Origin of the sequence: Streptomyces fradiae (assembly GCF_041270065.1) — a bacterium.
In the GTDB taxonomy this organism is placed as follows: domain Bacteria; phylum Actinomycetota; class Actinomycetes; order Streptomycetales; family Streptomycetaceae; genus Streptomyces.
This window is the reverse complement of the sequence record NZ_CP065958.1, coordinates 1600791-1657655: the sequence shown is the minus strand read 5'-3', so window position 1 is coordinate 1657655 and position 56865 is coordinate 1600791. Positions and strand designations below refer to the sequence as shown.

At 73.1% G+C, this 56865-nt stretch carries 53 protein-coding genes and 2 rRNA genes (2 of these 55 running past the window's edge); 40 read left to right on the top strand and 15 right to left on the bottom strand.

What is annotated here, in order from left to right:
• From JAO84_RS07405 to JAO84_RS07390, 4 genes are all read left to right on the top strand, one after another.
• Window positions 1-619: ribosomal RNA gene (locus JAO84_RS07405) — 23S ribosomal RNA — on the top strand; it begins 2502 nt to the left of the window's first position.
• A gap of 106 nt (window positions 620-725) precedes the next feature.
• Window positions 726-842 (top strand): 5S ribosomal RNA (gene rrf, locus JAO84_RS07400).
• A 225-nt stretch (window positions 843-1067) separates the two neighbouring features.
• Window positions 1068-2042: a hypothetical protein gene (locus JAO84_RS07395; protein ID WP_370416959.1), complete on the top strand. Its 975-nt coding sequence runs from the start codon at window positions 1068-1070 to the stop codon at window positions 2040-2042.
• A 5-nt stretch (window positions 2043-2047) separates the two neighbouring features.
• A complete protein-coding gene (locus tag JAO84_RS07390) occupies window positions 2048-2836 on the top strand; it encodes a hypothetical protein (RefSeq protein ID WP_370416681.1) in 789 nt (262 codons plus the stop codon).
• 66 nt (window positions 2837-2902) lie between these two features.
• Here JAO84_RS07390 and JAO84_RS07385 read toward each other — a convergent pair whose 3' ends face one another.
• Complete coding sequence (locus tag JAO84_RS07385) at window positions 2903-4189, bottom strand: DUF1015 domain-containing protein (RefSeq protein ID WP_370411493.1); 1287 nt, start codon at window positions 4187-4189, stop codon at window positions 2903-2905.
• Window positions 4190-4270: 81 nt separating this feature from the next.
• Between JAO84_RS07385 and JAO84_RS07380 the strand changes: the two genes are divergently transcribed.
• The 4 genes from JAO84_RS07380 to JAO84_RS07365 all read left to right on the top strand — a co-directional run bounded on the left by JAO84_RS07380 (window position 4271) and on the right by JAO84_RS07365 (window position 8552).
• On the top strand, window positions 4271-5350 hold the full coding sequence (locus tag JAO84_RS07380; RefSeq protein WP_370411491.1) for an HAD hydrolase-like protein: 1080 nt from the start codon (window positions 4271-4273) through the stop codon (window positions 5348-5350).
• A gap of 153 nt (window positions 5351-5503) precedes the next feature.
• The gene (locus JAO84_RS07375) at window positions 5504-6559 is read left to right on the top strand and encodes an iron chelate uptake ABC transporter family permease subunit (RefSeq protein ID WP_370411489.1); all 1056 of its coding nucleotides are present in this window, start codon (window positions 5504-5506) and stop codon (window positions 6557-6559) included.
• Complete coding sequence (locus tag JAO84_RS07370) at window positions 6556-7623, top strand: iron chelate uptake ABC transporter family permease subunit (protein WP_265865674.1); 1068 nt, start codon at window positions 6556-6558, stop codon at window positions 7621-7623. Before JAO84_RS07375 ends, JAO84_RS07370 begins: the two co-directional genes overlap by 4 nt.
• A 56-nt stretch (window positions 7624-7679) precedes the next feature.
• Window positions 7680-8552, top strand: coding sequence for an ABC transporter ATP-binding protein (locus tag JAO84_RS07365; RefSeq protein ID WP_370411487.1), 873 nt, complete (start codon window positions 7680-7682; stop codon window positions 8550-8552).
• Between the two features lie 41 nt (window positions 8553-8593).
• Here the strand turns inward: JAO84_RS07365 and JAO84_RS07360 are convergent, their stop codons facing one another.
• Window positions 8594-8941, bottom strand: a complete 348-nt coding sequence (locus JAO84_RS07360; RefSeq protein ID WP_265865672.1) for an SCP2 sterol-binding domain-containing protein — start codon at window positions 8939-8941, stop codon at window positions 8594-8596.
• Window positions 8942-8982: 41 nt separating this feature from the next.
• Between JAO84_RS07360 and JAO84_RS07355 the strand changes: the two genes are divergently transcribed.
• The 6 genes from JAO84_RS07355 (at window position 8983) to JAO84_RS07330 (ending at window position 15011) form a co-directional block, all read left to right on the top strand.
• The gene (locus JAO84_RS07355; RefSeq protein ID WP_370411484.1) at window positions 8983-9387 is read left to right on the top strand and encodes a hypothetical protein; all 405 of its coding nucleotides are present in this window, start codon (window positions 8983-8985) and stop codon (window positions 9385-9387) included.
• Window positions 9388-9394: 7 nt separating this feature from the next.
• Complete coding sequence (locus tag JAO84_RS07350; protein WP_265865670.1) at window positions 9395-10210, top strand: TlyA family RNA methyltransferase; 816 nt, start codon at window positions 9395-9397, stop codon at window positions 10208-10210.
• Window positions 10207-11139 carry an NAD kinase gene (locus JAO84_RS07345; protein ID WP_370411482.1) on the top strand — a complete coding sequence of 311 codons (933 nt, stop codon included), beginning with the start codon at window positions 10207-10209 and terminating at the stop codon, window positions 11137-11139. Before JAO84_RS07350 ends, JAO84_RS07345 begins: the two co-directional genes overlap by 4 nt.
• Before the next feature lie 167 nt (window positions 11140-11306).
• Window positions 11307-13049: a DNA repair protein RecN gene (gene recN / locus JAO84_RS07340; RefSeq protein ID WP_370411480.1), complete on the top strand. Its 1743-nt coding sequence runs from the start codon at window positions 11307-11309 to the stop codon at window positions 13047-13049.
• Entirely contained in the window at window positions 13049-13837 is a 789-nt protein-coding gene (locus tag JAO84_RS07335) for a hypothetical protein (protein ID WP_370411478.1), read from the top strand. Before recN ends, JAO84_RS07335 begins: the two co-directional genes overlap by 1 nt.
• An 85-nt stretch (window positions 13838-13922) precedes the next feature.
• Window positions 13923-15011 carry a glycosyltransferase family 4 protein gene (locus JAO84_RS07330; RefSeq protein ID WP_370411476.1) on the top strand — a complete coding sequence of 363 codons (1089 nt, stop codon included), beginning with the start codon at window positions 13923-13925 and terminating at the stop codon, window positions 15009-15011.
• A gap of 43 nt (window positions 15012-15054) precedes the next feature.
• Here JAO84_RS07330 and JAO84_RS07325 read toward each other — a convergent pair whose 3' ends face one another.
• The gene (locus JAO84_RS07325) at window positions 15055-16677 is read right to left on the bottom strand and encodes a PucR family transcriptional regulator (RefSeq protein ID WP_265865664.1); all 1623 of its coding nucleotides are present in this window, start codon (window positions 16675-16677) and stop codon (window positions 15055-15057) included.
• A 160-nt stretch (window positions 16678-16837) separates the two neighbouring features.
• Here JAO84_RS07325 and JAO84_RS07320 point away from each other — a divergent pair, with 160 nt between their 5' ends.
• Both JAO84_RS07320 and JAO84_RS07315 read left to right on the top strand, forming a co-directional pair.
• The gene (locus JAO84_RS07320) at window positions 16838-18430 is read left to right on the top strand and encodes an APC family permease (protein ID WP_370411474.1); all 1593 of its coding nucleotides are present in this window, start codon (window positions 16838-16840) and stop codon (window positions 18428-18430) included.
• 28 nt (window positions 18431-18458) lie between these two features.
• On the top strand, window positions 18459-20093 hold the full coding sequence (locus JAO84_RS07315) for a flavin monoamine oxidase family protein (RefSeq protein WP_370411472.1): 1635 nt from the start codon (window positions 18459-18461) through the stop codon (window positions 20091-20093).
• A gap of 14 nt (window positions 20094-20107) precedes the next feature.
• On the opposite strand, the gene JAO84_RS07310 is transcribed toward JAO84_RS07315, so the two are convergent.
• Window positions 20108-21499 carry an FAD-binding protein gene (locus tag JAO84_RS07310; protein ID WP_370411470.1) on the bottom strand — a complete coding sequence of 464 codons (1392 nt, stop codon included), beginning with the start codon at window positions 21497-21499 and terminating at the stop codon, window positions 20108-20110.
• Between the two features lie 94 nt (window positions 21500-21593).
• On the bottom strand, window positions 21594-23396 hold the full coding sequence (locus JAO84_RS07305) for a glycoside hydrolase family 15 protein (RefSeq protein WP_265865661.1): 1803 nt from the start codon (window positions 23394-23396) through the stop codon (window positions 21594-21596).
• 477 nt (window positions 23397-23873) lie between these two features.
• Here JAO84_RS07305 and JAO84_RS07300 point away from each other — a divergent pair, with 477 nt between their 5' ends.
• The 13 genes from JAO84_RS07300 to JAO84_RS07240 all read left to right on the top strand — a co-directional run bounded on the left by JAO84_RS07300 (window position 23874) and on the right by JAO84_RS07240 (window position 38153).
• Window positions 23874-25532, top strand: a complete 1659-nt coding sequence (locus JAO84_RS07300; protein WP_265865698.1) for a CTP synthase — start codon at window positions 23874-23876, stop codon at window positions 25530-25532.
• Window positions 25533-25630: 98 nt separating this feature from the next.
• Complete coding sequence (locus JAO84_RS07295) at window positions 25631-26257, top strand: NUDIX hydrolase (protein WP_265865660.1); 627 nt, start codon at window positions 25631-25633, stop codon at window positions 26255-26257.
• Window positions 26258-26464: 207 nt separating this feature from the next.
• Window positions 26465-28480: a tetratricopeptide repeat protein gene (locus JAO84_RS07290; RefSeq protein WP_370411467.1), complete on the top strand. Its 2016-nt coding sequence runs from the start codon at window positions 26465-26467 to the stop codon at window positions 28478-28480.
• A gap of 146 nt (window positions 28481-28626) precedes the next feature.
• Entirely contained in the window at window positions 28627-29742 is a 1116-nt protein-coding gene (ald, locus tag JAO84_RS07285) for an alanine dehydrogenase (RefSeq protein WP_370411465.1), read from the top strand.
• 446 nt (window positions 29743-30188) lie between these two features.
• On the top strand, window positions 30189-31214 hold the full coding sequence (locus JAO84_RS07280) for a ParA family protein (protein ID WP_265865697.1): 1026 nt from the start codon (window positions 30189-30191) through the stop codon (window positions 31212-31214).
• Complete coding sequence (locus JAO84_RS07275; RefSeq protein ID WP_370416680.1) at window positions 31211-31705, top strand: hypothetical protein; 495 nt, start codon at window positions 31211-31213, stop codon at window positions 31703-31705. Before JAO84_RS07280 ends, JAO84_RS07275 begins: the two co-directional genes overlap by 4 nt.
• A 45-nt stretch (window positions 31706-31750) precedes the next feature.
• A complete protein-coding gene (locus JAO84_RS07270; RefSeq protein WP_370411463.1) occupies window positions 31751-32761 on the top strand; it encodes a ScpA family protein in 1011 nt (336 codons plus the stop codon).
• Between the two features lie 32 nt (window positions 32762-32793).
• Complete coding sequence (gene scpB, locus JAO84_RS07265; protein ID WP_265865694.1) at window positions 32794-33366, top strand: SMC-Scp complex subunit ScpB; 573 nt, start codon at window positions 32794-32796, stop codon at window positions 33364-33366.
• The gene (locus JAO84_RS07260) at window positions 33366-34538 is read left to right on the top strand and encodes a pseudouridine synthase (RefSeq protein ID WP_370411461.1); all 1173 of its coding nucleotides are present in this window, start codon (window positions 33366-33368) and stop codon (window positions 34536-34538) included. Before scpB ends, JAO84_RS07260 begins: the two co-directional genes overlap by 1 nt.
• Before the next feature lie 126 nt (window positions 34539-34664).
• Window positions 34665-35327: a nicotinamide riboside transporter PnuC gene (gene pnuC / locus JAO84_RS07255; protein ID WP_265865655.1), complete on the top strand. Its 663-nt coding sequence runs from the start codon at window positions 34665-34667 to the stop codon at window positions 35325-35327.
• Window positions 35324-36403 (top strand): AAA family ATPase, encoded by a 1080-nt coding sequence (locus JAO84_RS07250; protein WP_370411459.1) that lies wholly within the window; start codon window positions 35324-35326, stop codon window positions 36401-36403. Before pnuC ends, JAO84_RS07250 begins: the two co-directional genes overlap by 4 nt.
• A complete protein-coding gene (locus JAO84_RS07245; RefSeq protein WP_370411457.1) occupies window positions 36400-37143 on the top strand; it encodes an NUDIX domain-containing protein in 744 nt (247 codons plus the stop codon). Before JAO84_RS07250 ends, JAO84_RS07245 begins: the two co-directional genes overlap by 4 nt.
• Window positions 37140-38153 (top strand): ADP-ribosylglycohydrolase family protein, encoded by a 1014-nt coding sequence (locus JAO84_RS07240; RefSeq protein WP_370411455.1) that lies wholly within the window; start codon window positions 37140-37142, stop codon window positions 38151-38153. The genes JAO84_RS07245 and JAO84_RS07240 overlap by 4 nt, the downstream gene beginning before the upstream one ends.
• 11 nt (window positions 38154-38164) lie before the next feature.
• Here JAO84_RS07240 and JAO84_RS07235 read toward each other — a convergent pair whose 3' ends face one another.
• The 3 genes from JAO84_RS07235 to JAO84_RS07225 are packed head-to-tail and all read right to left on the bottom strand — an operon-like array spanning window position 38165 to window position 39729.
• Window positions 38165-38878 carry a DNA polymerase beta superfamily protein gene (locus tag JAO84_RS07235; RefSeq protein WP_370411453.1) on the bottom strand — a complete coding sequence of 238 codons (714 nt, stop codon included), beginning with the start codon at window positions 38876-38878 and terminating at the stop codon, window positions 38165-38167.
• A 10-nt stretch (window positions 38879-38888) separates the two neighbouring features.
• The gene (locus JAO84_RS07230) at window positions 38889-39347 is read right to left on the bottom strand and encodes a Rieske (2Fe-2S) protein (RefSeq protein WP_370411451.1); all 459 of its coding nucleotides are present in this window, start codon (window positions 39345-39347) and stop codon (window positions 38889-38891) included.
• 46 nt (window positions 39348-39393) lie between these two features.
• Window positions 39394-39729, bottom strand: coding sequence for a DUF952 domain-containing protein (locus JAO84_RS07225; RefSeq protein WP_370411449.1), 336 nt, complete (start codon window positions 39727-39729; stop codon window positions 39394-39396).
• Between the two features lie 103 nt (window positions 39730-39832).
• Between JAO84_RS07225 and JAO84_RS07220 the strand changes: the two genes are divergently transcribed.
• The 6 genes from JAO84_RS07220 (at window position 39833) to der (ending at window position 44795) form a co-directional block, all read left to right on the top strand.
• On the top strand, window positions 39833-40255 hold the full coding sequence (locus JAO84_RS07220; RefSeq protein ID WP_370411447.1) for a YidB family protein: 423 nt from the start codon (window positions 39833-39835) through the stop codon (window positions 40253-40255).
• Window positions 40256-40356: 101 nt separating this feature from the next.
• Entirely contained in the window at window positions 40357-40719 is a 363-nt protein-coding gene (gene aroH / locus JAO84_RS07215) for a chorismate mutase (protein WP_265865646.1), read from the top strand.
• Window positions 40716-41804 carry a prephenate dehydrogenase gene (locus JAO84_RS07210; protein WP_370411445.1) on the top strand — a complete coding sequence of 363 codons (1089 nt, stop codon included), beginning with the start codon at window positions 40716-40718 and terminating at the stop codon, window positions 41802-41804. Before aroH ends, JAO84_RS07210 begins: the two co-directional genes overlap by 4 nt.
• Window positions 41805-41948: 144 nt before the next feature.
• A complete protein-coding gene (cmk, locus tag JAO84_RS07205) occupies window positions 41949-42614 on the top strand; it encodes a (d)CMP kinase (protein ID WP_265865644.1) in 666 nt (221 codons plus the stop codon).
• 65 nt (window positions 42615-42679) lie between these two features.
• Entirely contained in the window at window positions 42680-43267 is a 588-nt protein-coding gene (locus JAO84_RS07200) for a lysophospholipid acyltransferase family protein (protein ID WP_370416679.1), read from the top strand.
• Window positions 43268-43346: 79 nt separating this feature from the next.
• On the top strand, window positions 43347-44795 hold the full coding sequence (der, locus tag JAO84_RS07195; RefSeq protein ID WP_370411443.1) for a ribosome biogenesis GTPase Der: 1449 nt from the start codon (window positions 43347-43349) through the stop codon (window positions 44793-44795).
• An 81-nt stretch (window positions 44796-44876) separates the two neighbouring features.
• Here der and JAO84_RS07190 read toward each other — a convergent pair whose 3' ends face one another.
• Window positions 44877-45173, bottom strand: coding sequence for a hypothetical protein (locus tag JAO84_RS07190; RefSeq protein WP_370411441.1), 297 nt, complete (start codon window positions 45171-45173; stop codon window positions 44877-44879).
• Between the two features lie 293 nt (window positions 45174-45466).
• The gene (locus JAO84_RS07185; protein WP_370411439.1) at window positions 45467-46249 is read right to left on the bottom strand and encodes a hypothetical protein; all 783 of its coding nucleotides are present in this window, start codon (window positions 46247-46249) and stop codon (window positions 45467-45469) included.
• Window positions 46250-46465: 216 nt separating this feature from the next.
• Between JAO84_RS07185 and JAO84_RS07180 the strand changes: the two genes are divergently transcribed.
• A complete protein-coding gene (locus tag JAO84_RS07180; protein ID WP_370411437.1) occupies window positions 46466-47002 on the top strand; it encodes a transglycosylase family protein in 537 nt (178 codons plus the stop codon).
• A gap of 6 nt (window positions 47003-47008) precedes the next feature.
• Here the strand turns inward: JAO84_RS07180 and JAO84_RS07175 are convergent, their stop codons facing one another.
• Genes JAO84_RS07175 through JAO84_RS07165 form a run of 3 tightly spaced genes read right to left on the bottom strand, consistent with a single transcriptional unit; the run spans window position 47009 to window position 50867 of the window.
• A complete protein-coding gene (locus JAO84_RS07175; RefSeq protein WP_370411435.1) occupies window positions 47009-47656 on the bottom strand; it encodes an ATP-binding cassette domain-containing protein in 648 nt (215 codons plus the stop codon).
• A complete protein-coding gene (locus tag JAO84_RS07170) occupies window positions 47653-50418 on the bottom strand; it encodes an ATP-binding cassette domain-containing protein (RefSeq protein WP_370411433.1) in 2766 nt (921 codons plus the stop codon). Before JAO84_RS07170 ends, JAO84_RS07175 begins: the two co-directional genes overlap by 4 nt.
• The gene (locus JAO84_RS07165) at window positions 50406-50867 is read right to left on the bottom strand and encodes a hypothetical protein (RefSeq protein ID WP_370416678.1); all 462 of its coding nucleotides are present in this window, start codon (window positions 50865-50867) and stop codon (window positions 50406-50408) included. The genes JAO84_RS07170 and JAO84_RS07165 overlap by 13 nt, the downstream gene beginning before the upstream one ends.
• Before the next feature lie 130 nt (window positions 50868-50997).
• Here JAO84_RS07165 and JAO84_RS07160 point away from each other — a divergent pair, with 130 nt between their 5' ends.
• From JAO84_RS07160 to JAO84_RS07150, 3 genes are all read left to right on the top strand, one after another.
• Window positions 50998-51492, top strand: coding sequence for a hypothetical protein (locus JAO84_RS07160; RefSeq protein ID WP_370411431.1), 495 nt, complete (start codon window positions 50998-51000; stop codon window positions 51490-51492).
• Window positions 51470-52798 (top strand): ABC transporter substrate-binding protein, encoded by a 1329-nt coding sequence (locus JAO84_RS07155; RefSeq protein ID WP_370416677.1) that lies wholly within the window; start codon window positions 51470-51472, stop codon window positions 52796-52798. The genes JAO84_RS07160 and JAO84_RS07155 overlap by 23 nt, the downstream gene beginning before the upstream one ends.
• A 97-nt stretch (window positions 52799-52895) precedes the next feature.
• Complete coding sequence (locus JAO84_RS07150; protein WP_370411429.1) at window positions 52896-54176, top strand: glycosyltransferase; 1281 nt, start codon at window positions 52896-52898, stop codon at window positions 54174-54176.
• Window positions 54177-54211: 35 nt separating this feature from the next.
• Here JAO84_RS07150 and ctaD read toward each other — a convergent pair whose 3' ends face one another.
• Window positions 54212-55930, bottom strand: coding sequence for a cytochrome c oxidase subunit I (gene ctaD, locus JAO84_RS07145; protein WP_370411427.1), 1719 nt, complete (start codon window positions 55928-55930; stop codon window positions 54212-54214).
• A gap of 353 nt (window positions 55931-56283) precedes the next feature.
• Here ctaD and JAO84_RS07140 point away from each other — a divergent pair, with 353 nt between their 5' ends.
• Window positions 56284-56487 carry an I78 family peptidase inhibitor gene (locus tag JAO84_RS07140; protein WP_265865631.1) on the top strand — a complete coding sequence of 68 codons (204 nt, stop codon included), beginning with the start codon at window positions 56284-56286 and terminating at the stop codon, window positions 56485-56487.
• Window positions 56488-56602: 115 nt separating this feature from the next.
• Here the strand turns inward: JAO84_RS07140 and JAO84_RS07135 are convergent, their stop codons facing one another.
• On the bottom strand, window positions 56603-56865 hold the 3' end of the coding sequence (locus tag JAO84_RS07135) for a phosphatase PAP2 family protein (RefSeq protein WP_370411425.1). Its footprint extends 766 nt past the window's final position; only the last 263 of its 1029 coding nucleotides appear in the window; the start codon falls outside the window, past its right edge; the stop codon is at window positions 56603-56605.

Sequence of the window (56865 nt, the reverse complement as noted above, 5' to 3'; positions counted from 1 at the left end):
GCCCAAAGGTTCCCTCAGCCTGGTTGGCAATCAGGTGTTGAGTGTAAGTGCACAAGGGAGCTTGACTGTGAGACCGACGGGTCGAGCAGGGACGAAAGTCGGGACTAGTGATCCGGCGGTGGCTTGTGGAAGCGCCGTCGCTCAACGGATAAAAGGTACCCCGGGGATAACAGGCTGATCTTCCCCAAGAGTCCATATCGACGGGATGGTTTGGCACCTCGATGTCGGCTCGTCGCATCCTGGGGCTGGAGTCGGTCCCAAGGGTTGGGCTGTTCGCCCATTAAAGCGGTACGCGAGCTGGGTTTAGAACGTCGTGAGACAGTTCGGTCCCTATCCTCTGTGCGCGCAGGAATATTGAGAAGGGCTGTCCCTAGTACGAGAGGACCGGGACGGACGAACCTCTGGTGTGCCAGTTGTTCTGCCAAGGGCATGGCTGGTTGGCTACGTTCGGGAGGGATAACCGCTGAAAGCATCTAAGCGGGAAGCCTGCTTCGAGATGAGTATTCCCACCTCCTTGAGAGGGTAAGGCTCCCAGTAGACGACTGGGTTGATAGGCCGGATGTGGAAGCCCAGTAATGGGTGGAGCTGACCGGTACTAATAGGCCGAGGGCTTGTCCTCAGTTGCTCGCGTCCACTGTGTTAGTTCTGAAGCAACGAACGGTTGCTGGTTTCTAGAGCTAGAACACAACTACAGAGTGTGCTTGTTCGCTCGAAACCGATAGGGTTTCGGTGGTCATAGCGTTAGGGAAACGCCCGGTTACATTCCGAACCCGGAAGCTAAGCCTTTCAGCGCCGATGGTACTGCAGGGGGGACCCTGTGGGAGAGTAGGACGCCGCCGAACAATCTTTCAGGACCCCTGGTCCCAGCGTTCACGCTGGGACCAGGGGTCCTTTTGTTTTTCCTTGTATTTGTTGAAAGCGCGGTGCGGTGCCGGCTGCGCGAGAATGACTGCAGTACCCGAAGACAGGAGTCACGTCGATGTCCACCAACTCTCCCGACGATCGTCCGGAGCGCGAGCCGCGTCGCCGGGACGGTGGCGAGCGGGGCGGCTTCCGTGGGCCGCGCCGTGACGACAACCGTGGCGGTGGCGGCGGCGGTTACCGCGGCCGCGACGACCGTCCCTCGTACCGTCGCGACGACCGGCGGGATGACCGCCGTGACGACCGCCGCGACGACAACCGTGGTGGCGGCTTCCGCCGCGACGACCGGCGTGACGACCGCCGGGACGACCGTCCGTCGTACCGCCGCGACGACCGCCCCTCGTACGGCCGTGACGACCGGCGCGATGACAACCGTGGCGGTGGCGGCGGCGGTTACCGCGGCCGCGACGACCGTCCCCCGTTCCGTCGCGACGACCGTCGTGATGACAACCGTGGCGGTGGGTTCCGTCGCGATCAGCGTCGTGACGAGCGTCCGTCCTCGTTCCGTCGGGATGACCGGCGTGATGACCGTCGGGATGACAACCGCGGTGGTGGGTTCCGTCGGGACGACCGTCGTGACGAGCGTCCGTCCTCGTTCCGTCGTGACGACCGTCGGGACGATCGTCGTGATGACAACCGTGGTGGCGGCTTCCGCCGTGACGACAACCGCAGCGGTGGCTTCCGTCGCGATGAGCGTCGCGACGAGCGTCCGTCCTCGTTCCGTCGTGACGACCGTCGTGATGACCGTCGTGATGACAACCGCGGTGGCGGTTTCCGCCGCGACGACCGCCGTGACGAGCGTCCGTCCTCGTTCCGTCGTGACGACCGTCGGGACGACAACCGCGGTGGCGGCTTCCGCCGCGACGACAACCGCGGTGGTGGGTTCCGTCGGGATGAGCGTCGCGACGACCGGCCTTCGTACGACCGTCGGGACGACCGGCGCGACGAGCGGCCCCGTGGGCCGCGGCGTGAGGACGACCGGCGTGGGGGCGGTGGGTTCCGTGGGCGGGACGACCGTCGGGACGACCGTGGGCGTGGGCCGCGTCGGGACGACCGGGGTGGCTACGGGCGCCGTGACGACCGGGGCGACCGCGGTGACCGTGGGGACCGCGCGCCGCTGAAGCGGCTGCCGATCCCGCCGGAGGTCACCGGTGAGGAGATCGACCCGGACGTGCGGCAGGAGCTCATGAGCCTGCCCAAGGGGCTGGCCGACGACGTCGCCCGTAACCTCGTCATGGTCGCCCAGCTGATCGACGAGGACCCGGAGAAGGCCTACGGCTACTCCCGGGTCGCACTGCGGCTCGCCTCCCGCGTCGCCGCCGTCCGCGAGGCGGCCGGCTTCGCCGCGTACGCCACGCAGAAGTACGCCGAGGCGCTGGCCGAGTTCCGTGCCGCGCGGCGGATGACCGGCAGTGTCGAGCTGTGGCCCGTCATGGCGGACTGCGAGCGCGGCCTCGGCCGTCCGGAGCGGGCGCTCGCCATGGCCGGCGAGCCCGAGGTGCAGAAGCTGGACCGGGCCGGGCAGGTCGAGATGCGGCTCGTGGCCGCCGGCGCCCGCCGGGACATGGGGCAGCTGGACGCCGCCATCGTGACCCTGCAGAGCCCCGAGCTGGCGTCGAACGCCAACCACCCGTGGACCGCCCGCCTGCGCTATGCGTACGCGGACGCCCTGCTGGCCGCCGGCCGGGAGAACGAGGCGCGCGAGTGGTTCGCGAAGGCGCTTGAGGCCGACAAGGACGGTTCCACCGACGCCTCCGACCGGCTCGCCGAGCTGGACGGGGTCGAGTTCGTCGACGCCTTCGACGACGAGGACGAGGACAACAGCGAGGAGAGCGGCGCGTCCGCGGACCTCGACGACTCCGCCGACGAGGGCACGGACGAGGACGAGGACGACGAGGACGTCGACAAGGACTGACGTCCTGCCCACCGATGTATGAAGGGCGGCACCCCAGCGGGGGTGCCGCCCTTCTGCGTTCGTGTGTCAGTCGAGGGCCAGGCTGCGCAGTACCAGGCCGGTGGCCGGCTTCGGGCCGAACGAGGTCGACTTGCGGGGCATGGTGACGCCCTGGCGGGCCAGGTCCCGGACGACCTCCTCCTTCACCGGGTGCATGAGGACCGCCGTACCGCCGCGGCGTTCGGCCTGGTCTACGGCGGCCTCGGTGTCATGGATGTAGGCGATGTCCTCGGGGGCGTCCGGGATGCGCCAGACGTGGTCGAGGAGCGTCGAGTGCAGCACGGTCGCGTCCAGCGTGCGCCAGGCCTCGGGGCGGTCGGCGCGGACCGTGCGGGCAAGGAGCTCCGGGTCCGGGCGGTCGAGGAGGTGGAAGGCGCCGTCGCCGGCGAGGACGAAGGCGTTGCCCTCGGCGGTCGCCGCGGCCAGGGCCTCCAGGGCGGCGGACAGCGGGCCGTCCAGGCGCGTCACGCGGAAGGCGTCGCCGACGGCGGCGAGCGCGTCGGCGACCGGGAGGCGGTTGAGGAGCCGGTGGATGGCGCGGACCCGGAGCGGGTAGCGGGCGGTGTCGACGAGCAGGACCAGGCCGTGGTTCCACGGACCGGGCACGGTGTGCTCCTCGCGCAGCCGCAGATACGTCGCCCAGCGGTGGTGCCCGTCGGCGATGAGGGCCTGGTGGCGGGCGAGTTCGGTGGCCACGGCGGTCAGGTCGGCCGGGTTGGTGACGGCCCACAGGCGGTGCTGGAAGCCGTCCTCGGTGGTGGTGGCGAGCAGCGGCTCGCGCTCGACGACCCGGTCGACGACTGCGCCCGCGCCGTCCCCGTCGCCGCGGTAGGTGAGGAGCAGCGGCTCCAGGTTGGCGCCCGTCGTGCGCATGAGGGCGGCGCGGTCCTCGACGACGTGCGGCATGACGTCCTCGTGCGGCAGCACGATGCCCTCGGTGGGGGTGGAGAGTTCGAGGGCACCGATGAGGCCGCGCTGCAGGATGCCGTCGCCGCGCTGCTCGTACACGTACAGCGCGGGGTCGGGGTCCGGGGCGAGGATGCCGTCGGCGAGCCAGCGGTCGAGGGTGACGGCGGCCTTGCGGTGACGGGTGCCGGCGGTGATGGCCTGCGGGAGGATCAGCCGGACGATGTTGTGGGGGTCGGCGGACTCGAGCTCGAGCAGTCCGTCGGGCCGTACGACGACGTCGTACGGCGGGGAGGTCACGGCGGCGAGGCTGCCGACCCGTTCGGGGACGTACCGGAGGCCCCGGAAGGGGCTCAGGCGGAGACCGGGGGCGCGGACGTCGTCGGCCGCGTGACCTGAGGTGTTCATCTCGTCATCGTAGGCGGTGGGGGGATGAGCGATGATCGGGGAGCGGGGATTTCCGCCCCGGCGGCGTGAGGAGTGCATGACATGACGGAATTCGGCCAGGGACGGCAGGGCAGGGTCCGGCCGGACGGCAGCGAGCGCCCGTTGAGCGAGGCGTACGACACGGCGCTGCTCGACCTGGACGGCGTCGTGTACTACGCGGGCGGCGGTGCGGTCCCGTACGCGGTGGAGGCGCTGGGGACGGCTCGGGCGGGCGGGATGCATCTGGCGTACGTCACCAACAACGCGCTGCGGCCGCCGGACGTCGTCGCCGCGCACCTGACCGAACTCGGGGTGCCGGCCGAGCCGGCGGACGTGATCACCTCGGCGCAGGCGGTGGCCCGGCTGGTCGCCGACGAGATGCCGCCCGGCGCGCGGATCCTGCTGATCGGTGGCGAGGGGCTGCGGGTGGCGCTGCGCGAGCGCGGCCTGGTGCCGGTGGAGTCGCTCGACGACGACCCGGTGGCGGTGGTGCAGGGGTACGGCGGTCCCGATCTGCCGTGGGGGCGGTTCGCGGAGGCGAGTTACGCGGTGGGGCGCGGGCTGCCCTGGTACGCGTCGAACACCGACCTGACGATCCCGAGCGCCCGGGGCATCGGGCCGGGCAACGGGGCCGCCGTGGAGGTCGTCCGGATCGCGACGGGCGCGGAGCCGAAGGTCGCGGGCAAGCCGTTGCCGCCGATGCACCGCGAGACGGTGCTGCGGACGGGCGCCGAGCGGCCGCTGGTGGTCGGTGACCGGCTGGACACGGACATCGAGGGCGCGTTCAACGGCGGGGTGGACTCGCTGCTCGTGCTGACCGGGGTCACGGACGTGGCCCGGCTGCTCGCGGCGGTGCCGGAGCACCGGCCGACCTATGTGGCGGCGGATCTGCGCGGGCTGCTCGTGCCGCAGCCGGAGGTGACCGGGGACGCGGACGGCGGCTTCCGGTGCGGGGGTTGGACGGCCTCGGTGAGCGGGGGCGCGCTGCTCCTGGAGGGGGAGGGCGGCGGACTCGATTCGCTGGACCGGCTGGATCCGCTGGACGGCGTACGGGCGTTGTGCGCGGCGGCGTGGACGGAGGCGGGTGCCGGGGCGTGCGGGCTCGACGCGGGGAAGGCGCTGGGGAGGTTGGGGCTGGCGTAGGGGGTGCCGGGTGGCGGGGGAGCCCGGCGCGTACCGCTGGGCCTCGGCCCCTTCCCGTACCGGACCCCGTTCCGTACAGGAACCCGTTCCGTACAGGAACCCGTCCCGACCAGGGGATCGATCACCCATGGCAGGGTAGGCTAACCTAACCTCGTGTTGGTCGAGAGTCCCTCCCGTGCGAGCGCGGAGCCGACCGGCCCTGCCCAGCCACCGGCGCGCCGCACCTCGCTGCGCGCCGTCGGACTGGTCGCGGCCGTCGGGGTCCTGCTGCTGATCTGCGTCCTGAGCATCATGATCGGTGCCAAGCCGGTGCCGCTCGGCGACGTGTGGCACGGCCTGTTCCACAACAGCGGCATCCGCAACGACGTCGTCATCCACGACGTGCGCGTCCCCCGCACCCTCCTCGGCCTCCTGGTCGGCCTGGCCCTCGGGCTCTCCGGCGCCGTCATGCAGGGACTCACCCGCAACCCGCTCGCCGAGCCGGGACTCCTCGGCGTCAACGCGGGCGCCGCCGCCGCGGTGGTGTCCGCGATCGCCTTCCTCGGCGTCACCGACCCCGCCTCGTACGTGTGGTTCGCCTTCGTCGGCGCGGCCGTCGTCTCCGTCGTCGTGTACGTGCTCGGCGGCAGCCGCGGCGCCACGCCCGTGCGGCTCGCGCTCGCCGGCACCGCGGCCACCGCCGCCCTGTACGGCTACGTCAACGCCGTACAGCTGCTCAACTCCGCCGCCCTGGACCGGCTGCGCTTCTGGACCGTCGGCTCGCTCGCCGACGCCAACATGGACACCGTCCGCCGGGTCGCGCCCTTCATCCTCGTCGGCACCGTCCTGGCGCTGCTCATCTCCCGGCCGCTCAACGCCATGGAGCTGGGCGACGACACCGCCAAGGCGCTCGGCGCGCACCTCAACCGGACCCGGATCACCGCCATGGTGGCCGTGACGCTGCTGTGCGGCGCCGCGACCGCCGCCTGCGGGCCGATCGTGTTCGTCGGCCTGATGGTCCCGTACATGGTGCGGTCGATCACCGGCCCGGACATGCGCTGGATCCTGCCGTACGCGGCGGTCCTCTCGCCCGTCCTGCTGCTCGGCTCCGACGTCATCGGCCGGGTCGTCGCCCGCCCCGCCGAACTGCAGGTCGGCATCGTCACCGCGATCATCGGCGGGCCCGTCTTCATCCGTCTCGTCCGCCGCAAGAGGATGGCCCAGCTGTGAGCAGCACCAAGACCCTGCGGCGCCCGACGACGCGGACCCGGACGCTGCGGACCGGCGGCGGGCTCTCCGTACGGTACGAGCCGCGCGCCCTGTTCTCCGTCCTCGGCCTGGTCGTGGTCGCGCTCGCCGCGGCCGTCGTCCTCATCGGCAGCGGCGACTTCCCCGTCGCGCCCGGCGACGTCGTCTCGACCCTGCTCGGCGGCGGCACCGAGGTGCAGCAGATCGCGGTCCTGGACCTGCGGCTGCCGCGGGTGCTCGTCGCCGTGTTCGTCGGCGCCGCGCTCGGCATCGGCGGCGCCGTCTTCCAGTCGATCTCCCGCAACCCGCTCGGCAGCCCCGACGTCATCGGCTTCGGCCAGGGCTCCACGGTCGGCGCGCTCGTCGTCATCGTCCTCTTCCAGGGCAGCGCGATGGCCGCGGCCGGCGGCGCGATCGTCGGCGGCCTCGTCACCGGCGCCGTGATCTACCTGCTCGCCTGGAAGCGCGGTGTGCACGGCTACCGGCTGGTGCTCGTCGGCATCGGCGCCGCCGCCATGCTCACCGCCGTCATCCACTACCTCATCACCAAGGCCCAGCTGGTCGACGCGACCCGCGCGGTGGTGTGGATGACGGGGTCCCTGGACGGCCGGGACATGGCGCAGTTCTGGCCGCTGTTCGGCGTCAGCTGCGTGCTGCTGCCGCTCGTCCTCGGGCACGGACGGGCGTTGCGGATGCTGGAGATGGGCGACGACGCCGCGTACGCGCTCGGCGTGAAGGTCGAGCGGACCCGCATCGTCCTCATGGGCTCGGCGGTGCTGCTCGTGGCCGTCGCCACCGCCGCCGCGGGCCCCATCGTCTTCGTCTCGCTGAGCGCGCCCCAGCTGGCCCGCCGGCTCACCCGCTCGCCCGGCCCGAACCTGGCCGCCTCCGCGCTCATGGGCACCGCCCTGCTGCTGGTGGCCGACTGGACCGCCACCAACGCCTTCGGCGAGCGGCAGCTGCCCGTCGGCGTCGTCACCGGCGTCCTCGGCGGCTGCTACCTGCTGTGGCTGCTCGTCAGCGAGCGGAAGGCGGGCCGGATATGAGCGGGCCGGACATGACCATCGAGAACACCCACGGGACGACGCACAGGAGTCAGGGAATGAACGGGCAGCAGCCGACCGAGCAGGCCGGACAGGCACAGCAGCGGCTCAGCGCCGAGTCGGTCACGCTCGCCTACGACCAGCGGGTCATCGCCCGCGACCTCAGCGTCGCGATCCCCGACAACTCCTTCACGGTCATCGTCGGCCCCAACGCCTGTGGCAAGTCCACGCTGCTGCGCGCGCTGTCCCGGATGCTCAAGCCCACCGAGGGCCGGGTGCTGCTCGACGGGCAGACGATCCACTCCATGCCCGCGAAGAAGGTGGCCCGGACCCTGGGGCTGCTCCCGCAGTCCTCCATCGCGCCGGACGGCATCACCGTCGCCGACCTCGTCGCCCGCGGCCGCTACCCGCACCAGGGCCTGCTGCGGCAGTGGTCGCCCGAGGACGAGCGGATCGTGCAGGAGTCGATGACGGCGACGGGCGTGGCCGAGCTGGCCGAGCGGTACGTCGACGAGCTGTCCGGCGGGCAGCGGCAGCGCGTCTGGATCGCGATGGCGCTCGCCCAGCAGACCCCGCTGCTGCTCCTCGACGAGCCGACCACCTTCCTCGACATCCAGCACCAGATCGACGTCCTCGACCTGTGCGCCGAACTGCACGAGACCCAGGGCCGTACGCTCGTCGCCGTCCTCCACGACCTCAACCACGCGGCCCGGTACGCGACCCACCTCATCGCCTGCCGCGGCGGCGAGGTCGTCGCGGAGGGCCCGCCGCACGAGGTCGTCACCGCGGAGCTCGTCGAGCGGGTCTTCGGCCTGCGCTGCCAGGTCATCGAGGACCCGGAGACCGGCACCCCGCTGGTGATCCCGGCGGGCCGCAAGGCCCGCGCGGGCGCGGCGGGGCGGCGGGCGGCGCCGGCGGGCGTGACGGGCTGACGGCGGGCGCCCTGACGGGGTGCGCCGGCCCCCGTCTCGCGCTACAGCAGCGTGCGCAGCTTCAGCAGATCGCGGAAGCCCGCCTCCAGACCGATCCGGCCGGAGGCCCAGGCCTTCGCGAAGTTCAGCTCGCCGTCGACCATCGCCACCAGGTCGTCGCCCGTCATCCGCAGCCGGATCTGCGCCTTCGCGGGCGGCGGGCCCGCGACAGTGTCCTCGACCTCGATCCGGCCGGCGGCCAGGCGGCCGGTGAAGGTCTGGTCCAGGTCCGTGAGGTGGCAGCTGAGCGTGCGGTCGAGCGCGGCCGCGCCGCGCACCTCGCCGTCCGCGCGGGCCAGATTGTCGGAGAGTCTGTCGAGTGCGGCACGGCACTCCGTGATCGTTGCCATCGCGTCGACCGTACCCCAGCGCTTCGCGGTAGCGTCGGGGCATGAGCGACGCGTACCCGAACGCCGCCGGCGCGGCTCCGGAGGCCCTTGAGCAGGGCTCGGGCCAGGGCCCGGACACGGCCCCGGAGCAGGAGCCGGACGCGACCGACCCGTACGAGGCCGGGCCGGCCGGCGCCGGTCCGCGCGACGCCGGTTCGGACGGCATCGAACCGTACGACTCCGATCCGTACGAGGCCGCCGGGCCCGCCCCCCTCGGCGTCGTCCGTACCCCCACCGGCCGGCCCGCCGTCGACGCGCTGCTCGACCGGCTCGGCGACGCCGACCACCTCACGGCGGACGGACACCTCGACGTGTACGAGGATGTACACCGTGGGCTGCGCGCCGAGCTGACCTCGCTCGACGCACCGCAGGGCCCCGCACCCCGTCCGTACGACAACAGGAGCTGAACCGAACGTGGCAGGACCGGCACGCCGCCGTCTGGACGCCGAGCTGGTACGGCGGAAGCTGGCGCGCTCGCGCGAGCACGCCAGCCAGCTGATCGCCGCGGGCCGGGTGACCGTCGGCAAGACCGTCGCGACCAAGCCCGCCACCCAGGTCGAGACCGCGGCGGCCATCGTCGTCGCCCAGGACGACAACGACCCCGACTACGTGTCGCGCGGCGGCCACAAGCTGGCCGGCGCCTTCGCGGCGTTCGTGCCGCGGGGCCTGGTCGTCGAGGGCCGGCGCGCGCTGGACGCGGGCGCGTCCACCGGCGGCTTCACCGATGTGCTGCTGCGCGCCGGCGCCGCGCATGTGGTGGCCGTCGACGTCGGGTACGGGCAGCTCGCCTGGTCGCTGCAGAGCGACGAGCGGGTCACCGTCAAGGACCGCACCAACGTGCGCGAGATGACCCTCGACTCCATCGACGGCATCCCCGTCGACCTGGTCGTCGGCGACCTCTCCTTCATCCCGCTCGGCCTGGTGCTGCCCGCCCTGGTCGCCTGCACCGCGCCCGACGCGGACCTGGTGCTCATGGTCAAGCCGCAGTTCGAGGTCGGCAAGGAGCGGCTGGGGACCGGCGGAGTGGTGCGCAGCACCGAACTGCGCGCCGACGCCGTGAAGAACGTGGCCCGGCGGGCCGGCGAGCTCGGGCTCGGTGTCCTCGGCGTCACCGCCAGCCCGCTGCCCGGCCCCTCCGGCAACGTCGAGTACTTTCTGTGGCTGCGGGCCGGGGCGCCCGCTCTTGATCCGGCGGAAGTCGACCGCGCCGTGGCGGAAGGACCTCGTTGAGCACTGGTTCGAGCACGTCTGAAAGCAGCGGCGGCGACCGCCGTACCGTTTTCCTGCTCGCGCACACCGGCCGGCCGGCCGCCGTGCGCAGCGCCGAACTCGTCGTCCTCGGGCTGCTGCGCAGCGGCATCGGGGTGCGCGTCCTGGAGGCGGAGGCGGCCGACCTGCCGCTGCCGGCCGCCGTCGAACGGGTCCCGGAGGGCTGCGCCGACGCGCTCGACGGCTGCGAGCTCCTCGTCGTCCTGGGCGGCGACGGCACGCTGCTGCGCGGCTCCGAGTTCTCCCGCGCCTCCGGCGTGCCGATGCTCGGCGTCAACCTCGGCCGGGTCGGCTTCCTCGCCGAGGCCGAGCGGGACGACCTCGACAAGGTCGTGGACCGGGTGGTGACGCGGGCGTACGAGGTCGAGGAGCGCATGACGCTGGACGTCACCGTGTACCAGAACGGCGACGTGCTGCACCGCGACTGGGCGCTCAACGAGGCGGCCGTGCAGAAGGTGTCCCCGGAGCGGATGCTGGAGGTCGTCATCGCCGTCAACGGGCGGCCGGTGACCGGCTTCGGCTGCGACGGGGTGATCTGCGCGACGCCGACCGGCTCCACCGCGTACGCCTTCTCCGCCGGCGGTCCGGTCGTCTGGCCCGAGGTGGAGGCGCTCCTGATGGTGCCGATCGGCGCGCACGCGCTGTTCGCCAAGCCGCTCGTCACCACCCCCGAGTCGGTGCTCGCGGTCGAGGTCGAGCCGCACACGCCCGACGGCGTGCTCTGGTGCGACGGCCGCCGCACGGTCTCCCTTCCGGCCGGCGCCCGCGTCGAGGTCCGCCGCGGCGCCGTCCCGGTCCGCCTCGCCCGCCTCCACCACGCCTCCTTCACCGACCGCCTGGTCGCCAAATTCGCCCTCCCGGTCTCGGGCTGGCGCGGCGCGCCGCACTAGCCGCAGCCGATACCGGTCGAAGACCGGGCCCGAGGCCCCGGCGGGGCCCCGCCAGGCCCCGCCTCCCCCCACTCCGCCGAGTGAACAGGGGTCCGACACGCCCCCTCCCACCTGCGGGTTCGTGTCCGGACGGCAGGGGCCGTCGCACAGGGGGGTGCGGACCTCGTATGGTCTTCTCCGTGTTGGAGGAGATGCGGATACGGTCGCTCGGGGTCATCGACGACGCGGTCGTCGAGCTGTCGCCCGGATTCACCGCGGTGACCGGTGAGACCGGTGCGGGCAAGACGATGGTCGTGACCAGCCTGGGGCTGTTGCTCGGCGGGCGCGCCGATCCGGCGTTGGTGCGGATCGGGGCGGGGTCGGCGGTCGTCGAGGGGCGGATCACGCTGCCGCCGGGCGCGCCGGTCGCCGCGCGGGCCGAGGAGGCGGGGGCGGAGCTCGACGAAGGGGCGCTGCTCGTCAGCCGTACCGTGTCGGCGGAGGGCCGGTCGCGGGCGCACCTGGGCGGGCGTTCGGTGCCGGTCGGGCTGCTGGCCGAGCTGGCCGACGAGCTGGTCGCCGTACACGGGCAGACCGATCAGCAGGGCCTGCTGAAGCCGGCCCGGCAGCGGGGCGCCCTCGACCGGTACGCGGGGGACGCGGTGGCCGTGCCGCTCGCCGCGTACGGCGAGGCGTACCGGCGGCTGCGGGCCGTCGCCGTCGAGCTGGAGGAGATCACCACCCGGGCCCGGGAGCGGGCCCAGGAGGCGGATCTGCTGCGCTTCGGGCTCGCCGAGATCGAGGCCGTGGAGCCGCGCGCGGGCGAGGACGCCGAGCTGGCCGCCGAGGCGGAGCGGCTCGGGCACGCCGAGTCCCTGGCCTCCGCCGCCGCGCTCGCGCACGCCGCGCTGGCGGGCCAGCCGGAGGACCCGGAGGCCGTGGACGCGACCACGCTGGTCGCGGGTGCGGGGCGGGCCCTGGAGGCCGTACGGGCGCACGATCCCGCGCTCGCCGCGCTTGCCGACCGGATGGGCGAGATCTCCATCCTGCTCTCGGACGTGGCCGGGGAACTCGCCGGGTACGCGGACAACCTGGACGCCGACCCGCTGCGGCTCGCCGCCGTGGAGGAGCGGCGCGCGGCGCTCACCCAGCTCACCCGGAAGTACGGCGAGGACGTGTCCGCCGTGCTCGCCTGGGCCGAGCAGAGCGCGACCCGGCTGACCGACCTTGACGGCGACGACGAGCGCGTGACCGAGCTGACCGCCGAGCGGGACCGGCTGCGCGACGAACTGTCGGCGCTCGCCCAGCGTCTGACGGACGCCCGGACGGAGGCGGCGGACCGGTTCGCCGGGGCCGTCACCGCCGAGCTGGCCTCGCTCGCCATGCCGCACGCGCGCGTGTCGTTCGCGATCCGGCAGACCGAGGACCCGGACGGCGTCGAGGTCGGCGGCCGGCGGGTCGCGTACACCCCGTCCGGCGCCGACGAGGTCGAGCTGCTGCTCGCCCCGCACCCGGGCGCGCCGCCGCGGCCGATCGCCAAGGGCGCGTCGGGTGGTGAGCTGTCCCGGGTGATGCTCGCCGTCGAGGTGGTCTTCGCGGGTACGGACCCGGTGCCGACGTATCTCTTCGACGAGGTCGACGCGGGCGTCGGCGGCAAGGCGGCGGTGGAGATCGGCCGCCGGCTCGCCAAGCTGGCGAAGACCGCGCAGGTCGTGGTGGTGACGCACCTTCCGCAGGTGGCGGCCTTCGCCGACCGGCAGCTGCTCGTGGAGAAGACCAACGACGGTTCCGTGACCCGCTCCGGCGTCACCGTCCTGGAGGGCGAGGACCGGGTGCGCGAGCTGTCCCGGATGCTGGCCGGCCAGGAGGACTCCGAGACGGCGCGGGCGCACGCCGAGGAACTGCTCGCGGCGGCGCGGGCGGACGCCTGATGTCGTTGTCGGGAGACGGAGACCGCCTGGCCGGTGTCGTCGAACGGGTCGTCCGCTTCGGCGTCGCGTTCGGCGCGACCCGGGCGGCGTACGGGCGGCTGCGGAGCCGGCCGCCCGGCAACCCGGCGAGCTGGGAGCGCACCAACCACGCCGGGCGGACCGTGCACACCCAGGCCGGGGCCGCGGCCGCCGGCGGGGCCGTGCTCGCCGCGCTCCCCTCGGTGCCGGCCGCGCTCGCGACCACGGCCGGGGCGGTCTGCGGGCGTCACGACGACCTGCGCGGCGACGAACGCCGGGGCTTCCGGGCACATCTGACGGCGCTGCGGGGCGGCGAGGTCACCAGCGGGGCCGTGAAGCTGTTCGGGATCGGCGCCGCCGGGCTCGCGGCCGGGGCGCTGCTCAAGGAACGGCCGCTTGACAAGGTCCTCGCCGGGGTGGTCGTGGCCGGGACGGCGCACCTCGTCAACCTGGTGGACGTACGGCCGGGGCGCGCCGCCCTGCTCGTGCTCGGGCTCGGCGCGCCGGGCCTGCTGCGCGGGTCGCTCGCCGCGGCGCCGATGGGGGCCGCGGCCGCCGTGCTCGGCGACGATCTGGCCGAGCGCACGATGCTGGGCGACATGGGCGCGCACGCGCTCGGGGCGTCGCTCGGTACCGCCGTCGCCGCCGCCAACGGGCGGTTCGGGCTCGCCGTGCACGCGGCCGGGCTGGTGGCCGCGGCGGCGTACGGGGAGCGCGTGAGCGAGTTCGCGCGCGAGGGCGCACGCCCCTGCGCTCACCCGTGTGAGTGATCCCGGTCGGTAAGTTGCTGCAGCCGACCCGGAACGCGGCGACTTCGGTGCCGGAACGTGCGTACGGACTGGCATCCTTGGGCGCGTGACACAGCTCCGTACGGTCCAAGTGCTGGGCGGCGGCAGCGCGGGCAGCAGCGCGCACGTCAGATCACTTGCCTCGGGGCTGGTGGCGAGGGGCGTGCGGGTGACCGTGTGCGCCCCGCCGGAACTCGACCACGCCTACGACTTCCAGGGCGCGGGTGCCCGTCTCGTGCCGGTCCCGCGGCAGGGCGGCCCCGCGGCCGTCGCCGCGCTGCGCAACGCCTTCATCGGCGCCGACATCGTGCACGCGCACGGCCTCGACGCCTCGGTGCGGGCCTCCCTCGCGCTGGCCGGGGCCGCCGCCGTGCCGCCCACGCCGCTGGTCACCACCTGGCACACCCGCAGCCGGGCCGCGGGGGCGCGCGCCCGGCTCGTACGCCTCCTTGAGCGGCGGACCGTGCGGGCGGCCGCCGTCGTCCTCGGCACCTCCTCCGAACTCGTCGACCGGGCCCGGCGGCGGGGCGCCCGCGACGCCCGGCTCGCGCCGGTCACCGTGCCGGCCTCGCGCGCCCCGGTCTGCCTCCACGACGGCAAGGCGCGGGCCGAACTCGGCGCAGTGGACCGCCCGTTGCTGATGGCGGTCGGTGCGCTGGAGCCGGGGCGGGGGTACGGGATGCTGCTCGACGCGGCCCGTACGTGGCGGGACCTGGACCCGCAGCCGCTGCTCGTCATCGCGGGCGAGGGGACCGAACGGGCGCCGCTGCAGCGGCGGATCGAGGACGAAGGGCTCGCCGTCCGGCTCATCGGGCGCCGCGACGACGTCGCCGAACTTCTCGCCGCCGCCGACGTCGCCGTCCTGCCCTCCCGCTGGGAGGCCCGCTCCCTGCTCGCCCAGGAGGCCCTCCGGCTCGGCGTGCCGCTGGTCGCCACGGCGGTCGGCGGCGTGCCCGAACTGGTCGGCGACGCGGCCGAACTGGTGCCGTACGGGGATGCGGAGGCGCTCGCGGGGGTCGTGCGCGGGCTGCTCGACGACGCGGACCGGAGGTCGGACCTGGCGGCGGCGGGGCGGGTGCAGGCGGGGACGTGGCCGACGGAGGACCAGACGATCGCGCACGTCCTGAGCGTGTACGACGAGCTGTCGGGCCGGTGACTCTTCCCCCACCCCGCCCCGCCGGGCCGGGGAGCGGGTCCGTTCAGCCCGTGTGACGCCGTGCCCTCAAGGCCAGGCTCAGGGCCAGGACCGTCTGGGGGTCGTCCAGGTCCGTGCCCAGGAGTTCGGAGATGCGGGCGAGGCGGTTGTAGAGGGTTTGGCGGTTGAGGTGGAGTTCGCGGGCGGTTTCCGCCTTGCGGCCCGCGTGGGCGAGGTAGGTCTCGAGGGTGGGGAGGAGTGGGGGGCGGGAGGTGCGGTCGTGGTCGCGGAGGGGGCCGATGGCGCGGTCGACGAAGGCGGCCAGGTCGGGGTGGTCGCGCAGGCGCCACAGCAGGAGGTCGGTGTCGAGGCGGCGGGCGTCGTACCAGGGGAGCTCCGAGAGGCCCTGGGCGGCGGTGGCCGTTTCCGCCGCGTGGCGCAGGCCCGCGGAGGCGGCGGCCCAGCCGCCGGCGACGCCGACCACGACGACCGGCGGGTGGGTGCCCGCCCGTTCCAGGCCGGCCCGTTCCACGCCGGCCCGGAGCGCGGCGGCGACCCGGTCGGCGACGGCGGTGCGCTCGGACTCGGAGCGCAGGCCGAGCAGGAGCGGCACCCGGCCCTCGACCGGGCGTACGCCGAGCAGGACGGGGACGCCGACCGAGGCCAGCTCCTCCAGGACGGCGCGGGCGAGCAGGGCCCAGTTGCCGGAGGGCGCCAGTTCGGAGGCGAGGCGCATCACCACCGGGAGCAGGGGGCCGTCGCCGGGTTTGAAGCCGAGTACGCGGGCCTGGGCCGGGGCGTCCTCGGCGGAGATCCGGCCCTCGGCGAGGTCGGTGAGGAAGTCGCCGCGGCCGCGCGCGGCCAGCTCCTCCTCCTGCCGGGCCTGCATGAGGACGACCGCGAGCAGCCCGGCGGCCCGCTCGGCGGCCATCCGGTGCACGGGGGAGAGCGGGGAGGAGACGGCGAGGAGCACCAGTCGGGCCCGGACCGACGCGCTGCCCGGGCCGCCGCCCGGTACGTCCACAAGCACCGCGCCCGTCGGCGGGCCGGACTCGCGCGCGGCGCGCTGCCCGCGCAGCCCGTCCCACACCTGGAGCGGGTCGGCGGGCTCGGAGTCGGTGCCCGCCGCGTAGAGCAGCTGTCCGTCGGGGGTCTCCAGGAAGACCGGGTTGAGCGCGAAGTCGGCGAGGATCCGCAGCACCTGCGGGACCCCGCCGCCGCCGAGGAGGGCGGCGGTGCACTGGTGGTGCACCTCCTCCGCCTGCCGGAGCAGCGCGTAGTGCCCGTTGACGATCTCGGTGTGGATCTCCTCCGTCACGGCGACGAAGGGGACCTCGCGGTGGAGCTGGACGAGGGGGAGCCCCGCCGAACGGGCGGTTTCGACGATGGTCGCCGGCAGGCGGGCGAACCGCGGGCCCAGCTCCACCACGAGGGCCGCGATGCCGCGCTCGGCGAGCCGGCGCACGAAGGCCCGCTGCTCGGCGGGCCGGGTGCCCAGGCCCAGACCGGTGGTGAGCAGCAGCTCGCCGCCCTTGAGCAGCGAGGCGATGTTCGGCACCTCGCCCGCGTGCACCCAGCGCACGGTGCGGTGCAGCCGGTCGGCGCCCGCGACGACCTCCGGGAGACCGCTGCGCAGACCCGGAAGCTCGAGTGCCCGCTGCACGGTGATCCCGCCCTGACGTTCCATGGTCCGGACGCTACCCGCGTCGGTGTTTCCGCGACATCACCCGGGCGTCACGGGGCCGGACAGTTCGTACAGGGGGGCGACAACTCGTCGCCCCGTGGCGGGAATTGTGCGACCGCCTGTCGCTTGTGGCCTACGTCACGTACGAGGATGCTCTCGCGCCATGGCAGAGAACCCCAACCCGACGGGGCCGCAGGCTCCCCAGGCCCCACAAGCCACCACCCCAGTCGCCAAGGCCCCCGAGGTCCACCGGCTCAAGGCGAACTCGGTCGGCCTCGTCGGAGTCGTCTTCATGGCGGTCGCCACGGCCGCTCCGATCACCGCGATGACCGGCAACCTCCCCATCGCCGTCGGCTTCGGCAACGGCACCGGAGCCCCCGCCGGCTATCTCTTCGCGACCGTCGTCCTCACCGTCTTCTCGGTCGGCTATGTCGCCATGGCCAAGCGGATCACCGCCGCCGGCGCCTTCTACGGCTACATCTCGCACGGCCTCGGCCGGATCGCCGGCATGGCCTCCGGCATGCTCGCCGTCCTCGCGTACATCGTCTTCGAGGCGTCCATCGTCGGCGTCTTCGCCTACTTCGCCAAGACCACCGTGGCCGCCCAACTCGGCGTGGACCTGCCGTGGATCGGCTACGCGGCGGCCATGCTCGCGGTCACCGCCGTCCTGTCGTACTTCGACATCAACCTCACCGCCAAGGCGCTCGGCGTGATGCTGGTGGCCGAGATCGCGGTGCTGTTCGCGGTCGCCACCGCCGTGCTGATCGCCGGCGGCGGCCCCGACGGCATCCCGGCCGAGCCGATCAACCCGAAGAACGCCTTCACCGGCGCCTCCGCCGGCCTCGGCCTGTTCTTCGCCTTCTGGTCGTGGGTCGGCTTCGAGTCCACCGCCATGTACGGGGAGGAGTCCCGCGACCCCAAGCGGGTCATCCCGCGCGCCACCCTCGTCTCCGTGATCGGCGTCGGCCTCTTCTACATCTACGTCTCGTGGATGACCATCGCCGGCAACGGGCTCGCCGGCTCGGTCAAGCTGTCCTCCTCGGCCAGCCCCCTCGACCTGTTCTTCGCGCCCACCGAGTCCTTCATCGGCGGCTGGGCCGTCGACGCCTTCCAGTGGCTGCTGCTCACCGGCTCCTTCGCCTGCGGGATGGCCTTCCACCAGTGCGCCGCCCGCTATCTGTACGCGATCGGCCGCGAGGGCTTCCTGCACCCGGCGCTCGGGCGCACCCACCCGAAGCACGGCTCGCCGTACCTCGCCTCGTTCACACAGAGCGTCATCGCCGTCGTCCTCGTCGGCGCGTTCTGGCTCACCGGCCAGGACCCCTACATCCACCTCTACACGCTGCTCGCGATCCTCGGCACGATGGCGATCCTCATCGTGCAGACCCTCTGCTCCTTCGCCGTCATCGGCTACTTCCGCCGGAACCACCCCGAGGACCGGCACTGGTTCAAGACCTTCACCGCTCCGCTGCTCGGCGGGATCGGCATGATCGCCGTCGTCGTGCTGCTGGTCATGAACATGGAGACCGCGGCCGGGCTCGCCGCCGACTCCCTCTTCTTCAAGGCCATCCCGTGGATCGTCGGGCTCGTCTTCTTCGGCGGCCTCGGCCTCGGCTTCTACCTCAGGGCCCGGCGCCCCGAGCGCTACGAGATCATCGGCCGGATCGTCCTGGAGGACGCCGCCGAGCGCGCCGACGACACCACGAACCCGGACCCGGACTCCGACCCAGCCCCCGCGCCCGTACCGCAGATCTGACATCCGTCCCCACCTCCAGGAGCGCCCCATGGCACGCACCAACCCGATGCACCTCCTGAAGCACCTCGCCGCCGAGCACGCCGACGCCCGACGGCTGGACATCCCCGTGGCCGAACTGCGCGGACTGCGGGCCGACGCCCTCGGCCGCCGCACCCTCCTCAAGTACGCCGCCGCGGCCGGCATCGCCGTCTCCGCCGGGACGGCCGTGGCCGCCCCGGCGGTCGCCAAGGCCGTCACCCCCGCCGCCGGCGCCCGGATCGCCGTGGTCGGAGCCGGCATCGCCGGCCTCACCGCCGCCCTCACCCTCCAGGACGCCGGACTCAGCCCGGTCCTCTACGAGGCCAACCCGAGCCGGGTCGGCGGCCGCATGTGGACCCAGCGCGAGCACTGGGCGTACGGGCAGACCTCCGAGATCGGCGGCGAGCTCATCGACACCAGCCACAAGAAGATCCTCGAACTCTGCCGCCGCTTCGGCCTCGCCACCGAGGACTTCCTCGGCGGCGGACCCAACGGCGCCGAGGAGGTCCTCTGGTTCGACGGCGCCTACTACCCGCGGGAACAGGCCGACGAGGACTTCAACGCCGTCTACCAGCAGCTCCACCGCGACCTGCTCGACGCGGGCGAGGTCAAGTGGAACCGGACCACGCCCACCGGCACCGCCCTCGACGACATGACGCTGTACGACTGGATCGAGAGCCGGGTCCCCGGCGGGCACGCCTCACCGCTCGGCCGGTTCTTCGACGTCGCCTACAACGTCGAGTACGGCGCCGACACCGTCGACCAGTCCTCGCTCGCCCTGGTGCTGCTCATGGGCTACCAGACCAATCCGGGCCACTTCAACATCTGGGGCCTGTCCAACGAGCGCTACCACGTCGTCGGCGGCAACGACCGGCTGCCGAACGCCGTCGCCGGGGCGCTGAAGCCCGGCACCCTGCGCATGGGCTGGTCCCTCGACGCCGTACGGGCCAACGCCGACGGCACCCAGACCCTCACCTTCACCGAGGCCGGCAGCACCCGGACCGTCACCGCCGACCACACCGTCCTGTGCGTACCGCTGCCCGTCCTCCAGCGGCTCGACCTCTCCCGGGCCGGCTTCGACCCACGGATGAGCAACCTGCTGCGGGACGCGCGGATGGGCTACTGCACCAAGCTCAACATGCAGTTCGCCACCCGCCCCTGGCGCGGCACCGGGCCCTGGCCCGGGGTCTCCGCCGGCGACTGCTTCACCGACGCCGAGGTCCAGCAGACCTGGGACACCACCAAGGTCCAGGGCGGCACCGGCGGCATCCTCATCCAGTACGGCGGCGGCAGCCTGGCCCGGAACCTGAGCCCCGCGGGCCCCTTCTCCACCGAGTCCGACCCGTACGTCCGGGACCTCGTCGCCCGCTACCTGAAGGGCATCGACGCCTTCTTCCCCGGCACCTCGAAGTCGTACACCGGGCGCGCCCAGCTCTCCGCCTGGCACGAGAACCCGTACTCCCTCGGCGCCTACTCCTACTGGCCGGTGGGCTACCTCCACCGCTACGCCGGCTACGAGGGCACCGCCCAGGGCAATCTCCACATCGGCGGCGAGCACTGCTCCTACGACTTCCAGGGCTTCATGGAAGGCGGCGCCACCGAGGGCGAGCGGGCCGCCCGGGAGGTGATCGCCGCCCTCACCTGACGCCCTCGGCCGAGTCAGGCGGCGGCCGGCGCGATGTTGTGGTTGAAACGGAAGACGTTGGCAGGGTCGTAGGCGGCCTTGACCCGGGCCAGGCGCCGGTAGTTCTCGGCGCCGAAGCCCTCGACCACCCGCTGCCGGCCCTCGTCGCCCGTGAAGTTCAGGTACACCGCGCCGATCGACCACGGCTGGGCGTCGGCGCGGACGTCCCGCACCCACTGGATCGCGCGCTCGTCGTCGGCCGGGTCCTCCCACACCGCGAAGGGGTGCACACCCCAGGCCGCCGGCCGCCACGGGATCGGGAAGTCGGCCGGGCCACGGGCCACCTGGCCCCCCAGCGGGAACAGCACGTGCTGCATGCCCGAGGGCACGATCATCCCGGCCGAACGGGCGCAGAACACGTCGACGGCGGGGTCCGGGAAGCCCGACAGATACTCCGCCGACCAGTAGTTCCGCATCCCCGGCGGGTCGTCCAGCATGCACTGGAAGTCGGCGTACGGCAGGTCCATGAGCAGCTCCACCGACGGCTTCAGCGCGTACAGCGGCGCCGCGAACTCGCGGACCTCGGACGCCGGGCCGGCCCAGGTCACCAGGGCGCCCGCGAGCAGCGTGCCCTGCAGCTCCTGGGGGATGAACTCCTCGGGCGGCGCGTTGAGATAGATCGCGCCCCCGCCGGCCTCGTCCGGCGCGTCCTGGAGCAGATCGCGGTAGGCCCGGACGACCTCGGGGCCGGCCTCCTTCGGGAACAGCAGCATCACGAAGGAGAACTCCGGCAGGGGGTGCACCCGCAGCGTCATCGAGGTGACCACCCCGAAGTTCCCGCCGCCGCCGTGCAGCGCCCAGAACAGCTCCGCGTTCTCCTCGGCGTCCGCGTGCACATGATGGCCCTCGGCCGTCACCAGCTCCACGGCCAGCAGGTTGTCGCAGGCGAGCCCGAACTTCCGCTCCAGCCAGCCCGACCCGCCGCCCAGCGTGAACCCCCCGACCCCGGTCGTGGACGCCCGTCCGCCGGTCACCGCCACATGGAAGGGCTGGCAAGCCCGGTCCAGATGGCTCATCGTCGCCCCGCCCGCGACCCGTACCGTCATGTGCTCCGGGTCGGCCACCACGGCGTGCATCCGCCGCAGGTCCACCACGAGCCCGCCGTCGTTGAGCGCGGCCCCGGCCACACTGTGCCCGCCCCCGCGCACCGCGATCGGCAGCCCGGCGTCCTGCCCGAACAGGACCGCGTTGATGACGTCCTCATGCGTCTCGCACTGGGCGATGACCGCGGGGCGCCGGTCGATCATCGCGTTGAAGACGACCCTGGCCTCGTCGTAGCCCGGATCGCCCGGCACGTACACGTCGCCGGCGATGTCCTCGCGCAGTCCCGCAAGGGCGCTGTCAGGAGTGATGGTGCGGGGAGCCATGGGGGTGCCCCCCTTTCGTGACGGAGGGGGGACAGGACAATCTCATCGTAGGTCCGGCCCCCCGGCCGCGCCCCTCAGCCCGTACGCCCCGGCGCTAGCCCCCGTACGCCCCGCTCGCCGTCAGCCGCAGTGCCGTGTCGATCAGCGGGACGTGGCTGAAGGCCTGCGGGAAGTTGCCGACCTGGCGCTGCAGCCGGGCGTCCCACTCCTCGGCGAGCAGGCCCAGGTCGTTGCGCAGTGAGAGCAGCTTCTCGAAGAGCTTGCGGGCCTCGTCGACCCGGCCGATCATCGCCAGGTCGTCGGCCAGCCAGAACGAGCAGGCGAGGAACGCGCCCTCGTCGCCCTCCAGGCCGTCCACGCCCGCCTCCTCGCCGGCCGTCGGGTAGCGCAGCACGAAGCCGTCCTCCGTGGACAGCTCGCGCTGGATCGCCTCGATCGTGCCGATGACGCGCTTGTCGTCCGGCGGCAGGAAGCCCATCTGCGGGATCAGCAGCAGCGAGGCGTCCAGCTCCTGCGAGCCGTAGGACTGGGTGAAGGTGTTGCGCTCCTTGTCGTAACCCTTCTCGCAGACGTCCCGGTGGATCTCGTCGCGCAGCTCGCGCCAGCGCTCCAGCGGGCCGTCGGCGTCGCCGGACTCGATCAGCTTGATCGTGCGGTCCACCGCCACCCAGGCCATCACCTTGGAGTGGGTGAAGTGGCGGCGCGGGCCGCGCACCTCCCAGATGCCCTCGTCGGGCTGGTCCCAGTTCTTCTCCAGGTAGTTGATCAGCTTGATCTGCAGGAGGGAGGCGTAGTCGTTGCGGGACAGGCCCGTCATGTGCGCCAGGTGCAGGGCCTCGGTGACCTCGCCGTACACGTCCAGCTGGAGCTGGTTCGCCGCGCCGTTGCCGACCCGGACCGGGCCGGAGTTCTCGTACCCCGGCAGCCAGTCCAGCTCCGCCTCGCCGAGCTCCCGCTCGCCGGCGATGCCGTACATGATCTGCAGGTTCTCCGGGTCGCCGGCCACCGCGCGGAGCAGCCAGTCCCGCCAGGCGCGGGCCTCCTCGCGGTAGCCGGTGCGCAGCATCGAGGAGAGGGTGATCGCCGCGTCCCGCAGCCAGGTGTAGCGGTAGTCCCAGTTCCGTACGCCGCCGATCTCCTCCGGAAGCGAGGTGGTCGGCGCGGCCACGATCCCGCCGGTCGGCGCGTACGTCAGCGCCTTCAGGGTGATCAGCGAGCGGACCACCGCCTCCCGGTAGGGGCCGTGGTACGTGCAGTGCTCCACCCACTCGCGCCAGAACTCGACGGTCGCCTCCAGCGAGCCCTCCGGGTCCGGCAGCGGCGGCGGCTCCTTGTGCGAGGGCTGCCAGGAGAGCGTGAAGGTGATCCGGTCACCGGGCGTGACGGTGAACTCGGAGTACGTGGTGAGGTCCTTGCCGTGCGTCTCGGCGTCGGCGTCCAGCCACACCGAGTCCGGCCCTGCGACGGCGACCGTCCGCTCGCCCACCTTGTGCACCCAGGGCACGACCCGCCCGTAACTGAACCGCATCCGCAGCGAGGAACGCATCCGCACCCGGCCGCTGACTCCCTCGACGATCCGGATCAGCTGCGGCGCCCCGTCGCGCGGGGGCATGAAATCGGTCACCCGGACCGTGCCGCGCGGGGTGTCCCACTCGGACTCCAGGACGAGCGAGTCGCCCCGGTAGCGGCGCCGGTCGGCGGGGGCCGCGGGCGCGCCCTCGGGGACCGCGGGGCCGACCCGCCAGAAGCCGTGTTCCTCGGTCCCGAGCAGTCCCGCGAAGACTGCGTGGGAATCGAAGCGGGGCAGGCAGAGCCAGTCGACACTGCCGTCCCGGCAGACCAGGGCGGCGGTCTGCATGTCTCCGATGAGTGCGTAATCCTCGATGCGCCCGGCCACGTGCTTCACTCCAGATCGAACGGCCACGTCCGCCCCACGGGGCGACGGTTACGGTCAGCGGTCAAGGGATCGTTGACGAGCTCTTCGTACCGGTGACTTGGCGGGGGTGGTGCCGTGCCGGTCCGGCTCGGCAGCGCGTGTCCGAGCAGGATACGACGCACCCTAGTGACCGGCGGCGCCGATCTTGCAACGGCGCTGAGCCGATCGGGTGAATGGGTCTTGACCTCGACCGAAAACCCTCCTTGCACTGTGCCCGCCCCACCTCGGCCCGGCTGTGTCGCCGACCGTGTGCACCCGACTGCCGCGTGTGGCCGGAAGCGGTCTCCCGATGTCGCTGATACCCTGGTACCCCGTGGACCGGTGGGAAACGGCGACAGCTGAGGACCCCGAAACCGCAGCGACGGCACCCCCCGATTCTTCCGGAGGGGACGCCGGTACGCACTTCCAGAACGCGACCACGGGAGCCCCCTCTTGGCGATGCCGCCCAACACCACGACGACCAAGCACATCTTCGTCACCGGGGGTGTCGCCTCCTCCCTCGGCAAGGGCCTGACCGCCTCCAGCCTGGGTGCGCTCCTCAAGGCCCGGGGCCTGCGGGTCACGATGCAGAAGCTCGACCCGTACCTGAACGTCGACCCGGGCACGATGAACCCCTTCCAGCACGGCGAGGTGTTCGTCACCAACGACGGCGCCGAGACCGACCTGGACATCGGCCACTACGAGCGCTTCCTCGACGTCGACCTCGACGGCTCGGCCAACGTCACCACCGGCCAGGTCTACTCGCAGGTCATCGCCAAGGAGCGGCGCGGCGAGTACCTCGGCGACACCGTGCAGGTCATCCCGCACATCACCAACGAGATCAAGTCCCGGATCCGGCGCATGGCGACCGACGACGTCGACGTCGTCATCACCGAGGTCGGCGGCACGGTCGGCGACATCGAGTCGCTGCCGTTCCTGGAGACCGTCCGCCAGGTCCGCCACGAGGTCGGCCGCGACAACGTCTTCGTCGTGCACATCTCGCTGCTGCCCTACATCGGCCCGTCCGGCGAGCTGAAGACCAAGCCGACCCAGCACTCCGTCGCCGCCCTGCGCAACATCGGCATCCAGCCCGACGCGATCGTGCTGCGCGCCGACCGCGAGGTCCCGACCGCCATCAAGCGCAAGATCTCGCTGATGTGCGACGTCGACGAGGCCGCCGTGGTCGCCGCCATCGACGCCCCGTCGATCTACGACATCCCGAAGGTGCTGCACACCGAGGGCCTGGACGCCTATGTCGTCCGCAAGCTCGACCTGCCCTTCCGCGACGTGGACTGGACCGTCTGGGAGGACCTCCTGGACCGCGTCCACAACCCCGACCACGAGGTCACCGTCGCGCTCGTCGGCAAGTACATCGACCTGCCCGACGCCTATCTGTCGGTGACCGAGGCCATGCGCGCCGGCGGCTTCGCCAACAAGGCCCGGGTCAAGGTCAAGTGGGTCACCTCCGACGACTGCAAGACCCCGGCCGGCGCCGAGCAGCAGCTCGGCGACTGCGACGCGATCCTCGTCCCCGGCGGCTTCGGCGACCGCGGCGTGGCCGGCAAGGTCGGCGCGATCCGCTACGCCCGCGAGAACAAGGTGCCGCTGCTCGGCATCTGCCTGGGCCTGCAGTGCATCGTGATCGAGGCCGCCCGCAACCTGGCCGACATCCCCGAGGCCAACTCCACCGAGTTCGACCCGGCCACCGCGCACCCCGTCGTCTCGACGATGGAGGAGCAGCTGGCGTACGTCGAGGGCGCCGGCGACCTGGGCGGAACGATGCGCCTGGGCCTCTACCCGGCCAAGCTCGCCGAGGGCTCGGTGGTCCGCGAGACCTACGCGGACGAGCCGTACGTCGAGGAGCGCCACCGGCACCGCTACGAGGTGAACAACGCGTACCGCGCGGAGCTGGAGAAGAAGGCCGGCCTGGTCTTCTCCGGCACCTCCCCGGACAACAAGCTCGTCGAGTTCGTCGAGTACCCGAAGGACGTGCACCCCTACCTGGTCGCCACCCAGGCGCACCCGGAGCTCAAGTCCCGCCCGACCCGCCCGCACCCGCTGTTCGCGGGCCTGGTGAAGGCGGCCGTCGAGCGCAAGACGGGCAAGCCGGCCCAGTAGTCCACGGGCGTTAACGTTGCCGGGGTACGGGTCCCTCACGGGACGCGTACCCCGGCTTTCGTACGCGGTCACGACGCGGTCATGTGGGAGGACTACTGATGCAGGTGCAGGACACCCCGGAGGAGTGGCAGGTCGTCGCCACCACCACCCCCTTCAAGGGCAACAAGACGAGTGTCCGCACGGACGACGTGGTCATGCCGGACGGCACGGTCGCCCGCCGCGACTACCAGGTCCACCCCGGCTCGGTCGCGGTCGTCGCCCTCGACGAGCAGGACCGGGTGCTGCTGCTCAAGCAGTACCGGCACCCGGTGAAGCAGAAGCTGTGGGAGATCCCGGCCGGACTGCTCGACGTGCCCGGTGAGAACCCGCTGCACGCCGCCCAGCGCGAGCTGTACGAGGAGGCCCACGTCAAGGCGGAGGACTGGCGGGTCCTCACCGACGTCTACACCACGCCCGGCGGCTGCGACGAGGCCGTCCGGATCTTCCTGGCCCGCGACCTCGCCGAGGCGGAGGGGGAGCGGTACGAGGTCTCCGACGAGGAGGCCGACATGGAGTTCGCCCGGGTCCCGCTGGCCGAGCTGGTCCGCGGTGTGCTCGCGGGCGAGCTGCACAACAACTGCCTGGTGGTCGGCGTGCTCTCGCTGATGGCGGCCCGCACCGGCGACGGCCTGGACGCGCTGCGCCCGGCGGACGCGGAGTGGCCGGCCCGGCCGTTCGAGGCGTAGCCGGTACGAGCGGGCGGTACGGGGGAGGGGCGGGGGATCCCGCCCCGCACCCTTCGCCCGCCGCCGGTCCGACAATCCACTGATCCGATCGGGCGATCCGTCCGCCGCGCTCCGCCGGATCCGTGCCGTGGCCTGAACTACGCTCGTGATCGCCCGTGCGGAGCCCCCCGCGGGATGGTCGTGCGCAGGTGGACGGGAGAGTGGCCCGTGACGGATCAGGCGGTTGGGGGTCCCCCCGGACGGAGCCTGGGGGAGGTCGGCGCCTCGCGGTTCTACGGTCGCCAGCGGGAGTTGAAGGCGCTGCGGGCCGACATCGAACGCACCGGCCTCGACACTCTCACCGGCCGCAAGGCCCCCCGCGCCCGGGTCCTGCTGATCGCGGGCAAGCCCGGCTCGGGGCGGACCGCGCTCGCCGAGGAGCTGGTCGGCGGGCTCGCCGCCGACTACCCCGACGGGGTCTTCCGGACCCGGCTCACCGAGCCCGGCGGCGACCCCGTCCCCACCGCCCGCGCCGCCCGGGAGCTGCTCGCCGCGCTCGGCGTCGAGGAGCCCCCGGGCGCCGCCGAGGACGAGCTGACCGCCCTGGTCCGCACCGCCTTCACCGGCCGCCGGGCGCTGCTGCTGCTCGACGACGCCGTCGACGCCGAACAGGTCGACCCGCTGCTCCCGGACAACCCCGACGCCCTGGTGGTGGGCGTGGCCCGGGGGCCGCTCACCGGCATCCCGGACGTGCGGCCCTGCACGGTCGGCGGCCTCGACCCCAAGTCGGCCATCGAACTGCTCACCGCCTTCACCGGCTCCGTCCGGGTCACCGTCGACCCGCAGGCCGCCGAGAGCCTGGCCGAGGAGTGCGGCGGACTGCCCGCCGCGCTCGTCCTGGCCGGCGGCTGGCTCGCCGCCCGGCCCAAGGCCTCGGTCGCCGACCTCACCAAGCGGCTGCGCGGACTGACCGGCGACCCGGTCGAGCGGGCCTTCGCCCTGGTGCACGAGGCGCTGCCGCAGCCGGCCGCCCGGATACTGCGTCATCTGGCGCTCGCCCCGCTCGGCCGGGCCGACGCCCACACCGCCTCCGCGCTCGCCGGCTGCTCGGTGTCCGCCGCGGCGACCACCCTCGCGGACTTCGCCGCGCTCGGTCTCGTATGGGAGGTGCCCGGCGGGGAGGGGCAGTACGAGGTGGGAGGGCACCTGGTGCCGCTGCTGCGCGAGCGGCTGACCGAGCTCGACCGGCCGGCCGAGGTGCAACTGGCCCGGGCCCGGATGCTGGAGCGGACCGTGCGGCTGCTGCAGTCCGCCCGCGCCGTCACCGAACCCGAGGGCTCCCCGGCCCGCCGCAAGCTCGCCGGGCTGCCCCGCGCGCTGCGCTTCCCGAACCCGGCGACCGCCCGGGCCTGGCTGGACGGCCGGCGTCCGGTGCTGCTCGCCGCGGCCCGGCTCGCCGTCGCCGACGGGGAGCTCGACACCCTGGCCCGGCGGCTGATCGCGGCCCTGGTCCGGGCGCTCACCGCGCACCGGGGCGCCGAGGCCGCCGCCCCCGACCTCTACGGGCTGCACCGCCTGGTCCTGGACGTCGCCGAGCGGCGCGGACTGCACCGGGAGCAGGCCGCGGCCCTGCTCAACCTGGCCGACCTGGACACCAGGACCGGACGTACCGAAGACGCTCTGCAACGATATCGGTCGGCTTTGGATGCCGGAAGGCGAGCAAATGATCCGTATGCGACCGGCCGCGCAATGGAATCCGTAGGTGGGGCGTATCAGGAGCTGGGGGACTGGCAGCGGGCCGGCGACTGGTACGGGCGCGCCCTCGCCCAGCGCCTCGCCCGCGACGAGCGCGCCGACCAGGCCCGGCTCTACGGCCGGCTCGGCGCGGTGCACACCTACGCGGGCCGCTACGGCGAGGCGCTGCGCAACTGGCGCGCCGCCGCCGCGGGCTACCGGCGGCTCGCCGATCTCCCGGGCTACGCACGGGCGTTGAGCGAGGCCGCCCGGGTCCAGGAGTACGCGGGCCGGCCCGAGGAGAGCCTGCGGACCTGCGAGGAGGCGGTCGACTGGGCCCGGCGTGCCCAGGACGTACGGCTGCAGGCGGCGCTCCAGCTCAGGCTGGCCGACACCCTGGACCGGCTCGGCGACCCCGCCGCGGCCCGGCTGCACCGGTCCGCGGCCGAAAGACTCCTTGGAAGCGGTTCCTCCGCCTACGAAATCCGCAGTGCTTCTGAAGAAGATTAGTGCTTTGCAAGGCTAGACAGCGGGAACTCCTTCATTAGACTGGTTGCGCCGCGATCGACCGCGGTCTGTCCCGGTGCGCGGTAGTGCATCCGGGTATGTATCGCAGTGCACCCCCGTTTCCCCCGATTCAAGGACCGTGATCGACGATGAAGGTCGGCATCCCCCGCGAGGTCAAGAACAACGAGTTCCGCGTGGCCATCACCCCCGCCGGTGTCCACGAGCTCGTCCGCAACGGACACCAGGTCTTCGTCGAGCAGAACGCCGGTGTCGGCTCCTCGATCACGGACGAGGAGTACGTGTCGGCCGGCGCCGAGATCCTCGCCACCGCCGACGAGGTCTGGGCCACCGCCGACCTGCTGCTCAAGGTCAAGGAGCCGATCGCGGAGGAGTACCACCGCCTCCGCAAGGACCAGACGCTCTTCACCTACCTGCACCTCGCCGCCTCCAAGGAGTGCACCGACGCGCTCCTCGAGTCCGGCACCACCGCCATCGCCTACGAGACGGTCGAGACCGCCAGCCGCGCGCTCCCGCTGCTCGCCCCGATGTCCGAGGTCGCGGGCCGGCTCGCCCCGCAGGTCGGCGCCTACCACCTGATGCGCTCGGCCGGCGGCCGCGGCGTGCTCCCCGGCGGCGTCCCCGGCACCCACGCCGGCGAGTGCGTCGTCATCGGCGGCGGCGTCTCCGGCTGGAACGCCGTGCAGATCGCCATCGGCCTGGGCTTCCACGTGACCCTGCTCGACAAGGACATCAACAAGCTCCGCGAGGCCGACAAGATCTTCGGCACCAAGGTGAAGACGATCGTCTCCAACGCCTTCGAGCTGGAGAAGGCCGTCGTCGAGGCCGACCTCGTCGTCGGCGCCGTCCTCATCCCGGGCGCCAAGGCCCCGAAGCTGGTCACCAACGAGCTCGTCGCCAAGATGAAGCCCGGAAGTGTCCTTGTCGACATTGCCATCGACCAGGGCGGCTGCTTCGAGGACTCCCACCCGACCACCCACGCCGAGCCGACCTTCCAGGTCCACAACTCGGTCTTCTACTGCGTCGCCAACATGCCCGGCGCGGTCCCGAACACCTCCACCTACGCCCTCACCAACGCCACGCTGCCCTACATCGTGTCGCTGGCGAACAACGGCTGGGTCGAGGCGCTGCGCCGCGACGCCGCGCTCGCCAAGGGTCTCAACACCCATGAGGGCAAGGTCGTTTACCGCGAGGTCGCCGAGGCGCACGGCTACGAGCACGTCGAGCTGGCCAGCCTCCTGGGCTGATCGGACGGACGGCTGTCAACATCCGCCGTCAACCCCGCGCACCGGGCCGGACCTTGTCGAGCAAGGTCCGGCCCGATGTGTGTCCGGCCACGTTCCGACGCCCGGTCAACTCGCCTCGAACGTAACTCTTTAACCGTTTCGCGCACCCCTGAAACGTACGGTTCCCTGCCTGCGCACCCTTGACAGCGGGGTGTTCGGTTGCCGACACATCGGGCCGGGTCCGGCGGATTGTGTTGCTGCGGAGCGGTGACACGCCATAGAGTCGCCAACCGTCGGCATGGTGCCACGCTGACCTATCGATAAATGTTCCTGGTCAATCCAAGGAGGTAAGACGACTTGTGAATGAGTCGACATTTACTCCCGAGGGTGCCCAGCCAGGAGCCCCGATCGGCTCCGTCGCGGTGCGGACCTTCGCGACGCACCAGACCATGACGCCAGCCCATACGATGAAGATGACGGACGGCCTACACGTGAACGCCACGGCCGGCAACGAGATGGGCCGAGAGTCCACCCACTTCGCCGCCTTTGACGAGGTGCCCGAGGGGCACTTCTACGACCCCGACGCCGAGTACGAGCCCGATCCGGAGTACGCGGCCACCCTCGCACCCGACGCTGCCCGCCAGCGCCGCGAGCGGATCGGCCCCACCGGACGGCCCCTGCCGTACTTCCCGATCCCGGGCCCGCTCACCGACCACGGACCCGCGAAGATCATCGCGATGTGCAACCAGAAGGGCGGCGTCGGCAAGACCACGTCGACCATCAACCTGGGCGCCGCACTCGCCGAGTACGGACGGCGGGTGCTGCTCGTCGACTTCGACCCGCAGGGAGCCCTGTCGGTCGGCCTCGGCGTGAACCCCATGGAGCTCGACCTCACCGTCTACAACCTGCTCATGGAGCGGGGCATGTCGGCGGACGAGGTGCTGCTCAAGACCGCGGTCCCCAACATGGACCTGCTGCCGAGCAACATCGACCTGTCGGCCGCCGAGGTCCAGCTGGTCTCCGAGGTCGCGCGCGAGTCCACGCTGCAGCGCGCCCTCAAGCCGCTGATGAACGACTACGACTACATCGTGATCGACTGTCAGCCCTCGCTCGGCCTGCTCACCGTCAACGCCCTGACGGCCGCTCACAAGGTCATCGTGCCGCTGGAGTGCGAGTTCTTCGCGCTGCGCGGCGTGGCGCTGCTCACCGAGACGATCGAGAAGGTCCAGGAGCGGCTCAACCCCGAGCTTGAGCTCGACGGCATCCTCGCCACGATGTACGACTCGCGGACGGTGCACTCGCGCGAGGTGCTCGCGCGCGTCGTCGAGGCCTTCGACGACCACGTGTACCACACGGTGATCGGCCGGACCGTGCGCTTCCCGGAGACCACCGTCGCCGGCGAGCCCATCACCACGTACGCCTCGAACAGCGTGGGCGCCGCGGCCTACCGTCAGCTCGCCAGGGAGGTGCTCGCCCGGTGTCACGCCGAGTGAGTCTGCCCGGCGCCGACGAGCTGTTCCGTACGACCGGGGGCATGGGGCTGCAGTCCTCCTCGCCGCGCCGGACCGTTCCGCCCCCGGCGGGCGAGAGCGACTCGGCCGCGGCCGGCGGCGCGCCGGCCGAGGGATCCGCCGAGCACGCGGCCGCCGACGCCGAGCCGACGGAGCCGCGCGCCCGGACGGCGGACCCGAAGGCCGCGGCTCCGGCCGCCGCCCCTTCCGCCACCCCGGCCCAGGCCCGGCGGCGGGCCCGCGCCGCCAGCCGGCGCCCCAGCGGGCGCGAGCGCCACGACGAGAAGATCACGGTCTACGTCTCCGCCGAGGAGCTGATGGACCTGGAGCACGCGCGCCTGGTGCTGCGCGGCGAGCACGGCCTCGCGGTCGACCGCGGCCGGATCGTCCGCGAGGCGGTCGCGGTGGTCCTCGCGGACCTGGAGTCCCGCGGCGACGCGAGTATCCTCGTGCGCCGCCTGCGCGGCCGCTGACGGTAGCCTGCGGAGCTGCCGCACCCCCGCTCCACCAGGACCCCGATGCCCCCTCCCTCTGACGAAACGTCCCGCCCGCCCCGCCGCCGCGCCCTGGGGCGCGGGCCGGGGGCGGGGCCGATGCCGGTGGCGGAGCCGGAGCCGCCCGTGGTGGCGGTCGAGCCGGAGCCGGAGCCCGTACGGGTGGAGGCGGAGCCCGAGCCCGAGCCTGAGGTCGTACGGGCGGAGCCCGAGGTCCTGGAACCCGCACCCGAGTCCGGTGACGGGCGCTTCACCGTGCGCCTGGCGAACTTCGAGGGGCCGTTCGATCTGCTCCTCCAGCTGATCGCCAAGCACAAGATGGACGTCACCGAGGTCGCGCTGTCCAAGGTGACCGACGAGTTCATGGCGCACATCCGCGCCATGGGGCCCGACTGGGACCTCGACCAGACCACCGAGTTCCTGGTGGTCGCGGCGACCCTGCTCGATCTGAAGGCCGCGCGGCTGCTGCCCGCCGCCGAGGTCGAGGACGAGGCGGACCTCGCGCTCCTGGAGGCCCGGGACCTGCTCTTCGCACGGCTGCTGCAGTACCGCGCGTACAAGCGGATCGCGGAGATCCTCGCCGAGCGCTGGGAGAGCGAGGGCCGGCGGTATCCGCGCACCGTCGGGCTGGAGCCGCACCACGCCGAGCTGCTGCCCGAGGTCGTCATCTCCATCGGCGCCGAGGGCTTCGCCAGGCTGGCCGTGAAGGCCATGCAGCCCAAGGCCAAGCCGCAGGTGTACGTCGACCACATCCACGCCCCGCTGGTCAGCGTGCGCGAGCAGGCGGGCATCGTGGTCGCGCTGCTGCGCGAGCGCGGCACGCTCAGCTTCCGCGAGCTGGTGGCCGGCACCGACGACACCCTGACGGTCGTCGCCCGCTTCCTGGCCCTCCTGGAGCTCTACCGGGAGAAGGCCGTCGCCCTCGACCAGGAGACCGCCCTCGGGGACCTCACCGTGTCCTGGACGGGCGGCGAGACGGGCGCCGCGGCGGCCGCCGCCGTCACCGACGAATTCGATCAGGAGGACGCCCCGTGAGCGATCTCAAGCCCGCCCTCGAAGCCGTCCTCATGGTCGTCGACGAGCCCGTCACCGAGGAGCGGCTCGCCAAGGCCCTCGACCGCACGCCGCGCGAGGTCGCGCTCGCGCTGCGCGAGCTCGCCGACGAGTACGCCGTCCAGGGCCGCGGCTTCGAGCTGCGCGTGGTCGCCGGCGGCTGGCGCTACTACACCCGCGCCGAGCACGCCGCCGCCGTCGAGGCCTTCGTCCTGGACGGGCAGCAGGCCCGGCTCACCCAGGCGGCCCTGGAGACCCTGGCCGTCGTCGCGTACCGCCAGCCGGTCAGCCGTTCCCGGGTCTCCGCGGTGCGCGGGGTCAACTGCGACGGGGTCATGCGCACCCTGCTCCAGCGCGGTCTGGTGGAGGAGGCGGGCGCGGAACCCGAAACAGGTGCGATCCTGTACAGGACGACGAACTACTTCCTGGAGCGGATGGGCCTGCGCGGCCTGGACGAGCTCCCGGAGCTCGCGCCCTTCCTCCCCGAGGCGGAAGCGGTCGAGGCGGACTCCCTGGAAGGCGTCCCGTCGTTCGACCCCGACGCAGACGACGGCGCCGGGCACGCAGACGAGACAACGGAAGTTTGATGCGAAGCAGCAGCGGCAGGAACAGCGGAAACAACGGCGGGAGCCGTGGTGCCAAGAGCGGCGGCCGCGGCAACTACCGGGGCGCGGGCAACAACCGCGACGAGCGCGGTGGCCAGGGCGGCCAGGGTCGTCCGAGCGGTCAGGGCGGCGGCCAGGGCCGGGGCGGTCAAGGCGGCGGCCAGGGTGCCGGCCGTCCGCGCCGGCCCCGCCCCGAGGACCGCCAGTACGACGTGGACATGCCCTCGTCCGGCGGCGACGCCCCGAAGCGCGGGCGCGGCGATGCGGCCCGCGGCGGCGCCAAGGGCGGCCCCAAGCAGTCCCCGAAGCGTGGCGGCGGCCGCACGGCGCCGGCCCGCTCGCGCGAGTACGAGGCCCGCGCGGAGGAGCGCAACCGCGAGCGGTACGCCAACAAGCCCCAGATCAAGACCCCGAAGACCTTCCCGGGCGCCGAGCAGGAGGGCGAGCGGCTGCAGAAGGTCCTCGCCCGCGCCGGCTACGGCTCGCGCCGCGCCTGCGAGGAGCTGATCGAGCAGGCCCGCGTCGAGGTCAACGGCGAGATCGTCCTGGAGCAGGGCCTCCGGGTGAAGGACTCCGACGAGATCCGCGTCGACGGTCTGACAGTGGCGACGCAGTCGTACCAGTTCTTCGCGCTGAACAAGCCGGAGGGCGTCGTCTCCACGATGGAGGACCCCGACGGCCGCCAGTGCCTGGGCGACTACGTCACCAACCGCGAGACCCGGCTCTTCCACGTCGGCCGGCTCGACACGGAGACCGAGGGCATCATCCTGCTCACCAACCACGGCGAGCTGGCCCACCGTCTCACCCACCCCAAGTACGGCGTGAAGAAGACCTACCTGGCCGCCATCACCGGCCCGCTGCCCCGCGAGGTCGGCAAGCGGCTCAAGGACGGCATCGAGCTGGAGGACGGCTACGCGCGCGCCGACCACTTCCGGGTCGTCGAGCAGACCGGCAAGAACTACCTGGTCGAGGTCGTGCTGCACGAGGGCCGCAAGCACATCGTGCGCCGCATGCTCGCCGAGGCGGGCTTCCCGGTCGAGAAGCTGGTCCGCACCGCCTTCGGCCCGATCACCCTGGGCGACCAGAAGTCGGGCTGGCTGCGCCGGCTGAGCAACACCGAGGTCGGCATGCTGATGAAGGAAGTCGGCCTGTAGTCCGTACCCGTCCCGTAGGACACGAGAGGCCCGTGACCGCCCGCAAGGCGGTCCCGGGCCTCTTTCGTACTTGTGGTCGAGCCCCGCCGCCATTTATAGTCAGGATGACTCTTAAAGGAGGCGGGGATGAGTCTCGCGAACGTCCTGGAACCGTTGCAGCAACCGCTGTTCACGCTGCTCGACACCCCGGTCAGCTGGACCGAGGTCCTCGGCTTCGGCAGCGGCGCGCTCTGCGTCTGGCTCGTCGCCCGCCAGCACCTCGCGAACTGGCCGATCGGCATCGCCAACAACCTCTTCTTCGTCCTGCTCTTCACCCAGAGCGGGCTCTACGCCGATGCCGGCCTCCAGTTCGTCTTCATCGCCCTCGCCGCGTACGGCTGGTGGACCTGGACCCACGGGGGTGGCCCGGGCTCCGACACCCTGCCGGTACGGCGCACCAGCCGCACCGAATGGATCTGGCTGCTCGCGGCGGGGGCGGTGGGGACCCTCGCCCTCACCCTGCTCCTCGACCGGGCCACGGACTCGACCGTCCCCTTCTGGGACGCGCTCACCACCGCCCTGTCCCTGACGGCCACCTACGGGCAGTGCCGAAAGCGCCTGGAGTCCTGGTGGCTCTGGATCGCCGCGGATGTGGTGTACGTGCCGCTGTACGCGTACAAGGGGCTCTACCTGACCTCGCTGCTGTACGTCGGCTTCATGGCCCTGTGCGTCATCGGCCTGCGCGGCTGGACCCGCGACCTGGCGGGCACCGCCTCGGGCTCCCGGCGTGTGGTGGGGGTGGAAGCATGAAGCGCTACGGCCACGGGCTCGTCCTCGGCAAGTTCTATCCGCCGCACGCCGGCCACCACCACCTCGTGCGCACCGCACGCGAACGCTGCGAGCGCCTCACCGTCCTCGTCTGCGCCTCCTCCGTCGAATCCGTGCCGCTCGCCGACCGGGTCGCCTGGATGCGCGAGGTCCACCCCGACGCGCTCGTCGTCGGCGCCGTCGACGACGTCCCCGTCGACCTGCACGACCCCGACGTGTGGGACGCCCACATGAAGATCTTCCGGGCCGCCGTGCCCGAGCCGGTCGACGCGGTCTTCACCTCCGAGTCGTACGGGGAGGAGCTCGGCCGCCGCTTCGGCGCCGCGTCCGTCCTCGTCGACCCCGAGCGCCGCACCCACCCGGTCTCCGGCACCGCCGTCCGCGCCGACCCGGCCGGCTGCTGGGACCACCTCGCCGCCCCCGTAAGGGCCGCCCTCACCCGCCGGGTCGTCGTCCTCGGCGCCGAGTCCACCGGCACCACCACCATGGCCCGCGCCCTCGCCGACCACTACCGGCGGCGCGGCGGGGTCTGGGCCCGCACCCGCTGGGTGCCCGAGTACGGACGCGCGTACAGCGAGCTCAAGCTCGCCGAACTGCGCGCCGAGCGCCCCGGCGCCGACTGGTCCGACGTCGCCTTCCACTCCGCCGACTTCCCCGTCATCGCGCTCCGCCAGGCCGAACTGGAGGAGGAGGCCGCCCGCGACGGCTCACCCGTCCTCTTCTGCGACACCGACGCCTTCGCCACCACCATCTGGCACGAGCGCTACATGGGCACGAGCAGCCCCGGCACCGGCGAGATAGCCGCCCGCGGACGCCAGCACCTGTGGCTGCTCACCGACCACCGCGGCGTCGCCTTCGAGGACGACGGCCTGCGCGACGGCGAGCACCTGAGGCCCTGGATGACCGCGCGCTTCCTCACCCAGCTCGCCCACACCGGCCGCCGCACCGTCGTCCTCACCGGCCCGCACGAGGAACGCCTCGCGACCGCCGTCGCCGCCGTCGACGCGCTGCTCGCCGAGGGCTGGCACCTCACCGATCCTCTGCCGGAGCGCCGATGACCACCGCACACCGGGGCAGCGTGGCGGGCTACGACAAGCACGCCTTCGAGCCCTTCGCGCTCACCGCCGACCTCGCCGTCCTCACCGTCCGCGAGGGCCGGCTGCACGTCCTCCTCGTCGAACGCGGGCAGGAACCGTACGCCGGCGCCTGGGCGCTGCCCGGCGGCTTCGTGCTGCCCGACGAGTCGGCCGAGCAGGCCGCGCGCCGCGAACTCGCCGAGGAGACGGGCCTGTCCGGCGCCACCGCCGCCCGGCTCCACCTCGAACAGCTCCGCACCTACAGCGACCCGGACCGCGACCCCCGGATGCGGGTGGTCTCCGTCGCGTACACCGCGCTCGTGCCCGACCTGCCCGAACCGCGCGGCGGCGGCGACGCCGCCCAGGCCCGCTGGCAGCCGTACGACGCCGTCCGCGACCTGGCCTTCGACCACGACCGGATCCTCGCCGACGCCCGCGAACGGGTCGGCGCCAAACTCGAGTACACCTGTCTCGCCACCGCCTTCTGCCCGCCCGAGTTCACCCTCGGCGAGCTGCGGCAGGTCTACGAGACCGTCTGGGGCGTCGCCCTCGACCGCCCCAACTTCCGGCGCAAGGTCCTCGCCACCCCCGGCTTCGTCCGGCCGGTGGAGGGCCCCCCGCGCCTCACCGGCGGCCGCGGCAAACCGGCCGCCCTCTACCGGGCGGGCGAGGCCACGGCCCTGCATCCGCCACTGCTGCGACCCGAAGGACGAACCGCATGACGAAGAAGGCCGCGACCGGGGCGATGGTGGGGCTGGCGCTGGGGGACGCGCTGGGATTTCCGACGGAGTTCAACGACGTCCCGCAGATCCTCGGGAAGTTCGGCCCCTGGCGGGCCATGGAACTTCCGGTGCGGCGGGGTACGGCGTACATCACCGACGACACCCAGATGACGCTCGCCTTCGCCCGGGGTATCCGGACCGCCATGGAGCGGGGACCGCTCGCGCCGCGGCGGCTGGCGCGGCCACTGCGCGAGGAGTACGTCGACTGGTACCACTCGCCGGAGAACAACCGTGCGCCCGGGCGCACCTGCATGGTGGCCTGCCACCTCCTCGACGGCGACCGCGCCTGGCAGGTCGCCAGCCAGATCGGTTCCAAGGGCTGCGGCGCCAACATGCGGGTCGCGCCGATCGGGCTCGTGCCCGGCCTCACCGATGAGCAGCGGTCCGGCGCCGCCCAGCTCCAGGCCGCGCTCACCCACGGCCACCCCACCGGCCTCGCCGCGTCCGACCTCACCGCGCGGGCCGTGTGGCTGCTCGCCCAGGGGGCGGACCCGACCGGGCTCGTCGGACAGCTCCGCTCGTACGCGTACGAGAACCGCTCCCGCTACCACGAGCACTGGCTCGGCGACCTGTGGACCCGCTCCCAGGACACGGACGCCACGCACTTCATCCGGCGCGGCTGGGACGAGTGCCTGGCCGTCCTGGAACGCCTGGACGCCGTCCAGCGGACCGCCGACCCCGAGATCGACCCCTGCGAGTACACCGGCGACGGCTGGATCGCCGAGGAGGCCCTCGCCACCGGCCTGCTCTGCTTCCTGCTCTTCCCCGACGAACCGCTGACCGCCCTCCGCCGCGCCGCCTGCACCCGCGGCGACTCCGACTCCATCGCGGCCCTCGCCGGCGCCTTCGCGGGCGCGCACCTGGGCGCGGACGCCTGGCCGGCGGAGTGGGTGTCGGCGGTGGAGCACAGGGACGAGCTGCTGGCGTTCGGCGCGCTCTGGGACGCGTGAGCCCCGCGGGGTCAGGGCCGGCCGGCGAGCCCGGCGTTCTCGTGCCACTGCACTGACGCCCGGCGGGCGCGGGTGAGGAAGTCCTCGATGCGGGGGCGGTCCGGGGCGGCCGGGAGGGGGCTGGTGGTGTGGGCGGTGTCGGCCTCGGCCTGGAGGCGGTTCATCCAGGACTCGACGTCCGCCCAGGACACCTCACCGCGCTTGACCGCGAGCAGGCGGTCCCGCTCCTCGCCCACGTCGATCCGCAGTTCGCCGCTGCGCAGCAGGTCCCGGCAGCTGGTGAGCAGGCGGAGCAGGTGCATCGCGTGCTTCCAGCGGGGCGCGCCGTACTGCCGTACGTCCGCCTCCAGCTTGCGGCGCTGACCGCCCGCGTACCGGACGAAGGTCTCGTGCGCGCGCCGCGAAAGGAACGCGCCGCGCAGTTCGAGGAGTTCGCGGCCGGTGGCGTCGGCGTGCTCGACGAGCGGGGAGTGGAGGCACTCCAGGACGTTCGGGTTGTTGCGGAGCGCCAGCTCGCAGAAGCGCTCCAGCTCCCAGCTGAACTGCTCCTCCGCCGGCCCCTCCACATGCGCCGGCGGCTTGTCGAAGCGCCAGAACAGCGGCGTCGGCGCGAGGTACACCCCGCGGCGGTCGGTGTCGCTGTCCTCGGTCGCCAGACCGAACGCGCGCGACCCCATGACACAGGAGTAGATCGTGTGGTCGCGCACCAGTTCCTCAGGACTCATGCGCGCCAGGTTAGGTGAGCGTGATCGTCCCCGCCGACACATTAATCTCCTCGGACGGGAGCGCCCGCGGCGCCGGACCCGCGGCCACCGAACCGTCCGCGATCCGGTACTTCGAGCCGTGGCACGGGCAGTCGATCGTGCCGTTCTCGACCTTGGCGACCGTGCACCCCTGGTGCGTGCAGACTGCCGAGAAGGCCTTGAACTCGCCGGCCACCGGCTGTGTGACCACCACCTTCTCGTCCTTGAAGACGGTGCCGCCGCCGACCGGGATGTCCGCGGTCCGGGCCAGCGCGCTCGGTGCCGCGGCGGGAGTCGAGGGAGCCGCGGGAGTCGAAGGGGGCGCACTCTCCGCCGTACCGCCCGGGTCGTCGTCCGAGCCGCAGCCGGTGATCAGCACAGTGGCGGCGGCGGAGCCCGCGCCGGCGCGCAGGACGGTACGGCGGGGCAGCGCGATCGCGTCAGAAGTCATGCCGCCCAGCTTGGGCGCGGAGCGGGCCGAGGGGCCCGCAACACGCCTACGCCCGGGGCGCCAGCTCCCTCGCCCGGCCGTCCGCGTCCCGCCGCACCTCCAGGACGGCCGTGACCGCGGACCGCTCGATCGGCCCGTACACGTGCGGGAAGAGCACATCCCCGGAGCCTTCCCAGCGGACCTCCCCGCCGAGCCGCGACTCGTCGATCACCAGGACGAGCAGCGGGCCGGTCACCTCCCGGTAGTGGCCGTCCGCGATGGCGAGGGCGGCCCGCTCGTCGGGTGAGCAGTGGACGAAGCCCTCCGCGGCGAGGGACGGCGGGGCGTAGGGGAGACCGGGCTCGGCGGACCAGTCGTCCAGCGGTACGACGTGCAGCAGCATCCGACAGTTGTACCCCGCCCCGCTGCCTACGCTGGGTGGCGGGGTGGAGTGGTTCGGGTGACATTGGCCGTGTTCGGTACCGGAAGAGAAGAAAGGCACGGTCATGGCAGGAAACGATCTCGGCAGTCTGCTCGGCGGCCTCCTCGGCGGAGGCCGGCAGGGCGGCAGCGCCTCCGGCAGTGGCGGCAACATCCTCGGCGCCCTGCTCGGCGCGCTCATGAGCAAGGGCGGCGGAGGCAACAACCCGCTGGGCGGACTGCTCGACGGCCTCACCAAGGCGGGCCTCGCCGACCAGGCCCAGTCCTGGGTCGGCACCGGCGACAACCAGCCCGTCAGCGGCGCCCAGATCGCCCAGGCCCTCCCCGACGACACCCTGCAGAAGGTCGCCGCCGAGGCCGGCGTCACCCCCGACCAGGCCGCCGACGAGATCGCTCAGCAGTTGCCGCAGGTCGTCGACAAGCTGACCCCGCAGGGGCAGGTGCCCAGCGGCTCCCTGGAAGACCTCATCCGTCAGCAGAATCTCTGAACCTCCGACGCCGTCTCGGAGAGCGGGCGCCGCCACGGTCGCTCCGGCCCGCTGACTAGGCTGGCCGGAGCACCGACGCAGGCGACGAAGGAGTGACGAGGGTGGCAGTACGAGCGGTCCGCGGCGCGGTCCAGCTGGAGCGGGACGACGCCGGGCACATGCACGAGCAGGTCGAGGAGCTGCTCACCGCCGTGCTCGAACGCAACGGACTGACCGCCGACGACCTCATCAGCATCTGGTTCACGGCCACGCCCGATCTGCACAGCGACTTCCCGGCCGCGGCCGCCCGCCGCATCGGGATCGTGGACGTTCCGCTGATCTGCGCCCAGGAGCTCGACATCGAGGGTGCGATGCCGAGGGTCGTACGGCTCCTCGCGCACGTCGAGTCGGAACTGCCCAAGTCCCGGATCGCGCACGTCTACCTCGGTGCCGCGGCCGCCCTGCGCAAGGACATCGCCCAGTGAGAACCGCGCTCGTCATCGGAACCGGCCTGATCGGCACCTCGGCCGCCCTCGCGCTCGCCGGGCGCGGGATCACCGTGCACCTGCGCGATCACGACCCGGCCCGGGCCCGTACCGCCGCCGCGCTCGGCGCCGGCACCGACGAGGCGCCCGCCGGGCCGGTCGACCTCGTGATCGTCGCCGTACCGCCCGCGCACGTCGCCGGCACGCTCGCCGCGGCCATCCGGGACGGGCTCGGCCGCGGCTACCTCGACGTCGCCAGCGTCAAGGGCGGCCCCAAGCGCGAGCTGCAGGACCTGGACCTCGACCTCACCGCGTACATCGGCACCCACCCCATGTCCGGCAAGGAGCGCTCCGGCCCGCTCGCCGCCACCGCCGACCTCTTCGAGGGCCGGCCCTGGGTGCTCACCCCCACCCGCGACACCGACACCGAGGTCCTCAACCTCGCCCTGGAGCTGGTCGCGCTGTGCCGGGCCGTGCCGGTCGTCATGGACGCCGACGCCCACGACCGGGCCGTCGCCCTCGTCTCGCACACCCCGCAGCTCGTCTCCTCGATGGTCGCGGCCCGCCTGGAGAGCGCGGACGAGACGGCGGTACGGCTCTGCGGCCAGGGCATCCGCGACGTCACCCGGATCGCCGCCTCCGACCCGCGCATGTGGGTCGAGATCCTCTCCGCCAACCCCGGGCCGGTCGCCGACGTGCTCGCGGGCGTCGCCGCCGACCTCGACGAGACGGTACGGGCGCTGCGCTCGCTCGAGTCCGAGGACGACGCCAAGCGCCGGGCCGGCGCCTCCGGCGTCGAGGACGTCCTGCGCCGCGGCAACGCCGGCCGCGCTCGCGTCCCCGGCAAGCACGGCGCCGCCCCCACCGCGTACGAGACCGTCGCCGTCCTCATCAGCGACAGCCCCGGCGAGCTCGCCCGCATCTTCGCCGACGCCGGCCGCGCCGGCGTCAACATCGAGGACGTCCGCATCGAACACGCCACCGGCCAGCAGGCGGGTCTCGTCCAGCTCATGGTCGAGCCGACGGCGGTCCCGGTCCTGGAGACGGCCCTGAAGGAGCGGGGCTGGGCGCTGCGCAAGGGCTGAGGGGGGCCGCCGGGGCCGCTCCGTGCGGCCCCGCGGGGCATTGGGCCGAACGGGTGCGGGGGACTCGGTAACCTTGGGGGAGGTCCCCGCGCGTCCGCCGGGACCTCACGCTCACCCAGGAAGGCGTTCCCCACCGTGGAAACCGTGATCGTCGCCATCGACGGCCCCTCCGGCACGGGCAAGTCGAGCACCTCGAAGGCGGTTGCCGCCAAGCTGGGGCTGAGCTACCTCGACACCGGGGCCCAGTACCGGGCCATCACCTGGTGGATGATCAGCAACGGCATCGACGTCGACGACGCCGAAGCGGTCGCCGACGCCGCCGGCAAGCCCGTCATCGTCTCCGGCACCGACCCCGCCCGCCCCACCATCACGGTGGACGGCGTCGACGCCTCCGGCCCCATCCGTACCGAGGAGGTCACCTCCCGGGTCAGCGCCGTCAGCGCCGTCCCCGAGGTGCGCGCCCTCATCACGGAGCTGCAGCGGACCATCGCCCGGAGCGCCGAGGGCGGCATCGTCGTCGAGGGCCGGGACATCGGCACCACCGTGCTGCCCGACGCCGACCTCAAGATCTTCCTCACCGCCTCGCCCGAGGCCCGAGCCGCCCGCCGCTCCGGCGAGCTCAAGGGCGCCGACGTGGCCGCCACCCGGCAGGCCCTGATCAAGCGGGACGCGGCCGACTCCAGCCGCAAGACCTCCCCGCTCGCCAAGGCCGGCGACGCCGTCGAGGTCGACACCACCGAGCTCACCCTCGACCAGGTCATCGAGTGCGTCGTCACCCTGGTGGAGGAGAAGCGGACCGGCACCAAGTGACCCAGCCCACCGGGCGGCCCTCCGGAAAGGGTGCCGCCGTCGGCCGGCGCATCGGCATCGGGCTGATGTACGGCTTCTGGAAGCCGCGCGTCCTCGGCGCCTGGCGGGTCCCGGCGGCCGGCCCCGTCATCCTCGCCGTCAACCACGCGCACAACATCGACGGCCCCATGCTCATGGGCACCGCCCCGCGCCCCGTGCACTTCCTGATCAAGAAGGAAGCGTTCGTGGGGCCGCTCGGCAGCTTCCTGGAGGGCATCGGGCAGCTCAAGGTCGACCGCGACTCGACCGACCGCACCGCGATAGGCAACGCCCTCGGCGTCCTGGAGCAGGGCGGCGTCCTCGGGATCTTCCCCGAGGGCACCCGCGGCGAGGGCGACTTCGCCTCGCTGCGGGCCGGCCTCGCCTACTTCGCGGTCCGCAGCGGCGCGCCGATCGTCCCGGTCGCCGTCCTGGGCAGCACCGACACGCCCGGACGCCTGGTCAAGGCGCTGCCCCGCCTCGGCAGCCGTGTCGACGTCGTCTTCGGCGACCCGTTCGACGCGGGTGACGGCAGCGGCCGGCGCACCCGCAAGGCGCTGGACGAGGCGACCTTCCGCATCCAGGAACGCCTCACCGACCACCTCAAAAACGCCAGGCGCCTCACCGGGCGCTGAGCGACACTCTCAGTAGTGGGCCACGGAGCTCAACGCCGCCGAGGACCCACCGACCACGAATGATCAAGGAACGGACTTCATGAACGACCAGCACGACCACGGGGCACTTGGCGACGCCGAGTACGCGGAGTTCATGGAGCTCGCCGCGGAAGAGGGATTCGACGCCGAGGACGTCGAGGGCGCGATCGAGGAGGCCGGGCACGGCCCGCTGCCCGTCCTCGCCGTCGTCGGCCGTCCCAATGTCGGCAAGTCGACCCTGGTGAACCGGATCATCGGCCGCCGCGAGGCCGTCGTCGAGGACCGCCCGGGCGTCACCCGCGACCGCGTCACTTACGAGGCCGAGTGGGCCGGCCGCCGCTTCAAGATCGTCGACACCGGCGGCTGGGAGCAGGACGTCCTCGGCATCGACGCCTCCGTCGCCGCCCAGGCCGAGTTCGCCATCGAGGCCGCCGACGCCTGCCTGTTCGTCGTGGACGCCACCGTCGGCGCCACCGACACCGACGAGGCCGTCGTCAAGCTGCTCCGCCGCGCGGGCAAGCCGGTCGTCCTCGCCGCCAACAAGGTCGACGGTCAGTCCGGCGAGGCCGACGCCGCCATGCTGTGGTCCCTCGGCCTCGGCGAGCCGTTCCCCGTCTCCTCGCTGCACGGCCGCGGCACCGGCGACCTCCTCGACGAGGTCCTCAAGGCCCTGCCCGAGGCCCCCGAGCAGCGCTTCGGCAGGGCGCTCGGTGGGCCGCGCCGCATCGCGCTCATCGGGCGTCCGAACGTCGGCAAGTCCTCCCTGCTCAACAAGGTGGCCGGCGAGGAGCGGGTCGTCGTCAACGAGCTGGCCGGCACCACCCGCGACCCGGTCGACGAGCTCATCGAGCTCGGCGGCGTCACCTGGAAGTTCGTCGACACCGCCGGCATCCGCAAGAAGGTGCACCTCCAGGAGGGCGCGGACTACTACGCCTCCCTGCGCACCGCCGCCGCCGTCGAGAAGGCGGAGGTGGCCGTCATCCTCATCGACACCACCGACCACATCTCGGTCCAGGACCAGCGCATCATCACGATGGCGGTCGAGTCCGGCCGCGCCATCGTCATCGCCTACAACAAGTGGGACGAGCTGGACGAGGAGCGCCGCTACTACCTGGAGCGCGAGATCGAGACCGAGATGCAGCAGGTCTCCTGGGCGCCCCGGGTCAACGTCTCCGCGAAGACCGGCCGCCACATGGAGAAGCTGGTCCCGGCCATCGAGACCGCGCTCGCCGGCTGGGAGACCCGCGTCCCCACCGGCCGGCTGAACGCCTTCCTCGGCGAGCTGGTCGCGGCCCACCCGCACCCGATCCGCGGCGGCAAGCAGCCCCGCATCCTCTTCGGCACGCAGGCCGGCACCAAGCCGCCCCGCTTCGTGCTCTTCGCCTCCGGCTTCCTGGAGGCCGGCTACCGCCGCTTCGTCGAGCGCCGGCTGCGCGAGGAGTTCGGCTTCGAGGGCACCCCGATCCACATCTCGGTGCGGGTGCGCGAGAAGCGCGGCAAGAAGAAGTAGGGCCTGGTAGAGGCCTTGTACGGAACGGCCGGGGGCCGGGGCGATCTCGCCCCGGCCCCCGGCCGTTTCCCGCCCCGACGCCTACGGACCGGTCCGCCGGCCCGGCGGCAGCGCGTACGCGGACCAGCCGCCGCCCTGACGGGCGTGCTGGGCGTACAGGCCGCTCTGCCCGGGCAGCCGATGCGTGCCGAAGCCCCGGAAGCCCAGGTCCTCCTCGCCGCTGCGGTCGCCCGGCAGCGAGCGGAACGACCGGCGGTACTCGGAGTACAGGGCGTCGTAGATCGGAGTCGCCGAGAAGCCCGATGAGGTCGCCGAGAAGCCCGTGGCGGTCGCCACGAAGCCCGTCGAACCGGCCGTACCGTCCTGCGTCGGGCGCATCGACGGGATCGGACTCGCGACCGGGCTCGCGACCGGACTCGGTACGGGGCCGGGGACCGTGCCCGGCACCGCTGACGGGACCGGGCTCGGGTACTGCTGGCGGAAAGGGTCGTATGGGTGCACGTAGGTGCCAACGACCCCGCCGTCCGCGAGATGCGGGCGGCGCGCCTCGGAAAGCGGCGCCCGCGGGCGCGGCACGGTCGGCGCCTCCGGCCCGCGGACCGGCTCCAGCGGCCCCCATGGCCCCGGCCGCCCCAGTGGCCCTATGCCGCGTCCGGGTCGCGGGTCCTCCGTCACGTGCCGGCCAGCGGCATCGCGGCGGCCACCAGACGCCCGTTGGCCGCGGCCTTCTCCAGGGCCTCGCGCAGCAGGTCCTCGCGCGGCTGCTGCCCGATCGAACCGACCGGCGCGGCGAACACGAGCACCGTGTGCGACTTGTTCGCCGCGGCCCGCCAGCCGTCGGTGACCTGCAGCGGCTGGTGCGCCTGCCACCAGGCGGCCTGGCCCGCGCCGCCCGGGCCCGGCTGCAGCACCGAGTGCAGCTGGCCCATCGCGACCAGGACCGACCAGCCCGGCAGCGGGGCCGGCTTCTGGTTGACGTCGGCGACCGGCTGGAAGCCCTGCTCGACGAGGAGCGACAGGAACTCGTCGGTGAGCCCGTCCGAACCGGGGCGGGCGACCGGCGCGGTCGGCTCCACCACGAGCGCCGGGTGCAGCTCGCCCTCGATGAGCACCAGGCCGCTGGTCACCCCGAGCACCGCCTGCTCGGGGTTGGCGGCGGCGAGGGAGTCGGCGGCGTCGGCCGCCGCGATGGAGGCGACGGCGCCCTGCAGCTGCTCCTCGGCGACCCGGACGACCTGGGACGGGATGCAGCTGGCGTGGGCGAAGGCGAGAACGGCGGTCTCCTCGCCGACGAACAGCACGGTGCTGGTGCGCTCCTGCTCCGAGTCGCCCGGAGTCCGGCAGGAGGTGCAGTCGTAGCTGCCCGGGGCGTTGTCGCCGGCGAGCAGCCGGTCGGCTTCTTCGTCGCCGATCTCGGCGCGTACGTCCTCGCTGACGTCGAGCATGCGCGGCACGGGGGGCTCCCTGGGACTTGTTGCGGGCGACGCCGGGCGGTTCCCGGCCGTCTCATGCCGAGTTCAACGGGCAAGACTCGCCGGGGGTCACGCGTTGGGGACCGACAACTTGTTTGACCGGGACCGGCGGGTGCCGTGCCGCCGACCGGGTGGCATGTGAACGCTGTTCCGCGCGGCACGGGTCCGGCGTCCGGGACCGCTGCCTAGCCTGCCCCGATGTCGATGATCCGATATTGGACGGCCGGCGCCGTACTGGCCGCCGCCACCGCCCTGCTCTCCCCGGCACAGGCCCGGGCCGAGGAGGCGGCCGCGGCCGCCGCCCCCACGCCCGTCGAGGCCTGTGTGAAGGACCAGTGGCCGTGGGGCTGCGTCGCCGCCTGCGAGAGCAGCGGGGACTGGCACGCCAACACCGGCAACGGCTTCTACGGCGGGTTGCAGTTCTGGCAGCCCACCTGGGACGAGTTCGGCGGCCGCCGCTACGCCCGGCGCGCCGACCTCGCCACCCGCGCGCAGCAGATCACGGTCGCCGAGGCCGTGCTGCGCGTCCAGGGCTGGGGCGCCTGGCCGGTCTGCTCGAAGCGCTACGGGCTGAGCGGCCGCGCCCACGTCGTACAGCGCGGTGACACCCTCAGCGCGATCGCCCGCCGCTTCGCGACCAAGGGCGGCTGGCAGGCGCTGTACGCGGCGAACCGCTCGGTGATCGGCGCGGACCCGAACCGGCTGATGGTCGGCACCATGCTGCGGCTGCCGTGATCCCGATCACGTGATCTCCCGGGCGTCGGCGAGGGAGCCGCGGCGCAGTTCGTACGCGAGGGAGCCGGGCGGCAGCCCGGCCGGGACGCGCTGCTCGGCGAGGACGACGGCCGCGTGGGCGGGCGGGCCGGCGAGGGCGGCGAGGAGCTCGTACGTACGGGAGGCCACCGTCGCCGACAGGCCGAGCGACGGCTCGTCGACGAGCACGACCCGGGCGGCGGAGCACACGGCGCGGGCCAGCGCGAGCATGCGGCGCTCGCCGCCCGAGAGCGTCGCGGCCCGGTGGCCGAGCAGCCGCGCGAGCTCCGGGTACGCGGCGAGGGCGTCGTCCTGGCGGCCCGGCGCGGCGAGGTCCAGGTTCTCGGCGACCGTGAGCGTCGCGTACACCGCCCGCAGATCCGGTACGAAGCACAGCCCGCGGCGCGCCCGGACATGGGCCGGCACCCGTGTCACGTCCGCGCCCCGCCACTCCACCCGCCCGCCGCTCAGCGGCACCGTCCCGGCGAGCGCCCGCAGCGCGGTGGACCGGCCGGAGCCGTTGCGGCCGACCAGCACGGTGACGGTGCCGCCGGGCAGCGCCAGGTCGAGGCCGTGCAGGGCCTCCAGCGGGCCGTAGCGGACCCGGGCGGCGCGCAGGGCGATCTCGACGCTCATACGAAGCGGCCGCCTTCCATCGTGTGGACGGTACGGGCGATGCCGGCGACGAGGTCCGGGTCGTGCTCGACCACGAGCACGGCGAGGCCGTCGGCGGCGAGCGCGGCGAGGATCCGGGCGAGCGCCGCCGCCTCCGCTGCGTCGAGCCCGGCGGCCGGTTCGTCAAGCAGCAGCGTGTGCGGCCGCCCCGCGAGCGCCCGCGCGAGCTCCACCCGCCGCAGCGTCCCGGTCGGCAGCCCGGCCGCCGCCCGGTGCCGCACCGCCCCGTCGAGCCCGAACAGCCGCAGCGCCTGCTCGGCCCCCGGCCCGCCGACCCGTACGTTCTCCTCGACGCTCAGCGACGGAAACACGGCCAACTGCTGGAACGTCCGCCCCACCCCGAGCCGCTGCCGCGCGTGCGCCGCCTTCCCGGTGACATCGACCCCGTCGAGCACCACCCGCCCCGCCGTCGGCCGCATGGCCCCCGCCAGACAGTCGAACAACGTGCTCTTCCCCGCCCCGTTCACCCCCACGACGGCGCTCACCGCCCCCACCGGCACCGCGATGTCCACCCCGTCCAACGCGACCGTCCCCCCGGCATGCACGAGCCGCACCCCTTCGGCGACCAGCCGCGCCGCGCCTCGGGAGCGGCGGCCGGGGGGCGCTGCGGCGCCGGCGCCGTCCGCCGCCCGGTGGCCCGTACCGACCGCCCCGCTACGGGCCGTCGCGCCCGGCAGTGGCGCGTTGCCCGCGGGTGCGTGGTCGGCCGCCCCGCCGGGGGCCGCCCTGTGCGGGGCCAGGGCGCCCGCGCCCCGCAGCAGCCATGGCAGCAGCGGCGGCACCCGCCCCGTCAGGGCCGCGAGCAGGCCGATCAGGGCTACTGCGACGCCCGCGTGGGTGCCGGCGTCCAGGGTGACGAGGAGGGTGGCGGCGAGGAGGGGGGTGAGGAGGGTGTCGGCGCCGAGGGTGAGGACGGCGGCGAACCAGAGGAGGCCGCGGACCGGGTCGAAGGCGTCGGGGTCGAAGGCGCGGACGGACATCGCGAGGAGGGCGCCGCCGAGGGCGGCGAGGGCGGAGCCGAGGGTGAAGGCGAGGAGTTTGAGGGCGGCGACGGGGACGCCGGCGGCCTCCGCGCCCGGTTCGTGGTCGCGCAGGGCGGCCAGGGCGCGGCCGGTGCGGCCGCGGCGTAGGGCGGCGACCAGGAGCAGGCAGCCGGCGAGGAGCAGCAGCTCCAGGACGTAGTAGGCGCGGTCGTGGGAGAAGCCGGCCGGGCGGGAGACGGTGACGCCGGCCGTGGCGTACGGCTGGGCGAAGACGAAGCGGCTCACCGCCACCCCGACGGCCAGCGTCGCCAGGGCGAGCGCGAGCCCGTGGCTTCCGGATCTTGCCGGGCTCCCGACGCCCGGCACCGCGCCTCGCCGCGTTGTCGTCGGTCGCCGACGGCCCCCTCGGCCTTGCGGCCGGGGAGGTACCCCCACCGCGTCGTCTCCTTCCTCCGCCTTGCGATCCACGGCACTGGGGGTACCACCCAGGCGAAGCTCTGGGGGAGCCGGTCGCTGATCCGGCCTGATCCGGAAGCCACGGGCTGGCCCGTGGCGGCGGATCGCGGGCCACCCGGTCAGCAGGCCGAGCGGCGCCACGCACAGGACGGCCACGCCGAGGGCGACCAGCTCCGGCAGTCCGGCCGCCGCGAGCAGGGCGGTGAAGAGCGCGCCGAGGCCCGCGTACGCGGCCTGGCCCAGGGCGATCTGGCCGCCCCGGCCGGCCACCACGACCAGCGAGAGCAGGATCACCGCGAGCGCCGGGACCTGCACGGCGGTCGTCAGGTCCTCGCCCGCGAAGCCCAGCGGCAGCAGGAGCAGCACCGCGGTCACCAGCCACACCGGCACCGGCACCCGGGGCGCGGCCCGGGGCGGCGGCAGCGCGTCCGTGTCGCCGACGCCCGGCAGCACGAGGGCGGCGACGAGCAGCGCGATCACGAACAGGTTCGCCCCGGCGGCCTGGAGCAGTTCGCCCGCCACGCCCCCGGGGTGCAGCCGGGTGAGCTGGGCCTGCGCCACGCCGAGCGCGAGCGCGGTCAGCACCGCCACCGGCAGGCTCCGCATCCGGGCCACCACCGCGACCGCGATGACCTCGACGACCAGCAGCGGCATCCCGTACGGGTCGAGGCGCACGTACGGCGCGAGGAGCACGCCCGTCAGCCCGGCCGTGAAGGAGCCGAAGGCCCAGCCCGCCGCCACCACCCGGTCCGCGGGGATGCCGGAGAGGACGGCGAGCGGCCGGTTGTCGACCACCGCCCGCAGCTCCCGCCCGAACCGCGTCCACCGGGTCACCGCGCCCATCATGCAGGCCAGCGCCACCGCCGCCGCGAGCTGCGCCCACGGGTCGTCGCCGAGCAGCACCGGCGCGTCGTCGCGGGCGCCGTCGCCCCACACCAGCGCCGCCGCGCCGACCAGCAGCACGAACACGCCGATCGAGGCCACCAGGGTCTGCGCCGGGCCCGCACCGGCCACCGCGAGCGGTCGGAACACCAGCCGGTCCAGGACGAGCCCGAGGCCCGGCGCCACCACGAGCAGCGTCACGAGCGCTCCGAGCGGCAGCGGCCAGTGCCAGACCACCACCAGCTGGCGCAGCACGTACGCGCAGACCATCGCGATCGCGCCGTGCGCCAGGTTCAGCACGCCGGTGGCCCGGTAGGTGACGATCAGACCGATGCCGGTGAGCGCCGCCGCGCTGCCGACGGCGAGGCCGGCGAGCGTGAGGTCGTACGTCAGCGAGGCCACGGCTCACACACCGGGCACGGGTCGAGGTCGGCGTCCCCCACGGGTTCCGCCTCGGGGCGGCCCGCCACCAGGGGGCAGTCCGGGCGGTGCGCGAGCGTCCCGCCGGGGACCCGCAGCGGCGGCTCCTCCGACGAGGGCGCGGCCGAGGGCGCGGCCGGCGGCTCCTCCTCCGTCCCTTCCGCGGCGTGCTCCCCGGGCCCGCCCGGCCCCGGCCCCGACGCCGGCGCGAGCAGCGCCGCCCCGACGAGCAGCACCGCGCCGGCGACGATCAGCGCCGCCCCGGGCACGGTGCAGGAGGCCAGATAGGGCAGCTGGCGTTCGGCGAAGCGCTCGCCGGAGATCCCGTACCAGCCGACGACACACAGCACCGCCCCGCCGGCGGCCGCCACGAGCCCGCCCCACCACAGGAGCCGCGACAGCGGGCGAGGAACCGACGGCACCGACGGCATGGACGGCACGGAAGCCTCCTCCCTGGCGGGCCCCGATCGGGCCATCCCACCCTTTATGTTCTCTTTAATTCTCTTCCTTGCGCTATGTCCGGGATCGGCCCACCCTGGAATCGACAGGGTGGTGAGCCAGATGCTCCTCAAGCGACGCGCGGCGGCCTTCGGTGCCGCGGCGGTACTCGTCCTCACGCCGGTCGTCGCGGGCTGCTCGGACGACAACGGTTCCTCGAACCAGGTCACGCCGACCACCTCACCCGCCATGACGGACCAGCCGATGGACCCGGGCGCCGCCAAGGCACAGATCACCAAGAACTGGACCGCCTTCTTCGACCCGAAGACCCCGACCGCCGAGCGGATCAAGCTCCTGGAGAACGGCGAGAGCATGGCACCGGTCCTCGGCGCCTTCGCCGGCGACAAGAACGCCTCCCAGACCTCCGTGAAGGTCAAGGAGATCGACTTCACCTCGCCCACCAACGCGAACGTGACCTACGACCTGCTCGTCGCCGGCAACACCGCGCTGCCCGACGCCAAGGGCACCTCCGTCTTCCAGAACGACACCTGGAAGGTCTCCGTGCAGACGCTCTGCGGCCTCGTCCAGGTCAGTGGTGCGACCGTCCCGGGCTGCTGAGCCGGCCCTGGCGCGGCCCCTGGCGCTGCTCCTCGCCGGGCTGCTCGCCGCGGTCACCGCGCTCGTCGCGGGCTGCGGCAGCCGACTCCCGGAGGGCGCCTTCGAGACGCGGCCCACCGCCAACCCCTCCGGCGGTGAGCCGCTCCGTATCGGCATCATCACCAGCGCCACCAGCCCGGTCGGCGGCGAGGCCTTCACCGGCCCGCGCGACGGCGCCCTCGCCTACTTCGCCGCCCTGAACGCCCGCGGCGGCCTCGACGGGCGCCGGATCGAGGTGCTGACCTGCGACGACGGCGGCAGCGGCGTCGGCAACAACGCCTGCGTGCACCGGCTCGTCGACGAACGCAAGGTCTTCGCCCTGGTCGCCACCACCGCCCTCGACTACGCGGGCGCCCCCCGGGTCTCCGCGGCCGGCGTCCCCGACATCGGCGGGCAGCCGCTCACCCCCGCCTACGACACGTACCCCCATCTCTACGGGATCTACGGCAGCTCCGCCCCGCGCACCGGCAAGGCGCCCGGCTGGAACGGCGTGCTGTACGGCGGGACCGAGGTCTACCGCTGGTTCAAGGCCCACCTCGGCGCCCGCACCGCCGCCGTCGTCTCCTACAACCAGGCCGCCTCCGCCGCGTACGCCCGGCTGATCGCCGACGGGCTGCGCGCCGAGGGCTACCGGGTGGTCGACGAGCAGGTCGACTTCGTGCTGCCCAACTTCCGTGCGGTGGCCGCCGATCTGCGGGCGCAGAAGGTCGACGTCGTCTTCGACGCGATGGACACCCACGGCAACGCCCGGCTGTGCGAGGCGATGCAGGCCTCGGGGGTGCGGGCCGCCGCCAAGGTGACGAACGTGCAGAACTGGGCCTCCACCGTGCCGCACGACTACGCGGGCTCGCCGGGCTGCCGATCCGTGCTCTACGCGACCGGCTCCAGCCGCAACTACGACGACCAGAACTCCCCGGCGGTACGGGAGTTCCGCGACGCCATGCGGCGACAGGGGCAACGAACGCTCTCCCAGTGGCAGTTGGAGGGCTGGGCGGCGGCCATGTGGTTCAGCGACGCGGCGAAGTCCTGCCTCGGCGAGGCGGGCGGGCCGACCCGGGCCTGCGTCGAGCGCTACCTCAACCGGGCGGAGCCGTACACCGCCCGCGGGCTGCTCCTGCCCGTCCGCTTCGAGCACCTCGCCGAGCCGCCGAAGTTCCGCGACACCTGTCTGTCCGTGGCCCGTTGGCGCGACGGCCGCGGCTGGGTCGAACAGGGCGACATGAACACGAACTGTGCCACCGTCCCCCAGCTCGGATACCGACCGTGACAACCCGCACGTACAACCGGCCGTGAACAACGGTCGGTCGGGGCAGTACAGTCACCCCCGACCACGCACCACCTGACCGGGGGGAACCGGCGGCACGATGCGCATCTCTTTCCTGCTCCACAACGGCTACCACATCGGCGGCACCATCCGGGCGACCTTCACGCTCGCCGCGGAACTGGCGGACCGCCACGAGGTGGAGATCGTCTCGGTGTTCCGCCACCGCGACGAACCGATCCTCGGAGTCCCCGCCGGAGTGACGCTGCGTCACCTCGTCGACCTGCGCAAGAAGAGCCCGGGTTACGACGGGGAGCACCCCGACTTCCACCGCCCCGCCCGGGTGTTCCCGCGCGGCGACGGGCGCTGGAAGCAGTACAGCGCGCTCACCGACGCGCGGATCGGCGCGCATCTCGCCTCCGTGAAGGCGGACGTGGTGATCGCCACCCGCCCGGGGCTCAACGTCCAGCTCGCCCGGCAGGCCCCGCGCGGCCCGGTCCTCGTCGGCCAGGAGCACCTGACCCTGGACGGGCACGCCTACCGGCTGCGGCGCGACATCCGCCACGAGTACGCGCTCCTGGACGCCGTCACCACCGTCACCGAGGCCGACGCCCGCGCCTACCGGGCGCTCGCGCTGCCGGGCGTACGGATCGACGCGGTGCCCAACAGCGTGCCCGCGCCGACCGTGCCGCCCGCCGACCCCGCCGCGAAGGTCGTCGTCGCGGCCGGCCGGCTCACCCCGGTCAAGCGGTACGACCTGCTGATCGACGCCTTCGCGGACGTGGCCGCCGCCCGGCCCGACTGGAAGCTGCGGATCTACGGCACCGGCGACGCCGCCGACAACCTGAAGAAGACCCTGGCCCGGCAGATCGACCGGCTCGGGCTCGGCGAGCACGTCTTCCTCATGGGCACCGCCCACCCCATGGAGCCGGAGTGGGCCAAGGGCTCGCTCGCCGCCGTCACCTCGCGCCGCGAGTCCTTCGGGATGACCATCGTCGAGGCGATGCGCTGCGGACTGCCGGTGGTCTCCACCGACTGCCCGCACGGTCCCGGCGAGATCATCGAGGACGGCGTCGACGGCCGGCTCGTCCCGGTCGACGACACGGCGGCGGTGGCCGCCGCGCTGCTCGCCCTGATCAACGACGACGACGCCCGCGCCCGCGCCGCGAAGGCGGCCCTCGCCGCCTCCGAGCGCTTCGACCCGGCCCGTACCGCCGTCACCCACGAGACGATCTGGTCCACCCTCGCCACCTCCTCCGCCACCACCCGCCCCCGCACCCACGGCCCACTGCGGTCCGCCGTCCACCGCGGGGTCGGCACGGCGATCGACACCGTGTACGCGGCGAAGGCGCGGGCCGGACGGATCGTCCGCCGCTTCCGCTGACGCGACGCCCGAGCGGGTGCGGACGCTCAGGGACCTCAGGGACCGTCTGTCCCGGGGCCTGGACCGGCCGGCCCCCGACCGGCCGGCGACCGGCCCGCGAGCCGCATCTGCTCGTGGGCCGCGAACTCGGGGTGGTGCAGATCGAAGGCGGGCGACTCGGAACGGATCCGCGGCACCGAGTCGAAGTTGTGCCGCGGCGGCGGGCAGGAGGTCGCCCACTCCAGGGAGCGGCCGTAGCCCCACGGGTCGTCCGTCTCGACCTTCTCGCCGTACCGCCAGGTGTGCCACACGTTGTACAGGAAGGGCAGCGTGGAGATGCCGAGCAGGAAGGCGCCGATCGTCGACACCGTGTTGAGCGCGGTGAAGCCGTCGGCGGACAGATAGTCGGCGTACCGCCGCGGCATGCCCTCCGCGCCCAGCCAGTGCTGCACGAGGAAGGTGGTGTGGAAGCCGACGAACAGCGTCCAGAAGTGGATCTTGCCGAGCCGTTCGTCGAGCATCCGCCCGGTGAACTTGGGCCACCAGAAGTAGAAGCCGGCGAAGGTCGCGAAGGCGACCGTGCCGAAGACCGTGTAGTGGAAGTGGGCCACCACGAAGTACGAGTCGGTGACCTGGAAGTCCATCGGCGGCGAGGCCAGGATCACCCCGGTCAGCCCGCCGAACAGGAAGGACACCAGGAAGCCGACCGACCACAGCATCGGCGTCTCGAAGGACAGCGAGCCGTTCAGCATCGTGCCCGTCCAGTTGAAGAACTTCACCCCGGTCGGCACGGCGATGAGGAAGGACAGCATCGAGAAGAAGGGCAGCAGCACCGCCCCGGTCACGAACATGTGGTGCGCCCACACCACCACCGACAGGCCGGTGATCGCCATGGTGGCGGCGACCAGGGTCACGTAGCCGAAGATCGGCTTGCGGGCGAAGACCGGGATGATCTCGCTGATGATGCCGAAGAACGGCAGCGCGATGATGTAGACCTCGGGGTGCCCGAAGAACCAGAACAGGTGCTGCCACAGCAGCGCCCCGCCGTTCTGCGGCTGGAAGACCAGCGAGCCCAGCCGCCGGTCGGACTCCAGGACGAGCAGGGCCGCCGCGAGCACCGGGAAGGCCATCAGGACCAGGATCGTGGTGAAGAGCACGTTCCAGGTGAAGATCGGCATCCGGAACATCGTCATGCCCGGGGCCCGCATCCCGATGATCGTCGCCAGGAAGTTCACCGAGGTGAGGATGGTGCCGAAGCCGGAGAGGGCGAGTCCGACGATCCACAGGTCGACGCCGACGCCGGGGGCCCGCAGCAGGCTGTTCAGCGGGGCGTAGGCGGTCCAGCCGAAGGCGGGGGGCCCGTCCGGGGTGAGGAAGGAGCCGGCCACCATCAGGCCGCCGAAGAGGAACAGCCAGTACGAGAACATGTTGAGCCGCGGGAAGGCCACGTCGGGGGAGCCGATCTGCAGCGGCACCAGCTCGTTCGCGAACCCGGCGAAGGTGGGCGTCGCGAAGAGCAGCAGCATGATCGTGCCGTGCAGGGTGAAGGCCTGGTTGTACTCCAGATTGCTCACCAGCTGGAGCCCCGGCCGGGCCAGCTCGGCCCGCATCAGCATCGCCAGGACCCCGGCGAACAGGAAGAAGAGGAACGAGGTCACCAGATAGAGGTGGCCGATCTTCTTGTGGTCGGTGGTGGTGACCCAGTCGATCAGCACCCGGCCATGCCGGTGCCGCGGTGGTTCCTCGACGGCCGCGGTCTCGATCTCGGTACCCATCCCCGGATGATGGCCCCGGCCGGGCGGGCAGCGGGGGAGGCGGACCGGCGGGTCGTCCGGTCGGCGGACGGTGTGGACGGCATGTAGGGAAAACGTGAATGCCGCGCGGGCGGCCCGGTCCGGCCGGGGCGCGGTCCGGACCTCGGTCGAATTACCGGATGGGGGACAGGTGTACGGAATTCGGGAAGCGCTTTCCGGACGCCTGCGCGGCGGTCGGGGGAGAGCTCCGGATCCGGTCGGGAATTACCCGGGAAACGGCTGGAAACCGCCGTCGCGGATCAGCGCGGTCTCACCAAACTTATGTCGAGAAGCTGTGACACAAGCGTGACCGGCGGGGTACTAACGTGAGCTGTATGACACCCGAACACACACCCGACCACGCCGACGAAACGTATCTGGGGCTCACCGAGGAGGAGGCCGAACGGCTGGCCAGGATCCGCGGTCACCGCGTCGTCCGCGCGCTTCCGCCGGGCTCGATCATCACCATGGAGTACCTGGAGGGGCGCATCAACTTCGAGGTCGAGGGCGGGGTCGTCACCCGCGTCTGGCACGGCTGAGGACGCGGGACACCAGGCGGGCGAGGGGGTACGCGAAGGGCCCCGGCCGAGGAGATCGGCCGGGGCCCTTCGTCGTACCCGTGTACCCCTGTACCCGCACGCGCGTCGCTGCGGCTCAGCCGCCGGTCGCGGGCCGCGAGTGCGGCGGGCGGCGGCTGCCGGCCGGACCGACCGGGCCCCGCTCGGCACGCACCGCGTGATGGGCCGGGAGGTGGGCCGGATGGGCCCGCGGCGCCGCGAGCGGCTGGCCCGCCCGGGGCGCGCCGCCCCGGGTGGCCGCGGCGCGGCCCGAGCCGGCCCCGACTGCCTCGCGGACCGGCTCCTCCGCCCCGGCCGGGCGCTGCGGGAACAGGCCCGGCAGCGGACCTCCGCTCGCCA

Coding starts and splice junctions, on each gene's coding strand:
- JAO84_RS07385 (WP_370411493.1), bottom strand. CDS start 4,189: ATGAACACCTCAGGTCACGCGGCCGACGACGTCCGCGCCCCCGGTCTC.
- JAO84_RS07380 (WP_370411491.1), top strand. CDS start 4,271: ATGACGGAATTCGGCCAGGGACGGCAGGGCAGGGTCCGGCCGGACGGC.
- JAO84_RS07365 (WP_370411487.1), top strand. CDS start 7,680: ATGAACGGGCAGCAGCCGACCGAGCAGGCCGGACAGGCACAGCAGCGG.
- JAO84_RS07360 (WP_265865672.1), bottom strand. CDS start 8,941: ATGGCAACGATCACGGAGTGCCGTGCCGCACTCGACAGACTCTCCGAC.
- JAO84_RS07355 (WP_370411484.1), top strand. CDS start 8,983: ATGAGCGACGCGTACCCGAACGCCGCCGGCGCGGCTCCGGAGGCCCTT.
- recN (WP_370411480.1), top strand. CDS start 11,307: ATGGTCTTCTCCGTGTTGGAGGAGATGCGGATACGGTCGCTCGGGGTC.
- JAO84_RS07335 (WP_370411478.1), top strand. CDS start 13,049: ATGTCGTTGTCGGGAGACGGAGACCGCCTGGCCGGTGTCGTCGAACGG.
- JAO84_RS07325 (WP_265865664.1), bottom strand. CDS start 16,677: ATGGAACGTCAGGGCGGGATCACCGTGCAGCGGGCACTCGAGCTTCCG.
- JAO84_RS07320 (WP_370411474.1), top strand. CDS start 16,838: ATGGCAGAGAACCCCAACCCGACGGGGCCGCAGGCTCCCCAGGCCCCA.
- JAO84_RS07315 (WP_370411472.1), top strand. CDS start 18,459: ATGGCACGCACCAACCCGATGCACCTCCTGAAGCACCTCGCCGCCGAG.
- JAO84_RS07310 (WP_370411470.1), bottom strand. CDS start 21,499: ATGGCTCCCCGCACCATCACTCCTGACAGCGCCCTTGCGGGACTGCGC.
- JAO84_RS07300 (WP_265865698.1), top strand. CDS start 23,874: ATGCCGCCCAACACCACGACGACCAAGCACATCTTCGTCACCGGGGGT.
- JAO84_RS07295 (WP_265865660.1), top strand. CDS start 25,631: ATGCAGGTGCAGGACACCCCGGAGGAGTGGCAGGTCGTCGCCACCACC.
- ald (WP_370411465.1), top strand. CDS start 28,627: ATGAAGGTCGGCATCCCCCGCGAGGTCAAGAACAACGAGTTCCGCGTG.
- JAO84_RS07280 (WP_265865697.1), top strand. CDS start 30,189: ATGAAGATGACGGACGGCCTACACGTGAACGCCACGGCCGGCAACGAG.
- JAO84_RS07270 (WP_370411463.1), top strand. CDS start 31,751: ATGCCCCCTCCCTCTGACGAAACGTCCCGCCCGCCCCGCCGCCGCGCC.
- scpB (WP_265865694.1), top strand. CDS start 32,794: ATGGTCGTCGACGAGCCCGTCACCGAGGAGCGGCTCGCCAAGGCCCTC.
- JAO84_RS07260 (WP_370411461.1), top strand. CDS start 33,366: ATGCGAAGCAGCAGCGGCAGGAACAGCGGAAACAACGGCGGGAGCCGT.
- pnuC (WP_265865655.1), top strand. CDS start 34,665: ATGAGTCTCGCGAACGTCCTGGAACCGTTGCAGCAACCGCTGTTCACG.
- JAO84_RS07250 (WP_370411459.1), top strand. CDS start 35,324: ATGAAGCGCTACGGCCACGGGCTCGTCCTCGGCAAGTTCTATCCGCCG.
- JAO84_RS07245 (WP_370411457.1), top strand. CDS start 36,400: ATGACCACCGCACACCGGGGCAGCGTGGCGGGCTACGACAAGCACGCC.
- JAO84_RS07240 (WP_370411455.1), top strand. CDS start 37,140: ATGACGAAGAAGGCCGCGACCGGGGCGATGGTGGGGCTGGCGCTGGGG.
- JAO84_RS07235 (WP_370411453.1), bottom strand. CDS start 38,878: ATGAGTCCTGAGGAACTGGTGCGCGACCACACGATCTACTCCTGTGTC.
- JAO84_RS07230 (WP_370411451.1), bottom strand. CDS start 39,347: ATGACTTCTGACGCGATCGCGCTGCCCCGCCGTACCGTCCTGCGCGCC.
- JAO84_RS07225 (WP_370411449.1), bottom strand. CDS start 39,729: ATGCTGCTGCACGTCGTACCGCTGGACGACTGGTCCGCCGAGCCCGGT.
- JAO84_RS07220 (WP_370411447.1), top strand. CDS start 39,833: ATGGCAGGAAACGATCTCGGCAGTCTGCTCGGCGGCCTCCTCGGCGGA.
- JAO84_RS07200 (WP_370416679.1), top strand. CDS start 42,680: ATGTACGGCTTCTGGAAGCCGCGCGTCCTCGGCGCCTGGCGGGTCCCG.
- der (WP_370411443.1), top strand. CDS start 43,347: ATGAACGACCAGCACGACCACGGGGCACTTGGCGACGCCGAGTACGCG.
- JAO84_RS07190 (WP_370411441.1), bottom strand. CDS start 45,173: ATGCGCCCGACGCAGGACGGTACGGCCGGTTCGACGGGCTTCGTGGCG.
- JAO84_RS07180 (WP_370411437.1), top strand. CDS start 46,466: ATGTCGATGATCCGATATTGGACGGCCGGCGCCGTACTGGCCGCCGCC.
- JAO84_RS07175 (WP_370411435.1), bottom strand. CDS start 47,656: ATGAGCGTCGAGATCGCCCTGCGCGCCGCCCGGGTCCGCTACGGCCCG.
- JAO84_RS07165 (WP_370416678.1), bottom strand. CDS start 50,867: ATGCCGTCGGTGCCGTCGGTTCCTCGCCCGCTGTCGCGGCTCCTGTGG.
- JAO84_RS07160 (WP_370411431.1), top strand. CDS start 50,998: ATGCTCCTCAAGCGACGCGCGGCGGCCTTCGGTGCCGCGGCGGTACTC.
- JAO84_RS07150 (WP_370411429.1), top strand. CDS start 52,896: ATGCGCATCTCTTTCCTGCTCCACAACGGCTACCACATCGGCGGCACC.
- ctaD (WP_370411427.1), bottom strand. CDS start 55,930: ATGGGTACCGAGATCGAGACCGCGGCCGTCGAGGAACCACCGCGGCAC.
- JAO84_RS07140 (WP_265865631.1), top strand. CDS start 56,284: ATGACACCCGAACACACACCCGACCACGCCGACGAAACGTATCTGGGG.